This is a genomic window from Faecalimicrobium dakarense (genome assembly GCF_000499525.1).
Classification (GTDB): domain Bacteria; phylum Bacillota; class Clostridia; order Peptostreptococcales; family Peptostreptococcaceae; genus Faecalimicrobium; species Faecalimicrobium dakarense.
The window spans coordinates 1-46,163 of the sequence record NZ_HG529344.1 but is presented as its reverse complement, the minus strand read 5'-3'; the positions used below and the strand labels follow the sequence as shown (position 1 = coordinate 46,163).

At 26.3% G+C, this 46,163-nt stretch carries 50 protein-coding genes and 1 riboswitch; of the genes, 42 read left to right on the top strand and 8 right to left on the bottom strand.

What is annotated here, in order from left to right:
- The first annotated feature begins 54 nt into the window (after window positions 1-54).
- Both BN899_RS10135 and BN899_RS10130 read left to right on the top strand, forming a co-directional pair.
- Complete coding sequence (locus tag BN899_RS10135) at window positions 55-789, top strand: nitroreductase family protein (protein WP_042275044.1); 735 nt, start codon at window positions 55-57, stop codon at window positions 787-789.
- Window positions 790-798: 9 nt separating this feature from the next.
- Complete coding sequence (locus BN899_RS10130; RefSeq protein WP_042275042.1) at window positions 799-1,524, top strand: EcsC family protein; 726 nt, start codon at window positions 799-801, stop codon at window positions 1,522-1,524.
- Window positions 1,525-1,596: 72 nt separating this feature from the next.
- On the opposite strand, the gene BN899_RS10125 is transcribed toward BN899_RS10130, so the two are convergent.
- The 3 genes from BN899_RS10125 to BN899_RS10115 form a co-directional block, all read right to left on the bottom strand.
- Window positions 1,597-2,340, bottom strand: coding sequence for a hypothetical protein (locus BN899_RS10125; RefSeq protein WP_042275040.1), 744 nt, complete (start codon window positions 2,338-2,340; stop codon window positions 1,597-1,599).
- Window positions 2,316-2,654 (bottom strand): hypothetical protein, encoded by a 339-nt coding sequence (locus tag BN899_RS10120; protein WP_042275039.1) that lies wholly within the window; start codon window positions 2,652-2,654, stop codon window positions 2,316-2,318. Before BN899_RS10120 ends, BN899_RS10125 begins: the two co-directional genes overlap by 25 nt.
- Window positions 2,655-2,925: 271 nt before the next feature.
- Complete coding sequence (locus BN899_RS10115) at window positions 2,926-3,168, bottom strand: hypothetical protein (RefSeq protein WP_042275037.1); 243 nt, start codon at window positions 3,166-3,168, stop codon at window positions 2,926-2,928.
- Between the two features lie 151 nt (window positions 3,169-3,319).
- Here BN899_RS10115 and BN899_RS10110 point away from each other — a divergent pair, with 151 nt between their 5' ends.
- From BN899_RS10110 to BN899_RS10095, 4 genes are all read left to right on the top strand, one after another.
- Window positions 3,320-4,309, top strand: coding sequence for a GIY-YIG nuclease family protein (locus BN899_RS10110; protein ID WP_052356800.1), 990 nt, complete (start codon window positions 3,320-3,322; stop codon window positions 4,307-4,309).
- A 662-nt stretch (window positions 4,310-4,971) separates the two neighbouring features.
- Window positions 4,972-5,499 carry a sigma-70 family RNA polymerase sigma factor gene (locus BN899_RS10105; protein WP_161628744.1) on the top strand — a complete coding sequence of 176 codons (528 nt, stop codon included), beginning with the start codon at window positions 4,972-4,974 and terminating at the stop codon, window positions 5,497-5,499.
- Window positions 5,492-6,334: a DUF6241 domain-containing protein gene (locus tag BN899_RS10100; protein WP_052356799.1), complete on the top strand. Its 843-nt coding sequence runs from the start codon at window positions 5,492-5,494 to the stop codon at window positions 6,332-6,334. The genes BN899_RS10105 and BN899_RS10100 overlap by 8 nt, the downstream gene beginning before the upstream one ends.
- A gap of 16 nt (window positions 6,335-6,350) precedes the next feature.
- The gene (locus BN899_RS10095; protein ID WP_042275035.1) at window positions 6,351-8,357 is read left to right on the top strand and encodes a penicillin-binding transpeptidase domain-containing protein; all 2,007 of its coding nucleotides are present in this window, start codon (window positions 6,351-6,353) and stop codon (window positions 8,355-8,357) included.
- A gap of 112 nt (window positions 8,358-8,469) precedes the next feature.
- Here BN899_RS10095 and BN899_RS10090 read toward each other — a convergent pair whose 3' ends face one another.
- Window positions 8,470-8,670, bottom strand: a complete 201-nt coding sequence (locus BN899_RS10090) for a cold-shock protein (RefSeq protein ID WP_042275034.1) — start codon at window positions 8,668-8,670, stop codon at window positions 8,470-8,472.
- A gap of 312 nt (window positions 8,671-8,982) precedes the next feature.
- Between BN899_RS10090 and BN899_RS10085 the strand changes: the two genes are divergently transcribed.
- The 5 genes from BN899_RS10085 to BN899_RS10065 all read left to right on the top strand — a co-directional run bounded on the left by BN899_RS10085 (window position 8,983) and on the right by BN899_RS10065 (window position 15,722).
- Window positions 8,983-11,121: an adenosylcobalamin-dependent ribonucleoside-diphosphate reductase gene (locus tag BN899_RS10085; RefSeq protein WP_042275033.1), complete on the top strand. Its 2,139-nt coding sequence runs from the start codon at window positions 8,983-8,985 to the stop codon at window positions 11,119-11,121.
- 155 nt (window positions 11,122-11,276) lie between these two features.
- Window positions 11,277-11,951 carry a response regulator transcription factor gene (locus tag BN899_RS10080; protein WP_042275032.1) on the top strand — a complete coding sequence of 225 codons (675 nt, stop codon included), beginning with the start codon at window positions 11,277-11,279 and terminating at the stop codon, window positions 11,949-11,951.
- A complete protein-coding gene (locus BN899_RS10075) occupies window positions 11,951-12,976 on the top strand; it encodes a sensor histidine kinase (protein WP_042275031.1) in 1,026 nt (341 codons plus the stop codon). Before BN899_RS10080 ends, BN899_RS10075 begins: the two co-directional genes overlap by 1 nt.
- A 120-nt stretch (window positions 12,977-13,096) precedes the next feature.
- Window positions 13,097-13,852, top strand: a complete 756-nt coding sequence (locus tag BN899_RS10070) for an ABC transporter ATP-binding protein (RefSeq protein ID WP_042275029.1) — start codon at window positions 13,097-13,099, stop codon at window positions 13,850-13,852.
- On the top strand, window positions 13,839-15,722 hold the full coding sequence (locus BN899_RS10065) for an FtsX-like permease family protein (protein ID WP_042275027.1): 1,884 nt from the start codon (window positions 13,839-13,841) through the stop codon (window positions 15,720-15,722). Before BN899_RS10070 ends, BN899_RS10065 begins: the two co-directional genes overlap by 14 nt.
- Before the next feature lie 37 nt (window positions 15,723-15,759).
- Here BN899_RS10065 and BN899_RS10060 read toward each other — a convergent pair whose 3' ends face one another.
- The gene (locus BN899_RS10060) at window positions 15,760-16,032 is read right to left on the bottom strand and encodes a hypothetical protein (protein ID WP_042275026.1); all 273 of its coding nucleotides are present in this window, start codon (window positions 16,030-16,032) and stop codon (window positions 15,760-15,762) included.
- Between the two features lie 22 nt (window positions 16,033-16,054).
- Window positions 16,055-16,639 (bottom strand): hypothetical protein, encoded by a 585-nt coding sequence (locus BN899_RS10055; protein WP_042275025.1) that lies wholly within the window; start codon window positions 16,637-16,639, stop codon window positions 16,055-16,057.
- Between the two features lie 187 nt (window positions 16,640-16,826).
- On the opposite strand from BN899_RS10055, the gene BN899_RS10050 reads away from it, so the two are divergent.
- A complete protein-coding gene (locus BN899_RS10050) occupies window positions 16,827-17,432 on the top strand; it encodes an acetate uptake transporter (protein WP_042275024.1) in 606 nt (201 codons plus the stop codon).
- Between the two features lie 72 nt (window positions 17,433-17,504).
- Here the strand turns inward: BN899_RS10050 and BN899_RS10045 are convergent, their stop codons facing one another.
- Window positions 17,505-17,897: a DUF3793 family protein gene (locus tag BN899_RS10045; RefSeq protein ID WP_242824145.1), complete on the bottom strand. Its 393-nt coding sequence runs from the start codon at window positions 17,895-17,897 to the stop codon at window positions 17,505-17,507.
- Between the two features lie 11 nt (window positions 17,898-17,908).
- Window positions 17,909-18,091, bottom strand: a complete 183-nt coding sequence (locus BN899_RS19790; protein ID WP_242824144.1) for a hypothetical protein — start codon at window positions 18,089-18,091, stop codon at window positions 17,909-17,911.
- 185 nt (window positions 18,092-18,276) lie between these two features.
- On the opposite strand from BN899_RS19790, the gene BN899_RS10040 reads away from it, so the two are divergent.
- The 30 genes from BN899_RS10040 to BN899_RS09910 form a co-directional block, all read left to right on the top strand.
- Window positions 18,277-18,873 carry a hypothetical protein gene (locus BN899_RS10040; RefSeq protein ID WP_042275023.1) on the top strand — a complete coding sequence of 199 codons (597 nt, stop codon included), beginning with the start codon at window positions 18,277-18,279 and terminating at the stop codon, window positions 18,871-18,873.
- A gap of 74 nt (window positions 18,874-18,947) precedes the next feature.
- Window positions 18,948-19,571 (top strand): hypothetical protein, encoded by a 624-nt coding sequence (locus BN899_RS10035; RefSeq protein WP_042275022.1) that lies wholly within the window; start codon window positions 18,948-18,950, stop codon window positions 19,569-19,571.
- A gap of 176 nt (window positions 19,572-19,747) precedes the next feature.
- Window positions 19,748-19,851, top strand: a riboswitch (SAM riboswitch).
- Window positions 19,852-19,954: 103 nt separating this feature from the next.
- On the top strand, window positions 19,955-20,914 hold the full coding sequence (locus BN899_RS10030) for a methionine ABC transporter ATP-binding protein (RefSeq protein WP_042275021.1): 960 nt from the start codon (window positions 19,955-19,957) through the stop codon (window positions 20,912-20,914).
- The gene (locus BN899_RS10025; RefSeq protein ID WP_042275019.1) at window positions 20,914-21,567 is read left to right on the top strand and encodes a methionine ABC transporter permease; all 654 of its coding nucleotides are present in this window, start codon (window positions 20,914-20,916) and stop codon (window positions 21,565-21,567) included. The genes BN899_RS10030 and BN899_RS10025 overlap by 1 nt, the downstream gene beginning before the upstream one ends.
- Before the next feature lie 18 nt (window positions 21,568-21,585).
- On the top strand, window positions 21,586-22,374 hold the full coding sequence (locus BN899_RS10020) for a MetQ/NlpA family ABC transporter substrate-binding protein (protein ID WP_042275018.1): 789 nt from the start codon (window positions 21,586-21,588) through the stop codon (window positions 22,372-22,374).
- Window positions 22,375-22,506: 132 nt separating this feature from the next.
- Entirely contained in the window at window positions 22,507-25,296 is a 2,790-nt protein-coding gene (locus BN899_RS10015; RefSeq protein ID WP_052356798.1) for a sensor histidine kinase, read from the top strand.
- Window positions 25,297-25,598: 302 nt separating this feature from the next.
- Entirely contained in the window at window positions 25,599-26,990 is a 1,392-nt protein-coding gene (locus BN899_RS10010) for an oxaloacetate decarboxylase subunit alpha (protein ID WP_042275017.1), read from the top strand.
- A gap of 17 nt (window positions 26,991-27,007) precedes the next feature.
- Window positions 27,008-27,307: an OadG family protein gene (locus BN899_RS10005; protein WP_042275015.1), complete on the top strand. Its 300-nt coding sequence runs from the start codon at window positions 27,008-27,010 to the stop codon at window positions 27,305-27,307.
- 39 nt (window positions 27,308-27,346) lie between these two features.
- On the top strand, window positions 27,347-27,697 hold the full coding sequence (locus BN899_RS10000) for a biotin/lipoyl-containing protein (RefSeq protein ID WP_042275014.1): 351 nt from the start codon (window positions 27,347-27,349) through the stop codon (window positions 27,695-27,697).
- Window positions 27,698-27,726: 29 nt separating this feature from the next.
- Entirely contained in the window at window positions 27,727-28,857 is a 1,131-nt protein-coding gene (locus tag BN899_RS09995) for a sodium ion-translocating decarboxylase subunit beta (RefSeq protein WP_042275013.1), read from the top strand.
- A 184-nt stretch (window positions 28,858-29,041) separates the two neighbouring features.
- Window positions 29,042-29,260, top strand: a complete 219-nt coding sequence (locus BN899_RS18670) for an AbrB family transcriptional regulator (RefSeq protein WP_052356797.1) — start codon at window positions 29,042-29,044, stop codon at window positions 29,258-29,260.
- 34 nt (window positions 29,261-29,294) lie between these two features.
- Window positions 29,295-30,107, top strand: coding sequence for an AbrB family transcriptional regulator (locus BN899_RS09990; protein ID WP_052356796.1), 813 nt, complete (start codon window positions 29,295-29,297; stop codon window positions 30,105-30,107).
- Window positions 30,108-30,128: 21 nt separating this feature from the next.
- On the top strand, window positions 30,129-30,326 hold the full coding sequence (locus BN899_RS20535) for a DNA-3-methyladenine glycosylase (RefSeq protein ID WP_330362523.1): 198 nt from the start codon (window positions 30,129-30,131) through the stop codon (window positions 30,324-30,326).
- Window positions 30,327-30,361: 35 nt separating this feature from the next.
- Window positions 30,362-30,769 (top strand): DNA-3-methyladenine glycosylase, encoded by a 408-nt coding sequence (locus BN899_RS20530; protein WP_330362522.1) that lies wholly within the window; start codon window positions 30,362-30,364, stop codon window positions 30,767-30,769.
- Between the two features lie 45 nt (window positions 30,770-30,814).
- Window positions 30,815-31,612: a pyrroline-5-carboxylate reductase gene (proC, locus tag BN899_RS09980; protein ID WP_042275012.1), complete on the top strand. Its 798-nt coding sequence runs from the start codon at window positions 30,815-30,817 to the stop codon at window positions 31,610-31,612.
- A 190-nt stretch (window positions 31,613-31,802) separates the two neighbouring features.
- On the top strand, window positions 31,803-33,953 hold the full coding sequence (gene fdhF / locus BN899_RS09970; RefSeq protein WP_081712232.1) for a formate dehydrogenase subunit alpha: 2,151 nt from the start codon (window positions 31,803-31,805) through the stop codon (window positions 33,951-33,953).
- Window positions 33,950-34,663: a formate dehydrogenase accessory sulfurtransferase FdhD gene (fdhD, locus tag BN899_RS09965; RefSeq protein ID WP_052356795.1), complete on the top strand. Its 714-nt coding sequence runs from the start codon at window positions 33,950-33,952 to the stop codon at window positions 34,661-34,663. The genes fdhF and fdhD overlap by 4 nt, the downstream gene beginning before the upstream one ends.
- 30 nt (window positions 34,664-34,693) lie before the next feature.
- Window positions 34,694-35,245 carry a 4Fe-4S dicluster domain-containing protein gene (locus tag BN899_RS09960; RefSeq protein WP_042275009.1) on the top strand — a complete coding sequence of 184 codons (552 nt, stop codon included), beginning with the start codon at window positions 34,694-34,696 and terminating at the stop codon, window positions 35,243-35,245.
- Between the two features lie 17 nt (window positions 35,246-35,262).
- The gene (locus BN899_RS09955) at window positions 35,263-36,639 is read left to right on the top strand and encodes a [FeFe] hydrogenase, group A (protein ID WP_042275008.1); all 1,377 of its coding nucleotides are present in this window, start codon (window positions 35,263-35,265) and stop codon (window positions 36,637-36,639) included.
- Window positions 36,639-37,166, top strand: a complete 528-nt coding sequence (locus tag BN899_RS09950) for a 4Fe-4S dicluster domain-containing protein (RefSeq protein ID WP_042275007.1) — start codon at window positions 36,639-36,641, stop codon at window positions 37,164-37,166. Before BN899_RS09955 ends, BN899_RS09950 begins: the two co-directional genes overlap by 1 nt.
- Window positions 37,167-37,360: 194 nt before the next feature.
- On the top strand, window positions 37,361-38,146 hold the full coding sequence (locus BN899_RS09945; RefSeq protein ID WP_042275005.1) for an ABC transporter ATP-binding protein: 786 nt from the start codon (window positions 37,361-37,363) through the stop codon (window positions 38,144-38,146).
- A 2-nt stretch (window positions 38,147-38,148) separates the two neighbouring features.
- Entirely contained in the window at window positions 38,149-38,337 is a 189-nt protein-coding gene (locus BN899_RS18665; protein ID WP_052356794.1) for a hypothetical protein, read from the top strand.
- Window positions 38,338-38,405: 68 nt separating this feature from the next.
- On the top strand, window positions 38,406-39,776 hold the full coding sequence (locus BN899_RS09940; RefSeq protein WP_147568531.1) for a hypothetical protein: 1,371 nt from the start codon (window positions 38,406-38,408) through the stop codon (window positions 39,774-39,776).
- A 248-nt stretch (window positions 39,777-40,024) separates the two neighbouring features.
- A complete protein-coding gene (locus tag BN899_RS09935; RefSeq protein WP_161628743.1) occupies window positions 40,025-41,107 on the top strand; it encodes a sensor histidine kinase in 1,083 nt (360 codons plus the stop codon).
- A gap of 13 nt (window positions 41,108-41,120) precedes the next feature.
- Window positions 41,121-41,621: a LytR/AlgR family response regulator transcription factor gene (locus BN899_RS18660; RefSeq protein WP_052356792.1), complete on the top strand. Its 501-nt coding sequence runs from the start codon at window positions 41,121-41,123 to the stop codon at window positions 41,619-41,621.
- Window positions 41,618-41,860 carry a LytTR family DNA-binding domain-containing protein gene (locus tag BN899_RS21000; protein WP_081712230.1) on the top strand — a complete coding sequence of 81 codons (243 nt, stop codon included), beginning with the start codon at window positions 41,618-41,620 and terminating at the stop codon, window positions 41,858-41,860. The genes BN899_RS18660 and BN899_RS21000 overlap by 4 nt, the downstream gene beginning before the upstream one ends.
- 199 nt (window positions 41,861-42,059) lie before the next feature.
- Window positions 42,060-42,719 carry a HugZ family pyridoxamine 5'-phosphate oxidase gene (locus BN899_RS09925; protein WP_207636852.1) on the top strand — a complete coding sequence of 220 codons (660 nt, stop codon included), beginning with the start codon at window positions 42,060-42,062 and terminating at the stop codon, window positions 42,717-42,719.
- A gap of 106 nt (window positions 42,720-42,825) precedes the next feature.
- A complete protein-coding gene (locus BN899_RS09920; protein WP_052356791.1) occupies window positions 42,826-43,401 on the top strand; it encodes a hypothetical protein in 576 nt (191 codons plus the stop codon).
- A gap of 137 nt (window positions 43,402-43,538) precedes the next feature.
- A complete protein-coding gene (locus BN899_RS09915) occupies window positions 43,539-45,554 on the top strand; it encodes a thioredoxin domain-containing protein (RefSeq protein WP_042275003.1) in 2,016 nt (671 codons plus the stop codon).
- 170 nt (window positions 45,555-45,724) lie between these two features.
- On the top strand, window positions 45,725-46,163 hold a 439-nt coding region (locus BN899_RS09910), incomplete at its 3' end, for a TatD family hydrolase (RefSeq protein WP_042275002.1).

The window sequence follows — 46,163 nt, the reverse complement described above, 5'->3', positions numbered from 1 at the left end:
ATATATAATTTATATATAAAGGAGTTTATACTATGGAATTAAAAAAAATCGTGGATAAATGCAATAGACAACAGAAAGTCTAGAAGAACTTATACTGAAGAAGATATAGATGGAAAAGACGTAAAAATACTTAAAGAATTAATAGATAGCATAAATAAAGGAACAAAGTTAAATATTCAATATATAAAGGATGGGAAAGATGATATAAGTGGATTTAAGGCATCCTATGGAATGATATCTAACGCAAAATCATTTATAGCATTAGTAGGGGACAAAAATATAAGAAACTACAAAGAAAAACTTGGATATTATGGAGAAAGTATAGTTTTAGAAGCTACTAATTTAAAGCTTGGAACTTGTTGGATAGGTGGAACATATAAAAAAGAAGAATGTAAAAAATATATAGAGTTTAAAGATAATGAAGAACTAGTATGCATAATAGCAATAGGCAATGTTGATAAAAATTTATCTATTAAAGAAAAACTTGTAAAAACACTTAATAAAAATGAAAAATCTTTTAATGATATACTAATATCACACAATAAAGAAATACCGTCATGGGTTAAGGTTGGAATAGACTGTACAGCAAAAGCACCTTCAGCATTAAATAAAAAAATAGTAGCCTACAAGCTAAAAGACAATAAAGTTGAAGCTAAAATAATGAAAAAAAATCATGGGTACGAAAAGATTGATTTAGGTATATCTATGCTACATTTTCAGTTAGGAGCTTATAGTGAAGGATATATGGGTAGATGGAAGTATGAAAATGGAGGATATATATTTTATTAGGAGATGAAGATGAATAATTATAATATTATTGCAAGAGAAGAGTTAAATAAATGGAAAAAAGCTATGTGTAAAAAGCCATCTATAATTGAAAGGGCATCAAAAGGAGTACAAAATAAGTTTAATGAAGTATTACCACAGAAATATCATGAAATAATGACGCAAGCAATAAAAAGTATGACAAAGTCAGTTTTATTTGGATATAAATATATAACAAAGAAGCCATACAAAAATATTTCATTAGAGGAAAGAGAAATATTAGTAGAGCAAAAGACTAAAACATATAAAACTACAGCTAGAATAGAAGGAGCTTCAACAGGGGCTGCTGGCATACTTATAGGACTTACTGATTTACCATTATTACTTGGAATTAAAATAAAGTTACTTTATGATATTGCGGCTATATATGGACATGATGTATCTGACTATAGAGAAAGAATTTATATACTACATATATTGCAACTAGCATTTTCAAGTAAAAAAAATATGAATGAGACATTTTATAAAATGGAAAACTGGGACGAATATGTAAAGACATTTCCCGATGATATAAACGATTTTGATTGGCAGAATTTTCAGCAACAGTATAGAGACTATCTAGATTTAGCGAAATTTTTTCAACTTATGCCTGGAGTAGGTGCATTTGTAGGATTTTATGTAAATGGAAAACTAATAGACAAACTTAGTGAAACTGCAATATTTTCATATAGAATGAGAAGTAAAGAACTTAATAATTAGATTAAATAACAAAAAGGAGTTATTAATGTGAATATTTAACATTATAACTCCTTTTTATTATTTAATTCAATGTTAATTAGTATTTAATTTGCTTTTGTAAAATTTAATACTAATATCTTTCAAAGAAATTTTATTAGGATTAAAACTATTATCTTTTAAATAATTATAAAAATCTAAATCATAAATATATCTAGTATACTCGTAGGCACTTTTATAATATTTATAATCTAAGTACTTTGAGAATCCCTCTATTAAATTTATTTCACACCACTCCTCAAAAGTGTAAAGGCCCTTTCCGATATCATTATAAGCTTCTATAAACTCTTTATTTTCTTTTAGTAAATTGCACACATCTAAAAATTCTGGAGTTGTAGTAAATGTCTTAAATAAAGAGCGAGAATATTCATGAAAAGGAATGCTTAAAATATCTTTGGCGGTTGTATCTGGTTGTATAGTTGATAATAATACATTTCCTTTTTTGAATTCCTGAGGTTGAATTGGATTAAAATTATAATAAAAAACTGATTTTATTTTTTTGTTAAATTTTATTCCAGAGGTATCTTCCATAAACTTTATAACATTAACATCGTTTATTTCCAAAATTTCATTTATTTTATCTGATTTTTTATCAAATCTATTTATATTTTTATTAAAATATGACTTAAAGTAATTATTATAGAAATAATTTAAAAAATTACTAATATCTTTTTTCAAGTAGCCAGGTAAGTTTAAACCTTCATCATTGATAATTGTATTGACTATTTCTTTAGTAGTAGTATTATCATCTAAATCTATAATACTATATGCATAATCCAAATGATTACCATATGTAAAAATATTTTTAAACTTTTTTTCATGCCATCACTCATTTCATTATATGAGGACACAAGCCATTTATAATGCTTATGAGATTCTTTTCCGTAATCCTTGTATAAAGCTTCTGAAAAAGTATCTGGATTTCCTAGATTTACATTATACATTTCGTATGCTGTTTGAATTAAAGATGTCTTTAGAGTCAACCCTCGAACATCTATGTTTGGAATATAATTTTCAGCGCTTACACTTGAACAACCAGTAAAAATACTCATTAATAATATATTTAAAATAATTAAATATTTTTTATATCTCATCTCATCACTCCTTATTTTTATAAAATTGAACTTAAAAGTTAAAATACCTTTTAAAATCATTCTCCAATATCTGCTTATAAAAATTAGGGAAAATAAATAATTTATGTCTATAAAAATATTAAAACAAAGCAAAATAATAAAAATGGTTAGAAAATACTGTGGATAAATTAAGGAATGACGTATTTTGTAAAATGAAATTTTTGATAAATAGTAAAATATTTACTCAGAAAAGTGCCACAGTATATAATTCTGTGGCTCTAACTTTTTATAATTATAATTTCTTAATAGATACTATTGAATTTAAAGGTAGGTAAAATTTTGAACTTTCATTAAAAGATGAATTAAGTTTACCTAAATATTTTGAATCAAGTACAATTAATAAAGGAGTTACTTCTACCACTTCACCATATAAAGGATCAAGGCTAAAATATGTGTAAAGCTCTACATATTCATTTAAAAAAGTTAAAAGATAATTATAAAAATTTTCAGGCATTTGCTCAGTTGATCTAGTCATACTATCAACTCCTTTATGAGATATAAAGCCTAATATAATATATGATATTTGTAAAAGTTTGGTTCTTGATAAATAAAAAATAATATATATAATAGTTATATAGTAGTATTTAGTCTAATAAATTATATAGCTGTAAAATAAAGAGGATATTATGAAACTAAAAGAAAAGATAAGTCAATTTCCAAAAACTCCAGGTATATATATGATGAAAGATAAAAATGGAGATATCATATATGTTGGAAAATCAAAAAAATTAAGAGACAGAATAAAAAGTTATTTTGTGAATTCGTCAAACCATTCAAGGAAAGTAACTAGAATGGTAAAAGGAATTTATGATATTGAAATTATAACTACAGATACAGAATTAGATGCACTTTTATTAGAGTGTGAAATGATTAAAAAAATAAGGCCTATTTACAACAAATTAATGAAAAATCATGAAAACTATAAGTATATTAGAATTCAGAAAAACTTAGATTATCCATATATAGAAGTGGTAAAAGAAATAGATGATGATAGTTTATATTTTGGACCGTATAGTATGGAAAGAAAAATAGAAGAAATAAAAGAAATTTTAGTTGAATTTTATAAAATACGATCATGTAAAAGATTAGTAAAATGTGTAAAATATGACTTGAATCAATGTATAGGGCCATGTAGAGAAACAATTACTAAAGAAGAATATAATAAAATATTAGATAAAGTTAAAGATACTTTAATTGGAAAAAATAAAGATATATTAAGAAGCCTAGAAAATAAAATGCAAGATGAAATACTAAAGCTTAATTTTGAAAAAGCATCAATAATAAACAATAAAATAGATTTACTTAAAAGTTTTTTATCTAAGCAAAATATTATAAATACTATGAATAAAAAAGAAAGAATATTTGCTTGGATTAAGTTAAACGAAAATAAATACAAAGTTTACATAATAGAATATGGAATACTAAAAAGCTCTAAGATAGTAGAAACTAAAAACTTTGATTTAATTAATATAAATGATTTAATAACAGAAATGAAAGAAAAAGATATAGAGCCTAAAGAAAAACAAAACTTAATAAATAAAGATGATATAGATTTTATTAATATAATTTACTCATATATAAAAAATCATGAAGAGATTAATTATATTATTCTTTAATAAATTCAAAGAGTTAACTACTTATTAGTTAGCTCTTTTTTATTATAGCTTACTAAAATTGGTTTAGATGCATGTCAATGATGTTATATGGAGAAGATAATGCAGATTATAAATAAGGATGTGTATTAATGCAATGGAAGAAGAATTAAAGATACTAGATAATTTATTAAGAAAAAACAAATAACATATAATGAATTTAACGATATTATAGGAAATTATTATGTAAAAGAATATGAGGAACTAGAAGATAATTATTATTTAATAAAAGTAATAAGACCATCGGATTCTATGGATAGTAGTAAAAACTATTATACTGACTATGTAGAAGTGATTATTTAAAGCCTGTAGGTATATAAATATTTTTAATTTATATACCTATGGGCTTTAAATAATTGGTAAGATTTATACATTTACAATAAGATAAAAGCTGGTATAAAATAATATTCGTAAAATAATTTTAATATAAAATAAATTATCAAAAAAATTTGGGTACTAATTTATGATGCAATTAGTTAAATAAAAGCATAGAGAAGAATTTTCTCTATGCTTTATTTTATGAAACCATAGTTTTAATAAAAAATTAAAATTTTTAAAACCTTTTGTTTAAGGGGAAGGTCTAATAAGTGCAATCATAAATGAAAGTATATAATAAGGGAGAAAATATGGAAGATATAGTTACAGTAAAACGAGCTATTAAAGGTGATAGGGAAGCCTTTGAACAGTTAATAGAAGTACATATGAATTATTTATATAGGGAGGCATACCTAAGAACTAAATATGAAGATGATGCTAAGGAAGTAGTTCAAGAAACAGTATACAAAGCATTTAGGGGAATAAAAAAACTGAGGCAACCTGAGTACTTTAAAACATGGATAACTCGAATACTTATAAATGTATCTAATGATTTTTTATCAAAGAACGGAATTATAGATTTAGAACATGAGGAAGAAGCATTTATAAAAGAGGTAGTTGTAGAAGATCAAATGGAGATAAAAATAGATTTATATAATGCTATAGATGAACTAGAAGATAAGTATAAAGATGTAATTATCCTTAGATATATTCATGATATGAAAGTAGAAGAAGTAGCAAATACACTAAATCGCCCTGTAAATACAATAAAAACACATATAAGAAAAGCTATAAGTGATATGAAAAATTTATTGAGGGAGGGATATAAAAATGACTAAGGAAAAGATAAATAAAAATAATCTAGATGATATAAAAGAACTAGATAAACAAATGGAAGAATTTTATATAGATAGAGAAAAAATAAGTAATATAAAAGTGCCTAATGATATGATGTCTTTAGCAAGAAAATCAATAGATAAAGCAGAAAATGATATGAAAAAAGAAAAGTTAAAAAAAATATCAACATCTTTAGCAGCAAGTATAACAGTAATATTATCTATTGGAGTTTATAATCCTATATTAGCACATGAAATGCCTTATATAGAAAAGTTATTACAAAATATAAATAACACACTACATATTGATGAGATAGCGCGTATTACAGGTATAGATAAGATTTTGCCGAAGGCTAAACTAGATAAAAATGGGAAGATAAAATTTGAAGTAAGAAAAGAAGAGCCTATAGTACAACCGAGTTTATCAAAGACTGATGAAGAGGTACATAAACAAGAAGTTAAATATGAACCTGAAGAAGACGAGAAGTATATAGAGGTATACGAAGAGAATGTAGATGTACCAGTGACAGATGAAGAAACTATAAACCTAATACATGAAATGGCAAATGGGATAATAGTTGCTAGAGATTACTCTAGAGGTTATACAGAAATAAGTCCTAAAACAATAGATGCAGCTTTAAAAGGAGTAGAAAATATGTCTGATGAAAGTAGTAAAAGTTATTTATATAATGAACTTAAAAAATGGGAAGCTGGAAATTTTGAAAATGGAGTAGAATTACATAATTATGTATGGAGAGCGTTAAATGGAGAAGTAGGAGAAGCCATAGGTCTGCATTATGGAGAAATAGAAAATATAAAAAATAGCCATTTTAGGTAAATACAGGGGGATTAGTATGAAAAATATAAATAAAAAAATTAGTTTAATATTGTTAATTATAATTACTATTAGTTTGAATATTATAGGATGTAATAAATCAGATAAAGAAAAAGATAGCTTAGATAAATATATAAAAGCATGGAGCAGTCAAAGTTATGAAAATATGTATGAATTATTATCTAAAGATTCTAAGGAATATATAGATAAGGATACGTTCATAAAAAGATATACAAATATATATTCAGCAATAGGAGCTAATAATATAAAAATAGATATAAATAAAGATGATAAATCTAATTCATCTGATATGCTAATAAGTGTAAGTATGAACACAATAGCTGGGGATTTAAAATTTGATAATCTTAATATAGATTTAGTTAAAGAGGATGAAACATATAAAGTAAAATGGGAGGAAAATTTAATACTTCCTAATATGATAAAAGATGATAAAGTAAGGGTAGTAAATAATTTTGCAGAAAGGGGAAGCATATTAGATAGAAATGGAAATAAACTAGCAACTAATGGTACTGTAAACTCTATAGAAATACATCCAAGTGTATTTGAAGTAAAAAAAGAAGAAAATATAAGTAAGATGGCTCAAATTTTAGATATTGATGAAAGTTATATAGAAGATAAACTAAATAAAAATACTAATCCAGAACACTTAGTTCCTATAGTAGACGTGTCAGAGCATGAAGTAGATAAAGCGACTATGTTATTTGAAATGGAAGGTGTTAAAGTATATAAAAAAAACTCAAGGGTATATATACAAGGTGAAGCACTAGGAAATCTAATTGGATATATAGGAGAAATAAATAAAGAGGAATTAGACAAAAATAAAGGCAAAGGATATAGTCCATATAGTAAGATAGGAAAATCAGGATTAGAATCCATATATGAAGAAAAGCTAAGAGGTAAAGATGGAGCTCATATATACTTAGAAAGAGGAGAAGAAAAAATAACGATACAAAAAACTAATCCCATTAATGGAGAAGATATAAAATTATCTATTGATTCAGATTTACAAAATAAAATATACAATGAAATGAATAAAGAAAAAGGAGCATCAATAGCATTAGACCCTAAAACTGGGGAAGTATTAGCTATGGTAAGCTCTCCATCTTATGATTCTAATGTCTTAGTAACATATAAAACAAAAGAGATAGAAAGTACATACAAAAATAGCAATAATGCACAATTTCAAAATAGAGCAAATGATGTATATTCTCCAGGTTCTACAATGAAATTGATAACATCAGCTATAGGCCTAGAAAATGGAGTGATTAATCCAAATGAAGCTATGGAAATAAAAGATAAAGATTGGCAAAAAGATAGCTCTTGGGGAAATTACAAAATAAGTAGGGTTAAAGACGATAAGTTATATATTAATTTAAAGGATGCAGTTAAATACTCTGATAATATATATTTTGCAGATAAAGCACTTAAAATAGGAAGTGATAAATATATAGAAGGAAGTAAAAAATTTGGGATAGGAGAAGAAATTAAATTTGAATATCCTATGCAAAAATCACAAATATCTAACAGTAAAAATTTAGATAATGAAATATTACTAGCTGATACAGGTTATGGTCAAGGAGAAGTTTTAATGAGCCCTTTAGATGTAGCTATGGCATACAGTTCTTTAGGCAATGATGGGAATATAATGACACCAAGATTAGTTATAAGCGAAAATAAAGAATCTAAAGTCTACAAACAAGCAATAGATAGTAGTTATATAAATCAATTAGTAGATTCATTTTCTGCTGTTGTAAATGAAAGTGACTCGACTGCTAGTATTGGAAAGATAGATGGAATAAACATAGCAGGCAAAACAGGAACTGCTGAAATTAAAAAAAGTAAGGAAGATACTAATGGAAGCGAAAATGGATGGTTTGTTGCATTAAACACTGATAATCCTAAAATAGTAGTATCTATGATTATAGAAGATGTAAAAGACAAAGGTGGAAGTGAATTTGTAGTTAAAAAGGTAAGTAATTCAATAAAACACTATTTAGAAAGATAATAAAAAAAGTACCTATTAGATAGGTACTTTTTTATATTAAAAGTTAATTATAACGCAAAAAAAAGAGCATTTGCTCTTCTTTTGAAATAAAAATATATCTATATTAATATAATTATATTCTATTTACGTTTGCAGCTTGAGGTCCTCTAGCTCCATCAGTTATTTCGAAGCTAACCTTTTCGCCTTCTTCTAAAGTCTTGTATCCGTCACCTTGTATAGCTGAGAAATGTACGAAAACGTCATCTCCACCTTCTACAGATATGAATCCAAATCCTTTTTCACTGTTAAACCATTTTACTATTCCGTTTTTCATTAGAAAAATCCTCCGTGTATTTAAAAAATCCAAACTTATTAAACTAAGTCTGTTACCTAAGTATATATTATATAAAAAATAAAAACAAGTACTATTTCAAAAAAATATTTAAATAAGCTAAAAATATATCTAAAATATACATCTAAAAGATAAAATTAATGAATTCTAATATTTACGATTTCTACTTTATAACAATTATAAAACACAATATATAGGAAAATATAAAAAGTGTGATACAATATATTGTGTATGTATCGAAAACTTGGGTATGAAGTAAATGTTAAAATAGTATTTTAAATTGGAGGGATTTGAATGTGTAAAGTAATAAAAAGAGACTTAAGTGAAGAACTATTTGATAAAAATAAAATATTTAATGCTGTTTATAAATCTAGTATAAATAGTAAATTTGGAACAGATATAGATTTAGCAAAGTCAATATCTTTAAAAATAGAAGATGAAATAAAAAATAGTAAAAAAGATTTTACAGTAGAGGAAATACAAGATAAAGTTGAAGACTTACTTATGGAATCAAATAGAAAAGATGTAGCTAAAAAGTATATTTTATATAGAGAAAAAAGAGCTGATGTAAGAAGTTCTAAATGGAAAATGGATGAACTACAAAAATCAATTTGGTCTAAGAAATATCAATACGAAAATGAAAATTTTGACAGTTGGATTGAAAGAGTATCTGGAGGAAATAAAAAAATATCAAAATTAATAAGAGAACGTAAATTTTTATTTGCAGGAAGAATATTAGCAAATAGAGGTTTAAATAAAGATGGAATAAAAGTAACATATTCTAATTGTTATGTACTTAATAAACCAGAAGATAATTTAGAAAGCATATTTGATACTGCAAAAAAATTAGCTAAAACATTTAGTTATGGTGGAGGCGTAGGGATTGATATATCAAATCTTAGACCAAGTGGTGCTTTAGTTCATAACTCTGCAAGAACTACTACAGGTGCTGTATCTTTTATGGATCTTTATTCTATGACAACTGGTCTTATAGGCCAAAAGGGAAGACGTGGTGCTCTTATGATATCAATGGATGTAAATCATCCAGATATAGAAGAATTTATAGATATAAAAACTGACTTAGAAAGAGTTACTAAAGCTAATATATCAGTAAGAATAAATAAAGAATTTATGGATGCTGTATTAAATGATAAAGAATATGAATGCAAATTCGAAGTTAGAGACACTGGACAAGTAATAGTTAAAAAAGTAGATGCTAAAGAATTATTTATGAAATTAATAAGAAATAACTGGGACTATGCAGAACCAGGAATACTATTTTGGGATAATATAGAAAAAAATCATTTATTAAGTGAAGACAAAAATTTCAAGTATGCAGGAGTAAATCCATGTGCAGAAGAGCCGCTTCCTGCAGGTGGAAGTTGTTTACTTGGGTCTATAAATTTAGCAGAATTTATAGTAGAGCCATTTACAAAAAATGCGATATTTGATATAGAAAAATTTAAATCATGCGTATCGGATTGTGTTATAGGACTAAACGAAGTGTTAGAAGAAGGTTTAAGTTTACATCCTCTTGATGAACAAATTGAAGCAGTTACAAACTATAGACAAATAGGATTAGGCGTTATGGGAATTGCAGATATGCTAATAAAACTTAATTTAAGATATGGTAGTGAAGAATCTATAAAACTATGTAGAGAGTTATCTAAAACTATGTTAAATGCAGCAGTAAAACAATCAGCAATGTTAGCTAAGGAACTAGGAACGTATAAAAAATATAATAAAGAAGCAGTATTAAGTTCTAAGTTTTTCAAAGAAAATATTACTGAAGAAGTGGCTGATTTAGTTAAAGAATATGGTCTTAGAAACTCACAGATATTAACTATAGCACCTACAGGTTCAATATCTACAATGTTAGGAATTAGTGGCGGAATTGAGCCAATGTTTAATACATCATATACTAGAAAAACAGAATCATTGCATGATGATGATGTATATTACAAAGTATATACACCAGTAGTATCTGAATATATGCATATTAACAATATAGACAATGAAGATGAGCTACCAAATATATTTGAAACGGCAATGACGCTAAAGCCAATAGAAAGAATAAAAATGCAAAGCGCATGGCAAAAAAGTATAGATGCATCTATTTCTTCTACAATAAACTTGCCACATGAAGCAACTGTTGAAGAAGTTTATGATATATATGTTGAAGCTTATAAAAATAGTTTAAAAGGAATAACTATATACAGAGACGGATGTAAAAGAAGTGGAATACTTTTAAATGAAAAGCCAAAAAAAGATAAAAAGATAGAAAATGAAGAAAGTATTAGTGAAGAAAAAGAAATATCTATAACTACTGACGAAGTAGAAAAGTTTGTATGCCCTGAGTGTAAAAGTGAAACAATAATACCAACTGGAGGATGTGCAATTTGCCTTCAATGTGGTTATAGCAAATGTAATTAAGAGTTTATATTTAAAATACCCAAATCTGTTAAATAAAAGGTTTGGGTATTTTTGTATTTAATTATCTATAAATTATAAATTTACATAATTTGTAAAACTCTGATACAATAATTTTCAGATAAGATATTACAATAAAAAATAAGAAGGTGGTAAATATGATAGATATATTTATTGTGGAAGATGATCAGGCCTTAAGCAGGGAGATTAGTACACATCTAAGTAAGTGGGGGTATAATGTATATGAAGTAAAAAATTTAGAAGATATAACTAATGAAGTATTAAAAATTAATCCAAAACTTATATTAATGGATATTAATTTACCTTGCTATGATGGATTTTATTGGTGTAGTCAAATTAGAAACTTTATGAAAGTACCAATAATATTTATATCATCAAGAGATAGTGATATGGATATAGTAATGTCTATCAATCTAGGTGGGGATGATTATATAATAAAGCCGTTTTCACCACAGGTCTTAGTAGCAAAAGTTCAGGCTATACTTAGAAGAACATATTCATATAATAATACTTTAAATAGCGATATAATTAAATATAAAGATGTAGTACTTAATATTTTGGAAAGTAAAATTTATTTTAAAGAAGAGTTTGTTGAATTAACTAAAAATGAATTTAAGATAATTAATATTTTAATTAAAAATCAAGGTAATATTGTAAATAGAGATACAATAATAGAAGAACTTTGGGATAGTGATGAGTTTATAAGTGAAAATACATTAACAGTAAATATAAATAGACTTAGAAAAAAACTAGGTACAATAGGTTTAGATAATTTTATAACTACTAAAAAAGGGCAAGGGTATAGTATATAATGAGTATTTTTAGATATTTAAAAGAAGTAAAAATATATTTATTTTTGGTTATTTCTATATTAATTATTTTAAATTTGAATGTAGTGTTAGATTTAAGCTTATCAAAAATATTAAATAGTTTAATTTATATAAATACATTAATAGTAATAACTTGTATAGTATTTTTTATACTTGGCTACTTAGAGTATAAGAAAAAATACAATGAGTTGTATAATCATGTAAATAATAATATAAAAAAAGAAAATAGTTTATTTAATCCATATTTTTATGATGTCATAGATACTAAGTTAGATAGCTATGAAAATAATATACAAAATTTAAAATATGAACTTCAAGAAATAAATGATTATATGACAAATTGGATACATCAAGTTAAAATACCAATAGCAGTACTTGAAATAATATCTCAAAGAGTTAAAGAATTAGAAAATCAAAATAATTTACATAATGAAAGTAATTTGTATAAAGAAATAAATATAGAATTAAAAAGAATCGAGAGCTTAGTTGGTCAAGCATTGTATATATCAAGGTCTGGAAACTATAGTTCAGATTTTTTAATAGAAGAAGTTAATTTAGAAAAAGTGATAAAAGAAATTGTAAGGCGAAACAAACATTTATTTATATACAATAAGATAGATTTGAAACTAGAGAATTTAGATATTAATGTTTTGACTGATAAAAAGTGGATAACTCACATAGTAGAGCAAATAATAGACAATTCATGTAAATATATAGAAAAAAGCGGACAAATTGAAATCTATGCAACTAAAAATGAGAAAAGCATAAAGTTACATATAAAAGACAATGGAATTGGAATAGCACCACAAGATATAGAAAGAGTTTTTGACAAAGGATTTACAGGAGAAAATGGCCGTAAAAAAACTAAATCAACGGGAATGGGTCTTTATATATCTAAAAAGATACTGAGTAAATTAAGTCATAGCATAGATGTATTTTCAACTCAAGGTGAATTTTGTGATATATATATTACATTTTACAATTTATCAGATTACTTTACACTCTAAATAAAACTCTAATATTACATAAATGTAATTTTAACCTCTAAATTGTAAGGCTGATGGATGGATTATAAGTGCTTAAATTTATAAAATATATGTATAGTTATTATTTGGAGGTAAATTAATATGTTAAAAGTCGTTAATTTAAAAAAAGAGTATAAAACTCAAACTAATAAATTTAAAGTTATAGATAATATAAATTTAGAAGTTAAAAAAGGTGAATTTATAAGTATAATGGGACCATCAGGTGCGGGTAAGACTACTCTCTTAAATATTTTATCAACAGTAGATAAGCCTAGTGAAGGAAATGTATATTATGACAACAAAGATATACATGCTTTAAATAATAAAGAAATATCAAAATTTAGAAGAGATAATATAGGGTTTATATTTCAAGACTATAATCTACTGGATAGTATGAGTGTAGAAGATAATATTGCACTTCCTCTTGTTATAGGAGGAAAGAAACAAAGTTATATAGAATCAGAAATTACTAGATTATCAAAGTTTTTTGGAATAGATATGCATCTTAAAAAATATCCATATGAATTATCAGGAGGACAAAAACAAAGAGTTGCAGCGGCTAGGGCGTTAATTACATCACCATCTATAATATTTGCAGATGAACCAACTGGAGCTCTTGATTCTAAATCATCATCAGAACTTTTAAATTGTTTAAAGGATATGAATGAAAAGTTTAATGTTACAGTAATAATGGTAACTCATGATGCATTTGCAGCAAGTTATTCTAAAAAAGTGATTTTTATAAAAGATGGAAAATTAAGCGCAAGAATAGATAGCAATGGAAACAGAAAAGAATTTTTCAAAAATATAATGGATTTACTAACGTCTCTTGGAGGTGAAGTAAATGAACTTATTTAAGCTATCAATGATGAATTTGAAACAAAATGTAAAAAACTATGGAATGTATATATTTTCAATGGTTTTCTCAATAACAGTTTTTTATAATTTTATATCACTTATATTTAGTGAGCAAATTAGAGAACTATCTCAACTACAAACAGTAGTTATGATAACAAATATGTGTGCAGTAGTTTTGGTTTTATTTTTTATATTTTTTATATCTTATTCAAGTAGTTTTTTTATAGAACAAAGAAAAAAAGAGTTTGGAATATATACTTTTATGGGAGTAGAAAACAATAAGATAGCACTTTTATTTGCAATTGAAGGATTAATTACAGGAATAATCGCATTAATAGTTGGGATATTCTTAGGAATACTAGTTAATAAGCTATTTTTAATGGGAATTGTAAAAGTAGCTAAAATAAATGTAGCTATAAAGTTTGAAGTATCAAGTCTAGCTATAATTCAAACCTCTTTAGTATTTTTAAGTATACTTTTATTTGTATTTATAAAAGAGTATATAACTTTAATAAAAACAGATATAACAAAATTAATAAATGCAAAAAATGTCTATCAATTTGAAAATATTAAAGGATCTACATTAAAAGGATTATTAGGTTTTTTTGTAATAATACTAGCTTATATATTTATTGTAGGATATAAAAGATTTAATATACCATTTCCAATAGCTATAATGGGTACAGTTATTATGGTTATGATTGGTACTATGTATTTGTTTAAAGGATTTTTTACATTTATTATAACTAAAATAATAAAAAATAAGAAGATATTATATAAGGTTACTAATATAGTAAGTTACAATAATATAATATTTAGAATAAAAAATAACAATAAAACATTAGCTCAAGTTGCTATTTTAATAACTTGTACACTAACAAGTCTTATAACTGCATTTTGTATGAAAAACTTAAATTCAGGAGGAAGGGAAGTAGAGGTTCCTTATAGTTTATATTATATTAGTCAAAGCTCTAACGATGATAAAATAGTTGATGAAGCTATTAAATTAAGTAAAGAAGAAATAGATTTTAAAGCAAATCTAGATTTTATACCATATAAAACGAATTTAAATCCATATATAAATGATTTTAATATAATTAGATACTCAGATATAGAACATATTATGGGTAATAAAAAACTGGTAAATGAAAAGAAAATAATAAAAAATAATCCTAAAGAAGGTGAAGGGATAATAATAATTCCTAAAAATCTTATAAATGCATTTAACTTAAAAATAAATATGAATATAGGAAATAAAAAGATAAAAGTAAATGATGGATTTGCATCTTCTATAACTGGAGTATTAACAGATTCGATAATTTTAATTGTAAATGATAAGGACTATTCATACTTTGAAAATACTTTAAAATACGACGAAAAAATAAAGTTTAGAGGTGTAACTTTAAGAAATTATGAAAATACAGATAAAATATCAAGTTATATAAAAAAATATACAGATATGTCTATGTTTAGTTTTGATATGTTTAATGAAGATGATTATAACTTTATAAACTCAGTATACTTTATTGGTATTTTCTTAACATTAGTGTTTATGGTATCACTTGGAAGTATAATGTATTTTAAATGTATATCTGATGCAAGCATTGATAAAGTAAGATTTGAAACTCTGAGAAAATTAGGCATTAGCCAGGAATATATAAATAAAGCTATATATAAGCAAGTAGGGATATTTTTCTCAATGCCTATAATAGTAGGTGTTATTCATAGTATAGTTGCAGGATATGCAATTAATGGTTTATTTAATGAAAGTGGTTATATTGTAACATTTGGATCAATACTTATATTTACACTTATTTATATAGTTTATTATATTGCTAGTGCAAGAAAATATATACAAATAACAAAATAAAAAAGAGCATCCTTAAGTATGCTCTTTTTCTTATTTACTATTTTACCTCAATTATATAAGCTTTTGTTTGAGGTGGTATACTCTTAGTCATTGCGTTAGAGTGATAAGCTAGTATTGTATCTCTAAGATTTAGGCCCTCTATAGAAATTTCATTACATTCTGGGTCTAAAATTAAAGTTTTAGGTGATACAACTAAAGTAAGATAACTATAAATATTATTAATATCTTTACCTATAGTTATAAAAGTAGTATCATTATCTATTTTTCTAATATCAATGATATAGCCGCATGAATAGCTTAAATATTTCATAATATCATTCCTTTATTAAAATTTATTTATTTAAGGTGTTTTTTAGGTATGAAATTAGATTCCAAGGTAAGTTAGGCGCGCTATTTTGAGTTAAACATTCAACTCTAGTAATTAAGCTTACATCAATTAAAGCATATTCAGGTATAGAGTTATTTCTTATTCTATATCCTTTAATATTATTATTTTTTTCATCTATATCAGTAACTAAAAATGGAAAGCTTGTTGTATTTTTACATTGGCCTCCTTCTAAGTTTGTACATTGTGTTATTCTTACAAATCCCCTACAGTTTCTGATTATATCAAAAATATAAGACTTATCTGGAGTTTGGCCTCCGCCTACACATTGAATATTTAAAATTTGGCTATTTTTTAATATAATATCTTCAGCAGGCTCTCCATTTCTTAGTACTACACCCTCGACCATTTCACAAGGTCTATTTATTTTATTTATTTTTATTGTTATTGTTTTAGTATTTATACATTGGTTATTTAGCGTTAAAGAACAATAAGTAATTCTAAGAGTCTTATTTTTACATTTATCAATAATGTCGTATAAATCACTAGTAGTTACAGCTTTAAGGTTTGATCCTGGAGATTGGAAATCCATACTTTTCCCTCCTTTATTTTATAGTAATATCTATAATAAGTTATGGGTATGAATTAATATGTGTTACATATGGAAGGTATAAAATATTAAAATTAAATAAATAATAAAATATAAAAAGTTTTTATTGCAAAAACTTAAATCTGAATTTATAATATAAATCTAAGCGCAATTATAGTAGGAGGACAAAATGAACGAAAATAAAGTAAAAATAGTTGTAGCGGATCCATCAGCATTAGGACTTTTTGGATTAGCAATCATAACACTTGTGGCATCATCTCAAAAATTAGGATTAACATCAGGAGTATCATTAATAATACCATGGGCAATCTTTTTAGGTGCATCAGCTCAGTTAATGGCATGTATAAATGATTTCAAACACAATAATACTTTTGGAGCAACAGCATTTGGAGCATATGCATTTTTCTGGTTTGCTGTTGGATTTACATGGTTAATACAAAATGGAGTATTCGGAGCGGAGCTTGCTTCAAGTATTGATACAAAGCAATTAGGATTTGCATATTTAGGATACTTAATATTCACATTATTTATGACTATAGGAGCAATGGAAACACATAAAGTATTATTTATAATATTTGTACTTATAGACTTCTTATTTATAGGATTAACATTAACATCATTTAACATAATACCAGAGTTAGCTCATCAAATAGCCGCATACTCTGAATTATTAATAGCAATATTCTCATTCTATGGATGTGGTGCATCTGTTTTAAATACTCATTTTGGAAAAGTATTTTTACCAGTTGGAAAGCCATTTGGAATATTCAAATAGGAATTATTAAAAGTTTTAATTATATAAAGCTCTTATAGTGTATACTATAAGGGCTTTTTTCAATTAAACTAATTATTGAAATGATGCAATTACAACATCAATACTTTTAAAGTCAAGCATTATTCTAATCTCTTTTCTATGTTCCAAAAACTTATAATATAAATCTTCAGAAGGTTTTGGATCTCCATAAATTTTCCAACATCTTGTATTATGAAACTTATAGTTTCCATACCCCATAAATCCAACAACATCTTTAAGTGGATAGCCTAAAAATATTCCAATCTCATCGGGAAAAACATCTCCCTTTAATTTATCTATTAAATGAGAAAGGGCAGGCTCAATATTAATATCTGTAGGATAGCCTAAAAATTTTAAGAAATTTCTAGTTTTTATATTATCTAGCTGTTTAGTTAAAGATTCTTTATTTACAAATAGAACCTTGTATCCATTTTTGTTTTTATTAATAACTATAACATCTATTTTTTACAATTATTAAAATACATATAAATATCTTTTAATTTATTTTCTTTATCATTATCAAAGGCTGGGATTGTAATTATTTCACAAGGTTTAGATCCCAGAAGTACAGGGCCTAATAATTCTATAAGCCATTTTATATAAGATGAATTCATCTTATTTTTGCAAGAGTAACAGTTCATAATTAAATCTCCTTAATTAAAAGTGATAATAAATAAAAAGTATTATTTAACAAATGATAACCACTTTCAATGAAGAATATTCATAAAATTATTAATTATTTTAAATTAAAATTTATATAAATAATTATCTAAAATTTAGAAATAATATATAAGAATAAAGATTTAAAAGAAAGGAGTTAAAATTTATGAAACATATATTGCTATTAGGCCTTTTTATACTTTTTATTTCTAACATTTCAGGATGTACATCACAACCTAAGAAGACAGAAGAACCAACTACAAAACCAAATAAAATAGAAGAGAATATAGATAAGCAAAAATCACCTATGACTAAGGAACAATATAAAGAAAACTTAGTTAAAAGTTATGAAAAATACATAAAACCATTAGATTTAAAGGATTATGACGACTTAGAAAATATGTTAGCTAAAAAAGGTGAAATAAATCACGAAAAATTCTTAAATGATTTAGAAGAAGCATTAAATGACAGCAAAATAAATATAAAAGCATTTGAAGAATCTATTACAGGATTAGAAATAGATGATGCTAAGTTAAAAAATTTAAATGATAAATTAGTAGAAGAATGCAAAGTATTAATGGATGATATAAAAGTTAAAGAAAATGAAATAGCTAAAATTGATGAAAATACTTTAAAAAAATCTACTAAAGATCTTATAGAGTATTTAAAAATTAATTTAGACGATGACATAACAGAAAAAAATAAATTTGATGAAACTTTAAATCAGATAGAAGATATATTAGGTATAAATTTAGAAAGTTAGATAAATATATTAAGGAATAATTGATACATATCAATTAAAAATAAATTAAGTGTATAAACACAGGAGGAAGAAATATGAAAGGTAAAAAACTAGTAACAGTAGGTATGGCAATAGCAATATCATTAGGAGCAGTAGCATGTACTAAAAAGACACCAGCACCAGCACCAACACCAGAACCATCAACAACAGATCAAAAAAATGTACCTGCAGGAAATGGTTACTCAGAAAACTATTCTAAAAGTTACAATGCTTATATGACAGGATTATCTAATTATAGTATGTATAAAGATACAGCAAGCGTAAATGAATACTATAAGACAAATAAATATCCAGGAAATGAAAAATATGTAGCTGATTTAAAAGCTGCGTATAAAGATAGTAGAGATAAAGTTAAATCATTTGTAGATTCTTTAAAAAATGATGGAAAAACAGAAGATGCAAAGTTAAAGAAAATGAATGAAGATTTAATTGCAGAGGGAGAAAAGACAATAGCTAATTTAGATGAAAGAATTAAAAAACTAGATGAACTTCCAAAAGATATAATGAATAAAAGCCAAGATGAATTTATAACAGCAGTTGATGAAGCTACAAGAATAAAAGATAAAACTGAAAATGGGTTTAATAAAATGTTAGAAGATATGAATAAAGCATTAGGATTCAAGCCTAATACTACTAACAATACAAATACACAAAAATAATATATTATAAATATTAATAATAGAATGTCTCATAAATATAATTTTTTATTGAGGCATTTTATTTTTATATATTTAAAAACTGATTAAAATTAAAAAATTCTGAAAATTGGTTGACAAATAATAATAACATCTATATCATTAAAAATATAAATAAATAATATAAAAAATTAAATACTTTCTTATCCAGAGTGGTGGAGGGACTGGCCCTATGAAACCCGGCAACCAGTATATTATATATACATGGTGCTAAATCCTGCAGCGTATTGCTGATAGATGAGTATAAATTGCTTAAAAAGCCTAAGTTTATACTTAGGCTTTTATTATTATATAAAATAATCTATGTACTATTTATAGGTTATTTATTAAATTGGGGGATGACTAAAATGATTAATATTCAAAATGTAAGTAAATATTATGATAATTCAAAGGTGCTTAAAAATGTAGATATCAAGATAAATAAAGGAGAAATATTTGGGATAATAGGCCATAGTGGAGCTGGTAAATCTACATTACTTAGATGTATAAATGGATTAGAAAATTATCAAGAAGGTAGTATATTAGTTGGTGAAAAAGAGGTTAAATATTTAGATGAAAAAGATTTAAGAAATTTAAGAAAAGATTTAGGAATGATATTTCAACATTTCTCACTTTTAGAGAGAAAAACTGTATTTGAAAATATTGCATTGCCTCTAGAATGTTTTAAATATTCAAGAAACGAGATAAATAATAAAGTATTAAACCTGCTAGATTTAGTTGGATTATCTGATAAAAAAGATGCAAAGCCAAGAAACTTAAGTGGAGGGCAAAAACAAAGAGTTGCAATAGCGAGAGCATTAGCATTAAATCCTAAAGTGCTCCTTTGTGATGAAGCAACATCTGCACTAGATCCAAACACTACAAAATCCATACTATCATTATTACAAGATATAAATAAAAAGTTAAATATTACTATAATAATGGTTACTCATCAAATGGAAGTTATAAAACAAATATGTACTAAAGTTGCCATAATGGAAGGTGGAGAAGTACTAGAAATCGGTGATACAGAAGAAATATTTTTAAAAAATACTAAGGGGCTTCAAACATTAATAGGAGAAGAACAAATAGTACTTCCTAGTGGAATGAATATAAAAATATTATTTCCAAAGGAAACATCAAACGATACTATTATAACTACTATGGCTAGAGAATTGGATATAGATTTTTCAATTGTATTTGGAAGATTAGAAAAGTTTAGAGAAGATATACTAGGATCTTTAATTATAAATACAGAACTTAAAAATAGTAAAAAAGTTAAAGAGTATTTAAATCGTAAAAATGTAAGATGGGAGGAGATTAAATAATGAGTTTAAGTGAATTTTTAACTAACATATTGCCACAAGCATTGATTGAAACAATATATATGACGATAATTCCAACAGTGCTTGCAACTATTTTTGGATTTTTACTAGCAATTATATTGGTAATAACTAAAGAGGATGGATTAAAGCCAAACCTATCAATAAATAAGTCATTAGGATTTATAGTAAATGTGCTTAGAAGTTTTCCATTTATAATACTTTTAGTTGCAATAAGGCCATTAACAAAAATAATAGTTGGAACAAGTATAGGATCAACAGCTGCTTTAGTTCCTATAACTATAGGCGCAACACCTTTTATAGCGAGGGTTATAGAAAGTGCATTAAATGAAGTTGATAAAGGTCTTATAGAAGCAGCAAAATCATTTGGGGCTACAAAATTACAAATTGTGTTTAAAGTTATGATAAAAGAAGCGATGCCTTCAATAATATCGGGTATAACTTTATCAGCAATAGCAGTACTTGGTTATACAGCAATGGCAGGTGCAATAGCTGCGGGAGGCATAGGAAATGTAGCACTTATTTATGGTCACCAAAGATATGATACAGCAGTAATGGTGTATACAGTAATCATACTTATAATACTAGTTCAAATAATCCAAGGAGTAGGTAACTTGGTTTATAATAAATTAAAATAAGGGGGATTTTAAAATGAAATTAAAAAATTATTAACATTAGCTTTATCGTCAGCAATATTAGTATCGGTTGTAGGATGTTCTAGTTCGAAAGATGATAATAAAATCGTAATAGGAGCATCATCAACTCCTCATGCTGAAATTTTAGAAGTAATAAAGCCACAGCTAGAAAAAGAAGGATATAAGTTAGAAATAAAAGTATTTGATGATTATCCACTTGAAAATACCGCATTAGAGGAAGGTTCAATAGATGCAAATTATTTCCAACACGTACCATACTTAGAAGAAACAGTAGCATCAACAGGGTATAAACTAACTTACACAGAAAAAATACATTTAGAGCCAATGGGATTATACTCTAATAGTTTAAAATCTATAAATGAAATAAAAGATGGAGCAACTATTGCAATACCAAATGACCCAACAAATGGAGCAAGAGCACTTAAACTGCTTGCAAATGAAGGATTAATAAAGGTCAAAGAAGGAGAGCTTATAGGGGCCAAAGACATAACTGAAAATCCTAAAAATATAAAAGTTAAAGAATTAGCAGCAGAGCAATTAACATCAGTTCTTACAGAGGTAGATGCGGCTGTAATAAATACTAACTATGCATTAAGTGCAAATTTAAATCCAACTAAAGATGCAATAATAATAGAATCTAAAGATTCACCATATGCAAATATATTAGCTGTAAAAGAAGAAAATAAAGATAGTGAGAAAATAAAAGCACTATCAAAAGCATTAACTAGCAAAGAAGTAAAAGAGTTTATAGAAAAACAGTATAAAGGGAGTATAATTCCATCATTTTAATTTAATAAAAAGGAGTAACTGTTGGTTACTCCTTTTTTATTTAAAAAAGTTTATATAAAATCATAAAACGACAAATTTTTTTGGGAATTAATGTTAATATATTTATATAAAATATAAAAAGTGGGGAATTTTATGAATGCAAGTTGTGCTGATATAAAAGAAGATAGTAATGATTTAAAGAGATTAATTAAAGATTGTAGAGGTTATATAATAATAAATATAATATTTACTATTATTGGAATAATAAATATTGATCTTTATTCTACATTCATAAATATAGGCAGAATAAGCTTATTGTGGATATTTATATACACAATAGGTCATAATATAGTTTCAGAAAATCAAAAATTTTTTAATATAATGAACGTAAGTAGTATAGTATTAGTTATTTTAGCTGGATTGAGTGCTGTTAAGATAGAGGAAAATGTATTTCAATTTTTTATTTTAAATTTTATTATAATAAACTTAACTAACTATATATATATTAGACATAATGAAAAAAAAATAATAAAAAGATATAGTCTAATAATTTTTTATATAATATTAGCACTTTTATATAGTATGTGCATAGTTCATATAAATAAAATACTAACTAATAATTTATTTATGGTTACTAATCTCGGGATAGCTCTTTATAATGTATTATTATCTCAAAAGAAAGAAAATAAAAATATGAAGCATTATGAGATGATAAAAAACTTATCGGTTATATCCTTAATTGGTAACATATTAGGTGTTTTGTATGTTGTATATATATTTAAGTATAGTTTAACTCATGTATACTTACTTAAAGGAATTATATATCTTATTTTATTTAATTATACATATTATGGATATCAGTATTGTATAAAAAATATAATAAAAAATCCATATTGTGAGCTATTAAATACAAATAAAGAACTTGATAATAAATCAAAACAATTAAATAAAATAAATAATGCAATTGAAAATGAAATTGAAATTTGCAACAAAATAAAAAAATATATAAACCAAAGAAATGAATTATTAAATCAGTCTTTAGATGCTATGCCAAATATATGGATAATTACAGATTATGAATTTAATATATTATATACAAATAATAAATATAAAAATATTTTTAGTGAAGATATAGAAAACTTTTTTGATTTAATAATAGATATAAAAGATTATAAACAAATAAAAGAAGATATTATAATTAATAAAAATAAAGAGTGCATAGCAGATAAAATTATTTATTTAAATGAAGATATTTATACTTTAAATATAAATAACAATTTATTAGATAGCACTTATTTAATTTGTTTAAACAATATTACAAAAGAAGTTAAATTAGAACAGGAACTTAAAGATATAAAAGAAGAGTATGAGTATATAATTGAGAACATACCATGTTCTATAATGATTAGAACTTCTAGTAATTCAATAGAAGAGATTGATATTTTAGGCATAAATAAAAGTTTTTCAAAGTTATTTGGATATAGTAAAGAGGACTTAGAAGGTATGAATTTATTAGATTATTATAAAACATTTAATATCGAATTTTTAGATAATAAACATTATAATAAATTAAGTTTAACCATTGAGGAAAAAATTAAAAATATACAAGAAAATGCAAAAGACTATAATCTTATAACCACGGTTATGGAAGATAAAGAATGTACAAATCGAAACATAGAAATAACTGTAGACGATTACATAGAAGATGGTAGTAATCATAAGATATTAATATTAAAAGATATGACTGAGGAAATAAATACATATAGAGGTGTGAATAGACAAAACCAGATTTATAGACAAGTCTTAAACTCGATACCGGAGGGTATAATAATTGAATCAGCAAGAACTGAAAAAATAATTTATACTAACAAAAAATTTAGAGAAATATTTGGTATAAGAGGAGATAGAGAAAAAATAGAAAATTTATCAATTAAATATAGAGATAGATTATATACTAAGTTTTTATATAACTTACATGTTGGAGAAAAAGACAAAAGCATATATATAGTTAATGAAGACAAAAAAATAAAAGAAATAAAGATATCAACTAAAACTTGGTATATGGGAGAAGAACGATTTAAAGTAAAGTTGATTGATGATCTAGGACAACAAAGAGAAGCTGAAAGAATAAAGGAGATACTAATAAGGCAAAGAGAGTATGATCAATTAAAAATGGAGTTTTATGCTAATATGTCTCATGAGTTAAAAACTCCATTAAATAATATATATAGTTCAACTCAACTAGTAGAAAATTTATATAATAAAAATAAAGTAAAAGATGGAAATAATGAAATATCAAATCATGTAAAGATTATAAAGCAAAATATGCTTAGATTAGTAAGGCTTATTGATAATATTATAAATATATCACAAGTAAAGTCTGAAATTTACAAGATAAAATCTGTAAACTTTGATATTGTGTATTTAATTGAAGAAATAGTTAGCTCTGTACAGCCATACGCAAGTGCAAAAGATTTAAACTTAATATTTGATACTAATGAAGAAATATTATTAGTAGGATTAGATCCTGAGACCATTGAAAGGATAGTTCTAAATTTACTATCTAATGCTATTAAGTTCACAAAATCTAAAGGTGAAATATTAGTTGCAGTATATAAAGTAGGAAATAAAGTACAAATAATAGTTAAAGATAATGGAGTAGGTATAGAGGAAGAAAAACTTACAGATATATTTGGAAGATTCAAACAGATAGAAGATGGAGGGGTATCAAATGAGTTTGGTAGTGGAATAGGGCTATATCTATCAAAATCATTAGTAGAAGTTCAAGATGGAAGCATTGATATAAAAAGTAAATTACATGAAGGTACAGAAATTATAGTTGAGTTTCCTATTAAAAAAGTAAAAGAAGAAGAGGAAACAATTGTTGAATACAGCAACAATATAGAAAAATTTAAAATAGAATTCTTTGACATATACAAATAAATGCTTAGATATAAAAAGTACTATAAATTATTTATAGTACTTTTTATCATGCAAAATTTTTAAAAAAATAAAAACATAAAAAAACATAAAAATCTATTAAAAAAAACAGGAAAACGTTATATAATTATCTTGTATAAAGAAGTTAAGTAAAAATATATAAATAGGTTAATATTTTAGGAGTATAAGAGATTGTGTTTTAATAAATTAATAAAAAACTAAGATTTAGTATTTTAGTGAATTATTAATTTTAGGTAATATCACATTTAGCTTAAGCAAATTTTAGGGGGGAGTGTAATATTTAAATGAATCAGCTTAAAATAACTGAAACAGCTTTAAGAGATGGGCATCAATCCTTAATAGCGACTAGATTGAAAACTGAAGAAATAGTACCAATATTAGAGACTATGGATCAAGTGGGTTACCATTCTTTAGAGGTATGGGGTGGAGCTACATTTGATGCATGTATAAGATTTTTAGATGAAGATCCTTGGGAAAGATTAAGAAAGATAAGATCAAAAGTAAAAAACACAAAGCTTCAAATGCTTTTAAGGGGACAAAATTTACTTGGGTATAGAAACTATGCAGATGATACTGTAGATAGGTTTATAGAGCTATCTATAAAAAATGGAATAGATATAATAAGGGTTTTTGATGCATTAAATGATGTAAGAAATATAGAAGCATCAATGAAAGCAATAAAAAAGTATAAAGGTCATTGTCAGTGTGCAATATCGTACACAACTAGTGAAGTACATACTACAGATTATTACTTAAAACTAGTGAAAACTATGGAAAATATGGGTGCAGATTCAATTTGCATAAAGGATATGGCAGGAGTATTAACTCCATATAATGCCTATGACTTAGTAAAAAAAATTAAAGAAATAACTACACTTCCTATTCAACTTCATACACATTGCACAAGTGGAATAGCAGATATGATATATATGAAGGCTGTTGAGGCAGGGGTAGATATAATAGACACTGCAATATCACCGTTTAGTGGAGGAACGAGTCAACCACCAACAGAATCATTAGCAGTAACATTTTCTGAAATGGAAAGAAATCCAAATCTAGATATGGAAAAGCTTTTAAAAATTTCAGAATACTTTAAACCAATAAGAGACAGATATATGAAAGAAAATATATTAAATCCTAAAGTATTATTAACAGAACCACAAGCACTTAAGTATCAAGTGCCTGGAGGAATGCTATCAAATTTATTATCACAACTAAAGCAACAAAATGCTGAGGATAAATATGAAGAAGTTTTAAAAGAAGTTCCTAGAGTAAGAAAGGATCTAGGTTATCCACCACTTGTAACACCAATGAGCCAAATGGTTGGTACTCAAGCATTATTCAATGTATTAAGTGGAGAGAGATATAAGTTAGTACCAAAAGAGATAAAAGATTATGTAAGAGGACAATATGGAAAGGCTCCAGCTCCTATAAGCGAAGATATAAGGGAAAAAATAATAGGAAATGAAGAAGTTATAACTATAAGACCGGCAGATTTATTAAAGCCAGAATTTGAAAGTATGAAAAAAGAAATTGGAGATTTGGCAAAATGCGATGAAGATGTTTTAGCATATGCTTTATTTCCACAAGTAGCACCGAAATTCTTAGAAAGTAAGTATGGTAAAAAATGTGATAAGGTTGAAGATGAAATTTCATATATAACAGTAACTATGTAGAGATAGGGGATTGAAGTATGGGAAATGAAGTGAATTTACTAGAGGGACTATATATAAGTTTATCAAGTATGAGTTTGGTATTTATAATTTTATTGATAATTTCATTTGTATTAAGTAGTTTTAAACATATTTTTAAGGAAAATAATAACAAGAAAGACTTAGCATATGAATCTAATAGTCAAAGTAACAAGGAATTAGCAGTAACAGATGAAGATGATGAAGAAAAAATAGTTGTAGCTATGGCGGCATCTATAATGGCCGGTAAAGGAAAAATAAATCCAAATCTTCATATAAAGAGAATTACAAGAATTAAATAATAATTTATAAATTCAAGGTTTATAAAGGGGGATATTAATATGAACGCTAAAACATATCATATAAAATTAAATGGAAAAGTATATGAAGTTGAAATAGAGGAAGTAGAATCTAAAGATACTAATAGAGAAGTTGTAAAAGAAACCAAAACAAATTCAAATCCAATAGAAAATAAAGATGGAGAAATGATTAATGCTCCGATGCCTGGAACAATATTAAATCTATTAGTTAAAGAAGGAGAAAATATTAAAAAGGGTCAAGTAGTAGCAATACTTGAAGCTATGAAAATGGAAAATGAGATAGTATCTTCAGTTGATGGAAAAGTGAAGTGTATAAGTGTTAGTAAAGGTCAAAATGTGAACCTTGGTGATAACTTATTACAAATAGTATAACTCAAGCTAACTGAAGGGGGAATTTTAAAGTGGGTAATATATTAGTTGACTTTTTTACAGAATCAGGGTTTGCAATGATTACATATAAAGAAATTATTATGATAGCTATAGCATGTATATTTTTATATTTAGCTATAAAAAAGGGTTATGAACCATATTTATTAATACCTATATCAGTAGGTATGTTACTAGTTAATATGCCTGGAGTAGACCTTATGAAAGCTCCAACTGATACTCAAGTAGGGGGACTACTCTATTATTTATATCAAGGAGTTAAGCTTGGAATATTTCCACCACTTATATTTTTATGTATAGGTGCAAGTACAGACTTTGGACCAATGATTGCAAATCCAAAGACAATACTACTTGGAGCTGCTGCTCAGTTTGGGATATTCTTTGCTTTTCTAGGAGCAATATTCTTAGGATTTAGCGGATTTGAAGCGGCGTCAATAGGTATAATAGGAGGAGCAGATGGTCCAACAGCAATACAATTAACATCTAAATTAGCTCCACATTTACTAGGAACTATAGCACTAGCTGCTTATTCATACATGGCATTAGTACCAGTTATACAACCACCAATAATAAGAGCCTTAACAACAGAAAAAGAGCGAAGTGTAAAAATGGAGCAGCTAAGGCCAGTGTCTAAGACTGAAAAAATAATATTTCCTATAGTGGCAATGATAATCGTTATAGGGTTATTACCTACTGCAGCACCTTTAATTGGTATGCTTATGTTTGGAAATTTATTAAAAGAATCAGGGGTTGTACCTAAACTAGTTGAAACTGCGCAAAACTCACTTTTATATATAATAACAATAATGCTTGGTATTACAGTTGGAGCAACTGCAAATGCAGAAACTTTTTTAACGGTACAAACATTAGGTATAACTGCAATGGGGTTACTTGCTTTTTCAGTTGGAACAGCATCAGGAGTTTTAGGTGGAAAGTTGATGTACAAACTAACTAAAGGTAAAGTAAACCCAATGATAGGGGCAGCTGGTGTATCAGCCGTACCAATGGCTGCAAGAGTTGTTCAAAAAGTTGGGCAAGAAGAGAACCCTTCAAACTTTTTACTTATGCATGCAATGGGTCCGAATGTAGCAGGAGTTATAGGTTCAGCTGTAGTTGCAGGTATATTGCTTAAATTCTTTGGGTAATTAAATAAACACAAAATAAACACTTATTAGGATAAAAGTTATGCTATTATATTAGTAAAATAAAAATATAAGGTATAATTTAAGTTAGTATATTTATAAAATACAAAATTTATAAAACAAAGGCATGGAATTATTCCATGCCTTTGTTTTGTATAATGGCTTTATATAGGGGGGCATGAAAAGTATGATTTTATATTTTTTTATTACAATTTTAGTAGGAATTATAGGGGCATTTATAGCAAAAAAATTAAAAATACCAGCAGGTGCTATGGTTGGATCTATGATATTAGTTGGTATATTTAATGTTTTAACAGGGGTAGCATATGTAGAAAATTCAACTCGATTTTTTGTGCAAGTTATAGCTGGAGCATTTATAGGTATAGACATGGATAAAGAAAATTAATAGAAATAAAAAATTAATAAAGCCAGCGATAGTAATGGTAATCGGGCTTTTAATACTTAATATATTAGTAGGTTTATTTATTTATAAAACTACATCGCTAGATTTATTATCATCTTTATTTGCTGCAGTGCCAGGTGGTATGGCAGATATGTCTATAATAAGTTCAGAAATGGGAGCAGATACTTCAATGGTGGCAGTGTTCCAATTAGCAAGGCTTATATCAGTTATAAGTATATTTCCGACACTTATAAAGCAAGTTCAAAAAAGAATGGTTTATAATAATAGTGACCAAAGTGATATTGCTTCTACTATAGAATTAAATATAGATAAAAAGAATTGTAATTATAGTAGTAAAAATAAAGAGATTATACTTACTTTAATGATTGCAATTATATTTGGAGTTATAGGAAAGATAACGAAAATACCAGCAGGAACTATGATATTTTCATTAATAGGAGTGGCAGGATTAAAAATTTATAGCAATAAAGGATATATATATCCAATAATAAAGCAAGGAGCGCAGGTAGTAGCTGGAGCATTTATAGGTAGTAGTATAACTATAGAGGTTGTATATAGCTTACAATCATTTATAATTCCTATAATTTCTATGATAATAGCTTATACTATTATATGTGGACTTATTGGATTTATAATAAGTAAATGGTTTGATATAGATATTATAACAGCAATGTTTTGTTGTACACCAGCAGGAGCATCAGATATGGCATTAATTGCGAGTGAGCTTGGAGCTAATGGAGCAGATATAGCTTTACTTCAAGTAACCAGACTTGTAAGTGTAATAGTAATATTTCCAAGTGTAATTAGAGTTATAGTAAGCTTACAATAAAAAATATAAGGAGCGTTTTATGTGGATATAGATTTTTTTAGAAAAGATGGAATAAGTGTAGCAAAAGGGATATTAGGAAAATATTTAATAAGAGAGTATGATAATAAAAAAATAGTAACAAAAATAGTAGAAACAGAAGGGTATATGGGAATAAATGATAAGGCTGCTCATGTATATAAAGATAAAAAAACAGATAGAACAAAACCTTTACATACTTAGATGGTGGACATATATATGTTTATTTAATTTATGGAATGTATTATTGTTTAAATTTATCTGCAAATATAGAAAATATACCAGAATGCGTTTTAATAAGAGCGGTAGAGCCTATAAATGGCATTGAAGATATATCTTATAATAGATTTGGTAAAAGCTATGAAAATTTAAGTAGTTATCAAAGAAAAAATATTACTAATGGCCCGGGAAAACTTTGCATGGCATTAAATATTAATAAAGAATTAAATTCTAAGAGCATTTTAGATGGTGAATTATATATAAGTGATTTTTATTATGATAAAGATAAAAAAATATATAGCGATAATGATTTTGAAATAGTAACTAGTAAACGTATAAACATAGATTATGCAGAGGAGGCCAAGGACTATTTATGGAGATTCTATATAAAAGACAATAAATATGTTTCTGCGAATAAGGTGAATTAGACTATAATCGAAGTTAAGAATATTAATACATAAAGGAGAAAAGACATGAAAATAGGATTTATAGGTGCAGGTAATATGGCTAGTGCTATGATAGGTGGAATAATTAAATCAAATCTTGTAAGTTCAGAAGATATTATAGCATCTGCAAAAAGTGAAGAAACTCTAGATAGAATAAGTAAAGAATTTAATATAAATGTAACTAAGGATTCAAGAGAAGTCACTAAAAAATCAGATATAATAATAGTTGCTGTAAAGCCAAATATATATGACCTAGTATTAAATCAAATAAATGATTTAATAGATGATAGTAAGATAATAGTAACTATAGCAGCAGGAAAAAGTATAAAAAGCATAGAAAGTATAATAGGAAGTGACAAAAAGATAGTAATGACTATGCCAAATACTCCAGCATTAGTAAATGAAGGTATGAGTGCCATATGTCCAAATAAAAATATAAATGAAAAAGACTTAAAAAAAGTAAAAGACATATTTAATTCTTTTGGAAAAAGTGAAGTTGTTGAAGAATACTTAATAGATGCTGTAATAGGTGCTAGTGGGTCTTCTCCTGCATATGTATTTATGTTTATAGAAGCTATGGCTGATGCATGCGTAATAAATGGTATGCCAAGAGATAAAGCATATAAGTTTTGTGCTCAAGGTGTTTTAGGTGCAGCTAAGATGGTTTTAGAAACTAATATGCATCCAGGTCAGCTAAAAGATATGGTTTGTTCTCCAGGAGGAACAACAATAGAGGCAGTAAGAGTATTAGAAGAAGAAGGAATGAGATCATCTGTAATAAAAGCGATAGGTGCATGTGTTGATAAATCTAAGAGAATGAAATAAAAATGCATCATCTAAAATACAGATGAATATATTAAGCAAATAGAGTATATTTGTGCTACAATTTAAAATATACATAATAAAGATATAGCATTCAAAAGGGTATGGCAAATTTAAATGATAAGAATTTGTCATACTCTTTTTTAATTTTAAATTAGGATTTATAGTAAAAAGGATGTTGGGAGGAGTTTAAATGGAGAAAAAAGTTTTAACGGTTTGCCCATACTGTGGAGCAGGATGTCAACTTTACTTAGTAGTAAAAGATGACAAAATAATTAAAGCAGAACCTGCTAATGGCAGAACTAATGAAGAAAACTTATGCTTAAAAGGTTACTATGGATGGGACTTTTTAAATGATCCACAAATATTAACATCAAGAATTAAAAAGCCAATGATAAGAAAGCATGGAATTTTAGAGAAGGTAGAATGGGATGAAGCTATAAGTTATACTGCAAATAAATTAAATGAAATAAAAGAAAAGTATGGGCCAGATTCTATTATGGGAACTGGATCTGCGAGAGGGCCAGGAAATGAAGCTAATTATATAATGCAAAAATTTATGAGAGCTACAATAGGTACTAACAATATAGACCACTGTGCTCGTGTCTGACATGCACCATCAGTAGCCGGTCTGGCTTACTCATTAGGTAATGGCGCAATGTCTAATTCTATACCAGAAATAGAAAACTCAGATGTACTTTTCATATTTGGATACAATGGAGCAGATTCACATCCAATAGTAGCAAGAAGAATAGTTAGAGCAAAAGAAAAAGGAGCAAAAATAATAGTAACAGATCCAAGGGTGACTGAATCAGCAAGAATTGCTGATATGCATTTACCTATAAAAGGTGGAACTAATATGATTTTAGTAAATGCTTTTGGAAATGTACTAATAGAAGAAGAACTTTATGACAAAGAATTTATCAAAAAACATACCCAAGGATTTGAAGAATATAAAGAAATCGTTAAAATATACACACCAGAATATGCTGAAAAATTCACAGGAGTTAAAGCTGATTTAATAAGAAGAGCAATGAGGGAATACGCAAAAGGTAAAAATGCAATGATACTTTATGGAATGGGAGTTACTCAATTTTCACAGGCAGTAGATGTTGTGAAAGGATTAGCATCACTTGCGCTTTTAACTGGAAATTTTGGAAGAGAAAGCGTTGGAATAGGACCAGTTCGTGGGCAAAATAATGTCCAAGGAACTTGTGATATGGGAGTACTTCCTAATGTATACCCAGGATATCAAGATGTATCAGATGAAAAAGTAAGAGAAAAATTTGAAGAAGCATGGGGTGTAAATCTATCACCTAACAATGGATATAGTTTAACTCAAGTACCAGATGTAGTTTTAAAAGAAAACAAGCTAAAAGCATATTATATATTTGGAGAAGACCCAGTACAAAGTGACCCAGATGCAAATGAAGTGAGAGAAACTTTAGATGAATTAGAATTTGTTATTGTCCAAGATATATTTATGAATAAAACAGCACTTCATGCAGATGTAGTATTGCCATCTACTTCATGGGGGGAACATGATGGAGTTTATACTTGTGCAGATAGAGGGTTCCAATTAATGAGAAAAGCAGTAGAGCCAAAAGGTGATGTAAAAACCGATTGGCAGATAATTTGTGAAATTTCAACAGCCATGGGATATAAAATGGAATATAACAACACTAAAGAAATATGGGATGAAATGAGAAGTTTATGTCCAAGTTTCTACGGTGCTACATATGAGAAAATGGAGAAATTAGGATCTGTCCAATGGCCATGTGAAAGTGAGGGCATGAATGATATAGGAACTAAGTATTTATATGAAGGTGAAAAATTTTCAACTCCAAATGGTAAAGGTAATTTATTTGCTACAGAGTGGAGGCCTCCATTTGAGATGGAAGATGAGGAATATCCTTTTAGTTTATGCACTGTAAGAGAGGTTGGACATTATTCAGTTAGAACTATGACAGGAAATTGTAGAGCATTAAGAAGTCTTGAAGATGAACCAGGTTACCTTCAAATAAGTATTGAAGATGCAAAAGACTTAGATATAAATGAAAATGAATTAATAAGAGTAAGTTCAAGAAGAGGTAGTGTAATAACTAGAGCATTAGTAACTGATAGAGTTAAAAAGGGTGCTACCTATATGACCTATCAATGGTGGATAGGAGCTTGTAATGAACTTACTATTGCTAAGTTAGATCCTATTTCTAAAACACCAGAATACAAATACTGTGCTGTTAAAGTTGAAAAAATTGAAAATCAACAATGGGCAGAAAATTATATAAAAGATGAGTATAAAAAAATAAGAGAAAGTATGATGATTAAGAAGGATAAAATATGATAGATTCAACCTTAAAAGTACCAATAGTAAAGTTTGAAGATTCTAAAATGAATAATTTGGATGAAGATATTATTGTTGAATATCCACTAAAGGTTATTTTAAATGATGTGGATATAGGTACCTTGTTATGTACCCCATACAATCTTTATGAACTTATTGTTGGTTTTATTAAAAATAAAGGATATATAGAAAAATTTAAAGATATAGATGCTTTAAAAATAGATAAAGAAAGTAGAGTTGCTATAGTAAATACCCATGATAAAAGAATAAAAACTGAAAAATTAGGTATTTCAAAATCAGATATTAATATAAATATAGAAAAAATATATAAGATTATGGAGAGAAATTTAACTTACTCAAGTTTATTTAAAGATACTGGAGGAGTTCATAGTGTATCCATATTTGATGATAATAAAGAACTTATAATATGTGAAGATGTTGCAAGACATAATGCAATGGATAAGGCTATAGGATATTGTATTATTAATGATATATCTTTAGAAGATAAAATAGTTGTAGTAAGTGGTAGAATTTCTCAGGAAATGATGTTAAAAGCTGTTAATAACAATATACCTATAGTTGTATCTAAATCAGCTCCGACTAATTTATCAATAGAACTTGCAAAAAAACTAAATATAACTCTTATTGGATTTGTAAGAGGAAGAAGAATGAATATTTATGCGAATGAACACAGAATTATAATTAAGTAAACTTAATTTAAGTTTAAAAGGTGGGGGAATATGGAAAAATGTATATCTTCATTTGTAGTAGCAGACTACAGTAAGTGTATAGGTTGTAGAGCTTGTGAGGTAGCTTGTTTTGCTTCTCATAATAAAAATAATAATATAGGATTTACAGTTGGAACTGTTGAAGTACCACTTATACCCAGATTGTATTTAGTAAAGGATAAACATTTATGTATGCCAATACAGTGTAGACACTGTGAAGATGCACCATGCCTAAATAGCTGTATAAATGGAGCGATTAAAAAAGAAAATAATATAATGTTTATAGATGAAAATTTATGTGTAGGGTGTAAAACCTGTCTATTGGCATGTCCAATAGGGGCAATAGACCTACAACCTCAATATCAAGAAGGAAAAAAAGTAGAGCAAATAAATTTAGAAGATGAAAAGAAAATAGCATATAAATGTGATTTATGTAAAGATAGCGAAAAAATAGCGTGTATAAATGCATGTCCTAATAAAGCTTTAAAGTTAATTGATCCGATAGATGATAAAAAACGCAAAAATAAAAAAGCAGCAATAAGCTTACTAATGGCTAAAAACTAAAGTATATGGGGGATTTTATGATAGTTAATATAGATGAAGAGGTATGTACAGGATGCAAACAATGCTCTAAAGTATGTCCGGTAGATGCGATTTATGGAGAAGAAGGATTACCTCAAAAAATAGATATCAATAAATGTGTCATATGTGGCCAGTGTATTCAAATTTGTAAATCATATGCTTCTATAATAGATGAAGGTTATGAGTTTGTAGATAATAAACGAAAAGAAAGAAAACTTCCTGATAGTGTAAAAGAACCATTATTTGCAGCATTTAACACTTGTGATATAGAAAAAGTCAAAGAAGCATTAAAAGACCCAGAAACTTTTACAGTAGTTCAATGTGCACCAGCGGTAAGGGTAGCTTTGGGTGAAGATTTTGGTTATGATTTAGGAGTTTTAACACCAGGAAAAATGGCAGCAGCTCTTAGAAAATTAAACTTTGATAGAATTTATGACACAAATTTTGCAGCAGATTTAACTATAATGGAGGAAGGTAGTGAACTTATAAAAAGAGTAAGTGAAAATAAAAACTTACCTATGTTTACTTCTTGCTGCCCTGCTTGGGTTAAATTTATGGAAGATAATTATCCCCACTTAACTAATCACTTGTCTTCATGTAAATCACCACAGCAAATGGGAGGAGCTATATTTAAAAGCTATGGTGCAAAACTTAATAAAATAGAACCATCAAAAATATATAGTGTATCTATAATGCCATGTACTTGTAAAAAGTATGAGTGTGATAGAGAAGAAATGAATTCAAGTGGATATAAAGATGTAGATGTTGTTTTAACAACGAGAGAATTAGCCTATTTAATAAAGGAAATGGATATAGATTTTAAAAATATTATAGAAGATAAGTTTGATGATATATTAGGAGACTATACTGGAGCTGCTACAATATTTGGAGTGACTGGTGGAGTGATGGAAGCTGCTATTAGAACTGGATATGAACTAATAACTAAAGAAAGTATACCTAAAATAGATATTTTAGAGGTAAGAGGAGAGAGCGGAATTAGAAAGTCAACTATAAAAGTTGGAGATTTAAATTTAAAAGTTGGAGTTATTAGCGGACTTAAGAATGTAGTATCAATTTTGAAAGATTTAGAAAATGGAAATTTAGATTTAGATTTTATAGAGGTTATGACTTGTCCTGCTGGGTGCGTAAGTGGAGGGGGACAACCAAAGTTATTGTTAGAAGAGCATAGAAATATTGCATATGCAAAGAGATCAAAATCAATTTACAACCATGATAGTAACTTAGAGGTTAGAAAATCTCATGAAAATCCAGCAATAAAACAAATATATAAAGATTACTTAGATGAACCATTAAGCGAAAAGTCTCATCAACTATTACACACAAAGTATTGTATAGGAAAGGAAGTGACTAATTAATGAACTCTTTTGTAATAGCAGATCCGGATAAATGCATAGGATGTAGAACTTGTATGATAGCTTGTGTAGTTGCTCATAGCAACGAAAATATTTTTGAAAAGAATATAGATGATATAAATTTTAATCCTAAATTAGAGGTTATAAAGACTAATAAAGTAAGCGCTCCTATACAATGTAGACATTGCGAGGATGCAGTTTGTGTAAATGCATGTCCAAATGGATGTATAGTTAAAGTTAAAGACTCGATAAAAATTTTAGAGGAAAAATGTATAGGATGCAAAACTTGCATGATAGCTTGTCCTATAGGTGCAATAGATTTATCAAATTTAAAAGAAATTGATGAAAATAAGTTATGTTTTAAAGAAAAAATAGTAGCTAATAAGTGTGACTTATGTGTTGAAAGTGAAGAAGGTCCTCAGTGTGTTAAAGTATGTCCAACGCAAGCTTTTAAAATCGTTAAAAAAGAAGATTTAGATATTTCTGTAAAAAATAAAAGAAGGTTAGCATCTAGTAGCATGTCTTTTTAATCATAACCAAAAATTAATATAAACGAAAAATATCGGATATTAAGTTAAATAACTTTATCCGATATTTTTTATGCTAAAGATTTTAACAAAAAGCAACGAAAGCTTAAGATAATGGTTAATAATTTGAAACTAATAGTTATAGATATTTATGTTATAATAATATCAAATGATTAATAGCTTTATTGGGAGGTAAAATGAGTAATTCAGAAAAAATAATAGAAATAAAAAACCTTAAAATGACTTATGGCGATAAAGAAGTCTTAAAAGGAATAAACTTAGAGATATATAAGGGGAATATAATAGGATATATCGGTTCAAATGGTGCAGGAAAAAGTACAACAATAAAAATACTTTTAGGTTTAGTAAAAGGATATAGTGGAGAAGTATCTATATTTGGACAAGATATTGAAAATGAAGATAAAAATTATAAAGGAAAAATAGGATATGTTCCAGAAATAGCAAAAGTATATGAGAGCTTAACGGCAAGAGAATATCTTACATTTACAGGGCAAATATATGGCCTTGATTATGAAGAATGTGATGAAAAGGCTTTGAAGCTTATGGAAGTTTTAGGTATAGAAGAAGCATATAATTCAAGGCTATCTTCTTTCTCAAAGGGAATGAAGCAAAAGGTTGTAATAATATCAGCTTTAATTCATAATCCAGATATATTATTTTTAGATGAGCCACTAAGTGGACTTGATGCAAATAGTGTTCTTCTTATAAAAGAAATACTGCAAAAGCTAAAAGAAGATGGCAAGACTATTTTTTATTCATCTCATATAATGGAAGTTGTTGAAAAGCTTAGTGATAGAATAATACTTTTAAATGAAGGTAATATAGTGGCTGACGGTAACTTTGAAGAAATAAAAAATTGTAATTTTGAAGGTTCTCTGGAAGAAATATTTAATAATCTTACAGGATTTGATGAACATAGTGAACTTGCACATAAATTTGTAGATATTTTAAAAGGAGAATAGATATGAAGGAATTTTTTATATTAAAAATCTTAGATTTATTCAAAGGTATCTACCAAAAATCTGGAGTAAACTATAAGATAATGAGATTAATTGTCCAATCTAAATTAGTAATGGATGGAAGACGTGGGCAAAATGTAGCAGGATTTAATGAAGATACAACTAAAGATAAAAACTATTTTTTACTGCATTAATAGTTTATGCAATAATAGGATTATTTTCAGCACCCATAATTATTATGGATATAAATCCTATTATAAAAATGAGTTTATATTTTAGTTTCTTTATGATAATGATTTTAAGCGTTTTTATATCAGATTTTTCAAGCGTTATATTAGATATAAATGATAAAGATATAATAGCCACTAAAGGGGTAGATCCAAAAACGTTAAATGCAGCAAAAATTACGCATATATTTATATACATATCTCTTTTAAGCTTAGCAATAGGTGGAGGTGGACTTATTGCATCGTTTAGATATGGTATAATGTATTTTGTATTACTTTTAGTTAGCATATTATTTATAGATATATTGATGATTATAATAACTGCAAGTATGTATTTTGTTATATTAAAGTTATATAGTGGGGAAAAGCTAAAAGATATGATAAATGCATTCCAAATAGGATTTTTGCTTATATTTGTAGTAGGATATCAATTTGTAATTAGAGCTTTTAGTTTTGTAGATATGAAGTTTGTATATGTTCCTAAAATTTGGAATATACTACTTCCTCCAATGTGGTTTGGAGCTAACTTTAATATATTTTTAGGAAATGAACCAAATAATATAATAAGAGTACTAAGTGTACTATCATTAATAGTACCGATAGTATCAATATTTATATATATAAAGCTTATACCAACATTTGAATATAATCTTCAAAAATTAAGTGATAATACTTATAAGAGCATAAAAAATAAAGAGAGCGTGTCTTACAAAGCAAGTAAAATTATTTGTAAAGATAAAGAAGAAAGAACATTTTTCAATTTCGTATATAATGTATTAGATAAAGATAGAGACTTTAAAACTAAAGTGTACCCATCGTTAGCCCTAGCTACTTTCATGCCATTTATAATGATGATGTCTTCATATGATTCAAGTGGGATAATAAATTATATAAATAGTTTAAGCAATGAGAAATATTACCTAATGGGTTATATGTTTGTTTTAATGAGTCAAACTATAGTTACTACTCTTAAGTTCTCAAGTCAGTATGAAGCATCTTGGATTTATGATGTACTTCCTATAAAAGATGAGAAAAATTTATATTCAGGTATGTTTAAAGCTAGTATATATAAGTTAATACTTCCTGTCTTTATAGCATTAAGTATAGGATTTTTATTAATATTTAAAGCTAAAGTTATAATTCATTTAGCTGTTATGTTTGAAGCTATAATAGTTACTTCTATGGTTACATTTAAACTTAATAAAAAAGAGCTTCCTTTTTCATCAGAGTATAAAAATACTAACTCAGGTGAAAATATTTTAACTATGATAAAGTCAATGTTTGTTGTAGGGACTATAACTATAATACATTTTATAGCTAGTAGTAGTTTATTATATACAGGAATTTATTTTATAGTATTATTACTATTTATTAAATTAAGCTGGAATAAAATATTTAAAGCATAGAGAAATATAACAAGTTAAAGATTTAAAAATGATTTTTAATTACTAGCAATACTATTTAAAGGGGAAATAAAATGATATGTTTTTATACAATTCTAGCATATATAGGTATGGTATTAACTTTTACAAACATATATAAATTAAAAGTTAATAAATTTTTAATAATAATATATTCTTTTATTATATATATATTGTTATTAAGCGCTTATAAATATTTAAAAATATCACCTTTGTACGTTGGAAATGTTATTATGTCATTTATTATATATAAAGCTACAAAGAAGATATCACTTACTATTATAGTTCCGCTTAGTACAACTTTACTAAGTATGGTTGTTAATATTGTTTGTTACAATATACATTTTGATATGTTTAATATAAGCATATATAAAGATCGTAATATATTAAATATAGGAATATACTATATAATTATTTATCTGTTACTATTTTTATTGGCTAGATATATAAATAAATCAGTAATGAGAAATATAGAAAAGTTCAATGTCAAAATTCAAACAATGATTATACTAACGTCTATATTAGTACTTCTAATATACTTAGAGACTATGAGACAAATAAAGTTACTTAGAATAGAAGATATAAGTCAACCTTCAGGAAGAATACTATTGATTTTATATTTTATAACATTTATAGCATTTATACTTTTAGTAAGTATGATAAACAATGAAAATAGATTGAACGAAATAAATAAATATAATAAGAAGTTAGAAGTTATGACCAACGAAATGAAAAAATTTAGACATGACTATAAAAATATTTTATTGTCTATGAACGGGTATATGCAAGAAAATGATATGGAAGGTTTAAAAAAGTTTTTCAATTCTAATATAGAGCCTTTAAGCGAAAATTTAGATTCATATAATTTTAATATTACATCAATATCAAATATAAAGAATATAGAACTTAAGGGATTAATTTTATCTAAATTAATAAAGGCTGAAGACTTAGGAATAAATATAAATATAACCATATATGAGAATATAAAAAATATTAATATGAATGTTGTAGATTTATGTAGGGTCATAGGCATTATATTAGATAACTGTATAGAAGCAAGTCTAGAATGTAAAGAACCTAGTATAGATATATGCATAGATACAAATTCGAGTTGTACATCTTTTTTAATTTCAAATACATATATAAAGAAAATAGACAGTTTAGCCGAATTATTTAAAGGAGGCATTTCTACAAAAGGAAGAAATAGAGGTATAGGATTGAGTAATTTAAATGATATATTAGACAAATATGAAGATATTTGTTTTTCAATTAAGTTAGATGAAAATTTTATACAAAAACTAGAGATATATAGCTAGGGGAGAGAGATATTTGAATATATTTATATGTGAAGATAATAAAGAACAAAGAAAAAATTTAAAAAATACTATAGAAGAAATATTAATTAACAAAGGGATAAAAGGAAAAGTACAATTATCCACAAATTCAGCATATGAAATATTAGATTATATACGTAAAAATAAATCTAATGGGGTTTATTTTTTAGATATAGAAATAGGTCAAGATATAAATGGTATTGAATTAGCTAGAAGAATAAATGATATAGATAAAAATGCCATTATAGTAATGGTTACATCTCATCCAGAAATGAGTCAGCTTACATTTAAATATCACATACGGGCTGTAGATTATATAGTTAAAGATAGTATAGAAGGGATTTATAAAAAAGTAGATGAATGTTTGACTTTTATAGATGAAGAGTTTAGTAAAAATATTGAGAGTGAATACATAACAATAGAAAATAACCAATGTGTAGAGAGAATAAGGTATGATGATATTCTTTTCTTTGAGACTGCAAAAAAAGAACAATAGCCTTACATACATATGATAGTTATGTAGAATTTAAAGGAACTTTAAAAGATATAGAAGATAAATTAGATAAAAGATTTATCAAATGCCATAGATCTTTTATTGTAAATAAAGATAAAGTATCACGTATTGATAAAAAGCAAAGAATTTTATTTATGGAAGATGGAAGCAGATGTCTTATTTCGATGCTTTTAATAAATAAGATTATAGACAATATGGTAGATAGTAAAAATTCTGTATAAAATTTATAAAAAAAACAGCTAAATTAATTTAGCTGTTTTTATTTTATAAAATTGTATATTTATTTAAAGGAGCCAATATTGCACTTTGAAACGGCATTATCCATGCTACACCAGAGCCCATTTTTAATATAGGGTTAGCACCTAAAGATTTTCCTGTATCGAAAAATTAAAATTCCTTATCTTATAGTGAAGAGCTAAAATGAATGATGAGATAAAGAGTGTGAAAAATCATATATTTGGAATTAAACGTAAATTTAACTTCTATGAAGAAAGTAAAAAAGTTTCAATATTTTGTGATTATGATTCAGTTATGGGTATAAATAAATTATTAAAAGGACTAGGTATTGAAGTTGATATTAAATATAAGTTTATAGGACATAAGGAGAATAATACCATGGAAAAATTATTAAAAGATCAAAAAAGTTTGATGATAAGTTCAATAGATAAAGATAACAATCCAGCAATAAGTTATGCACCTTTTGTTATGATAGGTGAAAAAATATATGTATACTTAAGCAAAGCAGCTAACCACTATTATAACTTAAGAGATAATAAAAAGTGCTCAGTTATGATAATAGAAGATGAAAGTAAAGCTCAAACAATATTTGCGAGGGCTAGACTATCATTTGACTGTGAAGCCAAAATTTTAGAAGCAGTTAATGAATCTGTATTTAACAAATTTGATGAAGTACATGATCCTAAAATGATGGCAATGTTTAAAAAAATGGATTTTGACATGTTTGAATTTGATATAATGCACGGAAGACTTGTAAAAGGATTTGGTCAAGCTTTTGACATAAAATTTGTTGATGGGGAGATACAATCAAAGCAAGTAACTGGAATAGGACATAGAAATTAAAAATGTAAAGCTCTACTTGGGAAAGCAAGTAGGGCTTTGTCTTATTTTGTAACAAAATGTCTAAAAATGAATATAATATTAAAGAAATAAAAAGAGGAGTGGTAATATGCAAGATTTAAAATTAACTCCACCGTGGAATACGCTATGGAGAAAAATATATTATACTCTTTCAAATGATCAAGAATTATTAGTTGGAGAGTTAGAAAACATAGATAATGTAAATTATAAAATAGAAATAACTGCAAAAAAAATGACAACTGCTCTAGCTCTTAGACAAGTAATTAAGCCAGTCTTTGAACTAGGTAATATAAATGTTAAAATAGTTATAAAAAATCCTATGATAGGAGTTATACCTTATCCAGATGGCAAAACTGAATATACATTAGATGATGTAGAGTTACTAATGAATGCAGCCTTTAAAGATAATATATTATTTAAAGGAGTAGTAGTAGTTCCTCAAAGTGAAATACCTAAACCTCTATCAGGTAAAGTAGTTGTCTTATTTTCTAAATCTATAACTCAATTTTTTAATGATGATTTAAGTGATATATATGGAAATTTTAATGAAATAACTGTAAGGGTTATTGAAGATCTTATAATTTCATCTTATAAATCAAGTGATGATACTTTGATAGAAGTTGTGTTTAATACTTATGATAATAAATATATTAATCTAGAATAGTTATTTTATGTACTAAAAAGCTCCCTTGTTAATAATTAATAAGAGAGTTTTTTAGTATATAAAATATAGACTAATGTTTTAATATAAACTTTAAATGGGAACTAATAAAGTAAACGTAATTTCTAAGGAGATAAATTATGAAATCAAATAATCTTATTAATGAAAAAAGTCCTTATCTACTACAACATGCATATAATCCAGTTAATTGGTATCCTTGGAGCGACAAAGCTTTTGAAAGGGTAAAAGAAGAAGATAAGCCCATATTTTTAAGTATTGGATATTCAACTTGTCACTGGTGTCATGTTATGGAAAAGGAGTCATTTGAAGATGAAGAAGTAGCCGAAGTTTTAAATGATAACTTTATATCTATAAAAGTAGATAGAGAAGAAAGGCCTGATGTAGATAGTGTATATATGAAAGTATGTCAAGCTATAACAGGAAGTGGTGGATGGCCACTAACTATTATTATGACTCCTGATAAAAAGCCATTTTTTGCGGGAACATATTTTCCAAAATATCAGAGATATAATAAAATAGGAATTATAGATTTATTAGAGAAATTATCTCATAAATACAAAACTGATAAAAATTTAATAAATGAATCAACAGAAGAAATATTAAACTTTGTACAAAAAAGCTTTGAGCCTAAAAGTATAGAAGGAAATTTAGATAAATCTTTAGTAGACAGCGCTGTTAAAATATTTAAATTAGCTTATGATAGAGAATATGGTGGATTTGGTCAAGAACCAAAATTTCCTGCACCTCAAAATATACTACTATTTTTAAAATATTATAAGTTAGAAGGAGATAATCAAAGTTTAGCTATGGCTGAAAAAACTCTTGAATATATGTATAGAGGTGGATTATTTGATCATATAGGATATGGATTTTCTAGATATTCAACAGATAAAATGTGGTTAGTTCCTCATTTTGAGAAAATGCTTTATGATAATGCAATGCTTATAATTACTTATTTAGAGGCTTACAGTATAACTAAAAAAGAACTATATAAAAATATAGCTATAAAAACTATTGATTATGTAATAAGAGAATTAAGAGATAATGATGGAGGATTTTATTCTGCACAAGATGCTGATAGCGAAGGTGAAGAAGGTAAATTTTATGTATTTAACCCATTAGAGATAATAAAAGTATTGGGAGAGGAAGATGCTAAGTATTTCAATAGTTATTATGGAGTAACTGACAGTGGTAATTTTGAAGGGAAAAATATATTAAATCTTTTAAATAATGATAAATTTGATAAAGAAGACGAAAAAATAAATGAATTTAGAAAGAAAATATTTGATTACAGATTAAATAGAACTACCTTACACAAAGACGATAAAATACTTACTTCATGGAATGGGTTAATGGTAGTAGCTCTTTCTAATGCTTACAAATTATTAGGAGACAAAATCTATTTAAGTTATGCTAATGATTGTATTAAATTTATAAAAGAAAAACTTGTTAATAAAGAAGGTAGATTATTAGCTAGATACAGAGATAATCATGCAGGTTTTCTAGCATATTTAGATGATTATTCATTTTTAGTATGGGCTTATATTTCACTATATGAATCAACATTTGATATAAAATATTTAGAAGAAGCTATTAAACTAAATAAAGAAAGTATAAAACTTTTCTGGGATAATAAAAATGGAGGATTCTTCTTATATGGAAAAGATGCAGAAGAATTAATAAGCAGACCAAAAGACTTAGATGATGGAGCTAAACCATCAGGAAACTCAGTAGCTACTTATAATCTAATTAAATTAGCAAGTATTACAGGAGATGTTAATCTAGAAGAATTAGCGCAAAAACAACTAAAAATATATCTTCATAGCTTAAAATCTGAACCAACTGGATATAGTTTTTATCTAACTGCATTAATGTATAAAATATATCCTTCAAAAGAGATAGTATGTGTGGCTAAAAATAAAGAAGATGTAAAAGCTTTAAAAGATGTATTAAATGAAATTTATAATCCAAATACTATAGTGATAGTAAAAGATGAAAATTATAAAAAAGAATTGATACCATACTTATCGGACTATGGATTAAAAGATAATAAAACAACATATTATATTTGTCAAAATAATAGTTGTTCACAACCATTCAACGATATAGAAAAATTAAAAGAAAGTATAAATTAAATAAAAAGCTCTACTTGGCTATTAAGTAGAGCTTTTTATTTAATTATGATAGCATTGATTAAAAAGTGATATTATTATATTTATAGAATATACAATTGATTATAAATATCATAACTAAATTTATAAATAGAAGAAATTTGTTACTAAAAATATTAGAATTGGGAGGATTTATGTATATAGACTCACATACACATTTAGATTTTTTTGAAGATAATATAGAAATTGCAATAAATGAAATAAATAAAAATAAAATAATTACATTAGCTAATAGTATGGATATAGAAAGCTATTTAAAAAATAAAGAATACAGTAAAAAAAGTGAATATATAAAACCTTGTTTTGGAATACATCCTTGGAGAGCTTCAAAATTTAATGGGGATTTAAAAAAACTTATTCCTTATATAGAAGAAAGTGAATTAATAGGGGAAATAGGACTAGATTATGTATGGGTAGAAGATACATCAACTTATGAAAAACAAAGAGAAGTATTTAAGTTTATATTAGCAGAAAGTGTAAAGAGAAATAAAATAGTGAATTTACACACTAAAGGTGCCGAAATTGATATATATAATGAACTAAAAAAATATAATTACAAAAAAGTTATAATAC

Excerpts from the sequence above, each read along its gene's own strand:
- BN899_RS10130 (WP_042275042.1), top strand. The coding sequence starts at position 799 with ATGAATAATTATAATATTATTGCAAGAGAAGAGTTAAATAAATGGAAA.
- BN899_RS10120 (WP_042275039.1), bottom strand. The coding sequence starts at position 2,654 with ATGAGATATAAAAAATATTTAATTATTTTAAATATATTATTAATGAGT.
- BN899_RS10115 (WP_042275037.1), bottom strand. The coding sequence starts at position 3,168 with ATGACTAGATCAACTGAGCAAATGCCTGAAAATTTTTATAATTATCTT.
- BN899_RS10110 (WP_052356800.1), top strand. The coding sequence starts at position 3,320 with ATGAAACTAAAAGAAAAGATAAGTCAATTTCCAAAAACTCCAGGTATA.
- BN899_RS10105 (WP_161628744.1), top strand. The coding sequence starts at position 4,972 with ATGGAAGATATAGTTACAGTAAAACGAGCTATTAAAGGTGATAGGGAA.
- BN899_RS10100 (WP_052356799.1), top strand. The coding sequence starts at position 5,492 with ATGACTAAGGAAAAGATAAATAAAAATAATCTAGATGATATAAAAGAA.
- BN899_RS10095 (WP_042275035.1), top strand. The coding sequence starts at position 6,351 with ATGAAAAATATAAATAAAAAAATTAGTTTAATATTGTTAATTATAATT.
- BN899_RS10090 (WP_042275034.1), bottom strand. The coding sequence starts at position 8,670 with ATGAAAAACGGAATAGTAAAATGGTTTAACAGTGAAAAAGGATTTGGA.
- BN899_RS10085 (WP_042275033.1), top strand. The coding sequence starts at position 8,983 with ATGTGTAAAGTAATAAAAAGAGACTTAAGTGAAGAACTATTTGATAAA.
- BN899_RS10080 (WP_042275032.1), top strand. The coding sequence starts at position 11,277 with ATGATAGATATATTTATTGTGGAAGATGATCAGGCCTTAAGCAGGGAG.
- BN899_RS10075 (WP_042275031.1), top strand. The coding sequence starts at position 11,951 with ATGAGTATTTTTAGATATTTAAAAGAAGTAAAAATATATTTATTTTTG.
- BN899_RS10070 (WP_042275029.1), top strand. The coding sequence starts at position 13,097 with ATGTTAAAAGTCGTTAATTTAAAAAAAGAGTATAAAACTCAAACTAAT.
- BN899_RS10065 (WP_042275027.1), top strand. The coding sequence starts at position 13,839 with ATGAACTTATTTAAGCTATCAATGATGAATTTGAAACAAAATGTAAAA.
- BN899_RS10060 (WP_042275026.1), bottom strand. The coding sequence starts at position 16,032 with ATGAAATATTTAAGCTATTCATGCGGCTATATCATTGATATTAGAAAA.
- BN899_RS10055 (WP_042275025.1), bottom strand. The coding sequence starts at position 16,639 with ATGGATTTCCAATCTCCAGGATCAAACCTTAAAGCTGTAACTACTAGT.
- BN899_RS10050 (WP_042275024.1), top strand. The coding sequence starts at position 16,827 with ATGAACGAAAATAAAGTAAAAATAGTTGTAGCGGATCCATCAGCATTA.
- BN899_RS19790 (WP_242824144.1), bottom strand. The coding sequence starts at position 18,091 with ATGAACTGTTACTCTTGCAAAAATAAGATGAATTCATCTTATATAAAA.
- BN899_RS10040 (WP_042275023.1), top strand. The coding sequence starts at position 18,277 with ATGAAACATATATTGCTATTAGGCCTTTTTATACTTTTTATTTCTAAC.
- BN899_RS10035 (WP_042275022.1), top strand. The coding sequence starts at position 18,948 with ATGAAAGGTAAAAAACTAGTAACAGTAGGTATGGCAATAGCAATATCA.
- BN899_RS10030 (WP_042275021.1), top strand. The coding sequence starts at position 19,955 with ATGATTAATATTCAAAATGTAAGTAAATATTATGATAATTCAAAGGTG.
- BN899_RS10025 (WP_042275019.1), top strand. The coding sequence starts at position 20,914 with ATGAGTTTAAGTGAATTTTTAACTAACATATTGCCACAAGCATTGATT.
- BN899_RS10015 (WP_052356798.1), top strand. The coding sequence starts at position 22,507 with ATGAATGCAAGTTGTGCTGATATAAAAGAAGATAGTAATGATTTAAAG.
- BN899_RS10010 (WP_042275017.1), top strand. The coding sequence starts at position 25,599 with ATGAATCAGCTTAAAATAACTGAAACAGCTTTAAGAGATGGGCATCAA.
- BN899_RS10005 (WP_042275015.1), top strand. The coding sequence starts at position 27,008 with ATGGGAAATGAAGTGAATTTACTAGAGGGACTATATATAAGTTTATCA.
- BN899_RS10000 (WP_042275014.1), top strand. The coding sequence starts at position 27,347 with ATGAACGCTAAAACATATCATATAAAATTAAATGGAAAAGTATATGAA.
- BN899_RS18670 (WP_052356797.1), top strand. The coding sequence starts at position 29,042 with ATGATTTTATATTTTTTTATTACAATTTTAGTAGGAATTATAGGGGCA.
- BN899_RS09990 (WP_052356796.1), top strand. The coding sequence starts at position 29,295 with ATGGTAATCGGGCTTTTAATACTTAATATATTAGTAGGTTTATTTATT.
- BN899_RS20530 (WP_330362522.1), top strand. The coding sequence starts at position 30,362 with ATGTATTATTGTTTAAATTTATCTGCAAATATAGAAAATATACCAGAA.
- proC (WP_042275012.1), top strand. The coding sequence starts at position 30,815 with ATGAAAATAGGATTTATAGGTGCAGGTAATATGGCTAGTGCTATGATA.
- fdhD (WP_052356795.1), top strand. The coding sequence starts at position 33,950 with ATGATAGATTCAACCTTAAAAGTACCAATAGTAAAGTTTGAAGATTCT.
- BN899_RS09960 (WP_042275009.1), top strand. The coding sequence starts at position 34,694 with ATGGAAAAATGTATATCTTCATTTGTAGTAGCAGACTACAGTAAGTGT.
- BN899_RS09955 (WP_042275008.1), top strand. The coding sequence starts at position 35,263 with ATGATAGTTAATATAGATGAAGAGGTATGTACAGGATGCAAACAATGC.
- BN899_RS09950 (WP_042275007.1), top strand. The coding sequence starts at position 36,639 with ATGAACTCTTTTGTAATAGCAGATCCGGATAAATGCATAGGATGTAGA.
- BN899_RS09945 (WP_042275005.1), top strand. The coding sequence starts at position 37,361 with ATGAGTAATTCAGAAAAAATAATAGAAATAAAAAACCTTAAAATGACT.
- BN899_RS18665 (WP_052356794.1), top strand. The coding sequence starts at position 38,149 with ATGAAGGAATTTTTTATATTAAAAATCTTAGATTTATTCAAAGGTATC.
- BN899_RS09940 (WP_147568531.1), top strand. The coding sequence starts at position 38,406 with ATGAGTTTATATTTTAGTTTCTTTATGATAATGATTTTAAGCGTTTTT.
- BN899_RS09935 (WP_161628743.1), top strand. The coding sequence starts at position 40,025 with ATGTCATTTATTATATATAAAGCTACAAAGAAGATATCACTTACTATT.
- BN899_RS09925 (WP_207636852.1), top strand. The coding sequence starts at position 42,060 with ATGAATGATGAGATAAAGAGTGTGAAAAATCATATATTTGGAATTAAA.
- BN899_RS09920 (WP_052356791.1), top strand. The coding sequence starts at position 42,826 with ATGCAAGATTTAAAATTAACTCCACCGTGGAATACGCTATGGAGAAAA.
- BN899_RS09915 (WP_042275003.1), top strand. The coding sequence starts at position 43,539 with ATGAAATCAAATAATCTTATTAATGAAAAAAGTCCTTATCTACTACAA.